Below are 57,671 nucleotides of genomic sequence, written 5' to 3' on the forward strand. Positions count from 1 at the left end.
GAAGTTATTTATGATTACCATGATCCAGAGCAAGACGGCCAGAGCGGCACCCAGATCAGGTGGTACCAAGATGGGATTTGCCAGGAAGACCTTAATGACCAAAGCAATGTGCCGCCAAGCCGTACTGGAAGGGGACAGCTGTGGTATGCAACCGTTACCCCATCAGATGGAGAAAACCTGGGAGAAACAGTCACTACCGGTAGTGTGGAAATAGCCAATACCATACCAATGCTTTCTTCTGTTAAATTAGAGCCTCAAGCGGCCAATACCGGGGACAACCTGACCCTAAACTATATTTATAGCGATGCGGACAATGATGAGGAAACAGAAGCAGAAATTAAATGGTACAAAGAGGGCACAGAGCAAAACCAGCTTCAAAATTATAGGGAAGTCAGCAGCAGCTTAACCGAAATGGGCCAGAGGTGGAAAGCGGAGGTAAGGGTAAGCGATGGTTACCAGTTCAGTGAACTATATCAAACCCAGGAGATGGAAATAATCAATAGCAGGCCCCAAGCCCGCAATGTAACCATCAGCCCTAACCAGCCCCGGCCAGAAGATGACCTGGTAGTAAATTATGAATACTGGGATGCTGATGGGCATCAGCAGGCTGATACCCATATACGGTGGTACAAGGATGGAAAGCTGGAAGATGAGTGGGAAGGCTTATCCCAAATAGAATGTGATGCTACCAGGGAAGGGGAAGTATGGCAGGCCGAGATAGAGCCCTATGATGGACTGGAATACGGAATAGCGGTAAAATCAAACCTGGTAACCATTAAATCCGCTGTTACCCAGCATATGCCTGCCATTCAAACCAATACATTACAGACCAAACAGGAGCAGGACTATATTGACAATAGTGATGATAAGAAAAAAGAGGAAAAAACAGCCCCAAATTTGAGGGCAATAAGATTATATGGCAGGCAGCAAGTTTCCCTGCATCAGGGAAATATAGAGCTGGAATTTAAGCAGCCCTGCAAAGATGTCCATCTATGGCTGGAGAGTAGTATCATTTCAGATAAACAGTCCTACCCCTTAGCTGATTATCTGGGTTGGGACAGTGATATCTATACCATAAAGTTTAGTAAAGGCCTCGAGCAAAGCTATAAATTGAAGATTAAAAATAACTCAGACCCTTCCCGGGCTTTATTGGCCTATTGGAGCCAGGAAGATAAAAATTGGATAATCATCAGGGATGCTGAAGCCGGCAGCGGCTATGTAGAAGCTATGGTTGGCCGGCATCAGCAGATTACTGTATGTGTGTTAAAGCTTAATACCGTAACCAGGCACTTAAACCTAAATGGAAGCCGCCAGGCTTTTATGGGTTTGGGCCGCAATCTACTTAAGTTCCTGCTGCCTTCAGGGCTGCAAAAAGAGGTAAGCCTGGAGGTCAAGGCCATAAGCCGGGACCAGCAGGATAAAGAGGTACTGCTATTAAGCGTGCTGGACCGCTACCATAAGCCCCTGGATAGTACCATAGATATAAAAGTTTTATACTGCAGTCCCCAGGGCCAGGCATTTGGCCTTTCTGAAGTATTGGTTAATGGAAAAAACACCTCTCTAAAGGGCAAGACAGTCGCTTGCGGGGTTACACAAACCCAGGTCCTAGCGGGCCGTTTTTTTGTGCTTAATTGCCATTGAAAGCCCGGCTTTGGTTTTCTTGACTTATTTTTTAATATTAATTAAAGTAATGTCTGGTTTTGGGTTAAATAATAGTGCTATACTTGCTTGCGCTTGTAGCTCAGTTGGATAGAGCAACGGACTTCTAATCCGTAGGTCGGGGGTTCGAATCCCTCCAAGCGCGCCAGTAAAGTAGTTTTAAAATTTGACAAAATAATATAATATAAGTTTGTGGTGAGAATAGCTCAGCTGGTAGAGCACAGGATTGTGGTTCCTGGGGCCGCGGGTTCGAATCCCGTTTCTCACCCCAATTATTTTTTGAACCAAGCGCCTGTAGCTCAGCTGGATAGAGCGACGGACTTCGAATCCGCAGGTCGGGGGTTCGAATCCCTCCAGGCGTGCCAAATATTGTGTTTGAGCCAAGTATTTCCTATAATATACCTCTGGCAAGTGGGCCGTTAGCTCAGCTGGTAGAGCACCGGACTCTTAATCCGGGTGTCACAGGTTCGATCCCTGTACGGCTCACCATTTTTTTTGCGAGAGTGGCGGAATTGGCAGACGCGCTAGACTTAGGATCTAGTGGGGTAACACCTGTAGGGGTTCAAATCCCCTCTCTCGCACCATTCAGTAATAATCTTAATATAAACTAGCAAATACTGAGGCTAAAATAGTAAAATGAAATAAAATTTAACCGGCCTGACCATGAAAGCTTACCAAAAAAGAATTATAGCAGCAGTAGTAGTCATAGCCTTGCTGGCGGCGGGGCTGCTGGGTATCTATATATTAGAGAGCAGGTTCTTTCTCCTGGGCAAAACCTTGTACCCCCTATATGTTTCCCTTAACCAAATTCACCAAAACCGGGTTAATCCTGAAGCAGAACAGCAAGATACCATTGTGTATTGTGATTATTATACCTGGCATGACGGGCAGCATTGGGAGCGGGGTTATTCCAATCAGCCGCTATTGGGGTTTTACCATAGCCTGGATGAACAGGTTATTTCCAAACACCTGGAATGGGCCCAGAACTTTGGCATAGATGTGTTTAAGATTGAATACCTGCCCCAGTTTGACCACACCATTGCTGAAGGCATATTTGATTATGATATGGGACAGACCAAGCTTTGTTTTATGTATGATTCACGCCTGAGGTTTGAAAGCATAGGATACAAATACCCACCCTATGATTTTGGCCAAAAGGAGATTGCCGGCACATTCCTGGAAGATCTTAATCATATAGCAGACACTTATTTTGCTTCTGAAAACTACTTTAAGATAGAAGGCAAGCCAGTATTATGGATATATGTCAGCAGGGATTTTACCGGTCCCTATCAGCAGGTTATAGCAGAAGCCAGGGAAAACCTGGCCCAAAAGGGCTACCAGGTATACCTGGTGGGGGATGCTGTTTTCTGGAATTACCGGCTGGAGCAGGTAAAGGTGTTTGATGCGGTATCCTGCTATACTGCTTATGCCGGCCGGCCTCAAAATACGGCAGAATTTGCAGAAAGGCTTAAATTCCTATATATGGTATGGAAAATAGCAGCCAGCGCAGCTGATACTGATTTTATCCCTTCTGCCATACCGGCCTATGATGACCGTTGCCTAAGCAGTGAAAGGCAAAGCGTGCCTCCCCTGGAAGGCACTGCTGACGATTTTAAATACCAGCTGGAAACCATAAAGGCTTTCCTGGACCCGGTAAATATTTCTACAGGATTGACCCAGGTATCCATTGCTACTTTCAATGAACATCAGGAAGGAAGCTCGGTAGAGCCTTCCCTGGAATGGGGGTATGAGCGCATAGAGCAGATTCCAGCTGTATTTGGCCTTGATTAGAGGCTATCTGTGGGCTTTTCTAAGACTTGACATAATAGCCCGAGGTTTGTATTTTATTTATTTTTTATTATAATATGTGTTTTAACGTAAATAGAATAATGAGGCAGGAGGCGCTTTTAGTTGGATTACAAAATATTAGATGTAAAGAAGGAAAAGGATAAGGTTACCTTAAACCTGGAGATACAGGGCAAATATTTTAACAAGGCTTTAGGAAAAGCCTATAAGAACATATCCCAGAAAGCAAATATTCCAGGGTTTAGAAAAGGCAAGGTTCCCTATCAGGTAATAGATACTAATTTTGGCAGGCAATATGTTTTAAATAAAGCGGCCAGCATATCTGTTTCCGAGCTGTATCCACAAATAATAGATAATGCCAACATTGATCCCATAGATTATCCCGGGGTAAAATTTAAAGAGATTGCTGACGGTAAACCATTGGGCGTAGAGATAACCATACCAGTAGAGCCGGAGATAAAAGCTCCCGGCTATGATAAGCTGGAAGTTACCGCCAAGCCTGCAGAGGTAACCCAGGAAGAAATAGATAGCTATATAGACAGGATAAGGGAGAAATATTCCTCACTGGAGCCGGTGGATGGAGATGATCCGGCAAAGGACGGGGATTATGTGACCATTGATTTTGAGGGCATGGTGGAAGGCCAGGAATTGGAAGATGGAAAATCTGAGGATTTTGTATTGGAAATAGGCTCTAAGACCCTTACCCCGGAATTTGAAAAATCAATAATAGGCATGAAAAAGGGTGAAGAAAAGACAGTTGAATTTACTTTGCCGGACAATATAAGAAGAAATGACCTGGCTGGGAAGAAAGCTGAATTTAAGGTTAAGCTAAAGGAAATAAAGAAGAAAGTAGTGCCCGAGGTAGATAAGGAGTTCTTAAAAGAAGCAGGGGACTACCAGGACAAAAAAGAATTTGAGCAGGAAATAAAAAAGGATCTCTCCCAGCAGAAGGAACAGGCCCGGAAGGAAGAGATACTGGGGCAGGTAATAGAGCAGCTTATAGAGAGGGCGGATATTAAAGCGCCTGCTGCTATGGTTAGGAACAGAACAGAGCAGATGAAGAGTGAATTTGAAAACACCTTGAAAAACCAGAAGATTAATAAGAAGAATTACCTGCAGGCTACCGGCATGGACGAAACAGTGCTGGAGCAGCAGTTTGCCCAGAGGGCAGAAGCTGAAATAAAACAGTATTTGTTGTTTAAGGCATTAGAGAAAGCGGAAAAAGATAAAATTGAGCCTAAGGAAGAGGACGTAAAGAAAGAAGCTGACCAGATAATCGCCAATTATAGCAAGGAAGAGGAAAAGAAAAAGATTGAAGATTATCTGCAAACTCCAGAGGGTAAGGAAAACCTGCTGTCCTCTATTAGAAGAAGGAACCTTATGGATAAGCTTATAGGCAGTGCTAAAGTGGTGGATAAAAAGAAGGAGTCACCCAAGAAAGAGAAAAAAACGGAGGAAAAACAGGGCGGACAAACTAAGAAGCTCTGGACTCCAGGTCAAAAATAAGGAAGTGTGATATATGAATATTAAAAACAATTATCTGGTTCCCATGGTAATTGAACAGACAAACCGGGGAGAGAGATCTTTTGATATATACTCCCGGCTGCTAAAGGAAAGAATAATTTTTTTAGGAGTAGGCATAGATGATAATGTAGCTAATGTGGTAATGGCCCAGATGCTGCACCTGGAGGCCGAGGATCCTGAAAAGGATATACAGCTGTACATAAACAGTCCCGGCGGAGTGGTAACTGCAGCCCTGGCTATGTATGATACCATGCAGTTTATTAAATCGCCGGTATCTACTATTTGTATTGGGCAGGCTGCCAGTGCAGCAGCGGTACTGCTGCTGGCAGGGGATAAGGGGAAAAGATTCTCTTTGCCCAATTCCAGGGTGTTGCTGCACCAGCCTTCCGGCGGTGTTACCGGGACTACTATGGATGTGGAGATCCATACCAGGGAAATGGTGAGGATTAGAAGCCTGTTAAATGATATAATAGCCAAACATACCGGACAGGATATAAAAAAAGTAGAAAAAGATACTGAAAGAGATTTTATACTGACTGCAGAAGAAGCAAAAAAATACGGTATTGTGGATCAGGTAATATATAAGAAATAAATTTTAGAAAAGGAAGTGTTTTATATTGGAAAAAAATGACAAAAGGGGTAATTTCCTAAAATGCTCGTTTTGTGGCAAACCCCAGAATCAGGTAAAGAAGCTTATTGCCGGTCCTGGGGTTTATGTTTGCGATGAATGCATAGGGCTATGTAATGAAATACTGGAAGAGGAGCTGGGAGAACAGCAGGAACTTGATTTTAAGAACCTGCCCAAGCCCAGTGAAATATATTCTATTTTAAATGATTATGTAATTGGCCAGGAAGCTGCTAAAAAGATACTTTCAGTAGCAGTTTATAATCATTACAAAAGGATTAAGCATGGAGACAGCGCTAAAAAGGATGATGTTGAGCTCCAAAAAAGCAATATACTGCTGATGGGTCCTACCGGCTGCGGCAAGACCTTGCTGGCACAGACCCTGGCCCGCATCCTTAATGTCCCTTTCTGTATTGCAGATGCAACCGCTTTAACCGAGGCCGGTTATGTGGGGGAAGATGTGGAAAACATATTGCTCAAACTTATACAGGCAGCAGATTTTGATATCAAGAAAGCGGAAACGGGCATAATATATATAGATGAGATAGATAAAATCAGCAGAAAATCCGATAACCCTTCTATTACCAGGGATGTGTCCGGGGAAGGGGTACAGCAGGCATTACTGAAGATACTGGAAGGCACCGAAGCCAATGTCCCTCCCCATGGGGGCAGGAAACATCCCCAGCAGGATTTTATCCAGATTAATACCAATAATATTTTATTTATATGCGGCGGCTCTTTTGCCGGTCTGGATAAGATAATAGAGAGCAGGGTAAATAAAAAAAGCATCGGCTTTATTGCGGAAAAGATTCCAGGGAAAGCGGAAAAAATGGACTGGCTCTTCCCTCAGGCTATGCCGGAGGATTTATTAAAATTTGGGTTAATTCCGGAACTGATAGGAAGATTGCCGGTGTTAGCTACCCTTACTAGCCTCAGTGAAGCAGATTTGGTAAGAATACTGACAGAGCCTAAAAATGCACTGGTTAAACAGTATAAGAAAATATTTGAAATGGATAATGTGGAACTGGTAATTAAAGATGATGCCCTGTCTGCTATTGCCAGGCTGGCTATGACCCGGGGCACGGGAGCCAGAGGGTTGAGGTCTATTATGGAAGAGAACATGACCGATATCATGTTTACTATTCCTGATGAAAGTGATGCCAAAAAAATGGTTATTGATGCTAAGGTGATAGAAAAGAAGGCAGCTCCCCAGGTTGTCAAGCAGCCCCAGCAAGAGCTTAAAAGCAAAGAGAAGTTAGCTTAACATGTTTAGTAAAATAGAGGGCAGCTACGATCCTGCCGCATTTGAAACCAAAATTTATGATTTTTGGGAAAATAAAGGCTATTTCCATGCGGAAGTAGATTTTGACCGCAAGCCTTTCTGTATAGTCATACCTCCCCCCAATGTTACGGGGCAACTGCATATAGGGCATGCTTTAAATAACAGCCTCCAGGATATAATTATCAGGTATAAAAGGATGTCAGGCTATAATGCCAGCTGGACTCCGGGAGTAGACCATGCAGGGATTGCTACCCAGAATGTGGTAGAAAGATACTTGGAGCAAAAAGGCACCAGCAGGCATGAGCTGGGAAGGGAAAAATTTGTAGAAGAGGTATGGAAATGGAAACAGCAATATGGTGACCGCATTATATACCAGCTAAAAAGGCTGGGATGTTCCTGTGACTGGCCCCGGCAGAGATTTACCATGGACGATGAATATGTAAAGGCGGTTACCAAAGAATTTAACACCTTATATAAGGATAACCTTATATACCGGGGCAATTACATGGTTAACTGGTGCCCCCGGTGTGCTACTGCTGTTTCTGATATTGAAGTGGATCATGTGCAGAAAGACGGTTACCTGTGGGATATAAAATATCCTCTGGCTGACAGCCAGGGACAGCCTGTAGACGATAAGTTTATAGTGGTTTCAACCACCAGGCCGGAAACCATGCTGGGAGATACTGCAGTGGCTGTACATCCTGAGGATGATAGGTATAAGCAGTATGTGGGCCAGAAGGTTTACCTCCCCCTTACCGGAAGGGTCATTCCTATTATAGCCGATGAGTTTGTAGATCCCCAGTTTGGTACCGGAGCGGTAAAGGTTACTCCCGCCCATGACCCCAATGATTTTGAAATGGGTAACCGGCATGGGCTGGAAAAAATCAACATAATGAATGCAGATGCTACCATTAATGAAAACGGCGCCCCTTACAGCGGTATGGACAGGTTTAAGGCCAGGGAAGCTATTTTAGGCGATCTGTCCAGGCAAGGTTTTCTGCTGCAAAAGAGGGATCACCTGTCCAGTGTGGGCAAGTGTTCGCGATGCGATACGGTAATAGAGCCCCGGATATCCATGCAGTGGTTTGTATCCATGAAAAAACTGGCGGCGCCGGCTATAGAAGCAGTAAGGGAAGGCAGAATAAAAATTATTCCCAAGAAATGGGAAAAAATTTATTTTAACTGGATGGAAAATATAAGGGACTGGTGCATTTCCAGGCAATTATGGTGGGGACATCGTATTCCAGTATGGTACTGCAGGCAGTGTGGGCAGATGATAGTGGCAGAGGAAGAACCACGGCAGTGTACCCAGTGCGGCAGCAGCGATTTATACCAGGACGAAGATGTACTGGACACCTGGTTCAGTTCATGCCTGTGGCCTTTTACTTCTGCTGGCTGGCCCCAGGATACCCCTGAGCTTAAATATTTTTTTCCTACAAATGTACTTATCACCGGCCATGACATAATATTTTTCTGGGTAGCCAGAATGATCATGATGAGCCTGTACTTTATGAAGGACGTGCCTTTCAGGCAGGTATTTATAAATCCCTTGGTCAATGATGAATCAGGCCAGAAAATGAGCAAGTCCAAAGGCAATGTGGTAGATCCCATGGATATTATTGGAGAGCAGGGAGCGGATGTATTGAGGTTTACCCTGTGCTCGCTAACTACTCCTGGTAAAAATCTACTATTGGGAAATGATAAGATAGAGGGAACCAAGAACTTTGCCAATAAGCTCTGGAATGCCTCCAAGTTTGTGCTTTCCAATATTGATGAAAATACGGCAGATAAAGATTTCTCCCAGCTTAGTTTAAACCTTTGGGACCAATGGATCTTAACCCGGCTGAATAAGACCATAAAAGGGGTCAACAAATATCTGGACCGTTATAATTTTTCTTTTGCCAGCAGGTTATTATACCACTTTTTCTGGAGCGATTACTGTGACTGGTATATAGAAGCCAGCAAGGTCCGTATTTACCATTCCCAGGATGAATCCGATAAGGATACTGCTTTGTACCTGTTATGGTATATTCTGGAAAGATACTTAAGGCTTCTTCATCCTTTCATGCCCCATATTACCGAGAATATCTGGCAGAGCATCCCTCATCAGGGTGAAAGCATAATGGTCCAGGGTTATCCGGAGGAAGATGGCCATTTATTTCTAGAGGCAGAGTCCTCAGCGAATATGCTGTTTGGGGTAATCAGCGCCATAAGGAAGGTCCGTTCGGAACTAAAGATCAGTCCAGCTGTAAAAATTAAGGTAAATTTAAATGGCGGTGACAGGAAGTTCTTTGAGGACAATCAAGAATACATAAAAAGCCTGGCCAAGGTGTCAGACCTGGGTTTTGAAGCTGTACAAGAGCAAAGAGGCTTTATAAAGACTACTTACAGGAAGGTAGATATTTACATATATATACTGGATGTAGTAGACATAGACCTGGAAATTAAGAGGCTGCAGGAGGAATTTAGGAAAGTAGAGGTACTGGCTGAAAAGAGCAGCAAAAAGATGACTAACCCCCAGTTTCTAAATAAGGCGCCTGCGGAAATAGTCCAGAAGGAAAAGGATAAGCTGGACCGGTTTAAAGGGGAGCTTACCCTATTGTCAGAGCAGCTGGCCAAAATGAAAAATATTAAAAGGTAGATTAAATTGGATTTTGGGTTTGCGGTCCGATACCTTGACCAATGTCTGGTGTTTGGCATAAAACCCAGCTTGGTAAGGATTGAGAAAATTCTGAAGCTTATGGGTAATCCCCATAATGATACTGATTTTATCCATATCGTGGGCACCAACGGCAAGACTTCTACTACCAGGATGGCTGCAGCCATATTGCAGGGGCAGGGCAAAAGATGCGGGTATCATATTTCCCCCCACATACACAGTTATACTGAAAGATTCGGTTATCAGGGCCGGGAGGTTACCAAAGAAGAGTTTGCCGGGCTGTTTAACCTGGTTTATCCTTATGTGCAGGAAGTAAATAACCTGGATATGGATGGCCCTATGACCCAGTTTGAGATAATTACCGCTATGGGTTTTTTGATGGCCAGGCAGATGGAGCTGGAAGTTATGGTGCTGGAAGCGGGGATGGGCGGCCGCTGGGATGCTACTAACTCAGTGGGGTCAGTGGTGGTGGGCTTAACCGGGGTAAGCCTGGAGCATACCCAGATATTGGGCCGTACTGTAGAAGAAATAGCTACTGAAAAGGTACAAGTAATCAAAAAGGGAGCCAGGGTAGCCACCATCTCAGAAGGAGCTGAAGTACGGAGGGTATTGGAAGAAAGGACAGTTTCCCAGAAAGCCCAGCTGTATGCCATTGGGGATGATTTTTGCTTTGAAGCTTGCCAGGATAAGCAATTTGGAGGCTGGCTGGTTAATATGAAGGGAATAAAAGGGGCCTATGACCAGGTAAGGCTGCCCTTAAGGGGAGAATACCAGGTAAAAAACATGGCTTTGGCAGTAGCGGTTTCAGAGCTTTACCTGGGTGGTAGGCTGGATGCAGCCAAACTGAAACATTCACTGGCCGCCATAAAGGTTAAGGGGCGTTTTGAGATAATCAGGAAAAACCCTACGGTAATAGCAGATGCTTCCCATAACCCTGAGGGCATTGGATGGTTTTGCCGGAATTTGACTGAGTATTATCCCCGGAATAAAAAAATTATTATTTTTGCGGTATTAAAAGATAAGGATTACGGTAAAATGGCAGAACAAATTATAGGGGTGGCGGATACCTTAATCCTTACCAGCAGCCAAAATGAAAGAAGCCTGGATATCGATTTACTGGAGCACACCGTATTATCGCTGATAAAATCCAAAAACAGGCCGCTGGAGGTATACAAGATAGACAATATAGCAAATTCCCTAAATTTTGCTTTAAAAATTTCTTGCTTAGGTGCTATTATATGCATTACGGGCTCAATTACTAATTTGGAGCATATATAATAATGAATTTAAAATTCTTTTTCTGGGAGGATTTATGGACTTGTTTGAATATCTCAACAATATAATTGCTTTTTTCAAGCTTCCCATTTGGGGTTACCTTATACGGGGAATCCTATTTATTGTAATCATAGTATGGCTGGCTTTTGTGTATTGGACCTACAGGGATGCCAAGCTCAGAAATACCAGCGCCATATTTTGGGCAGTGATCGTATTCCTGTTCAATTACCTGGGATTGATAATTTATTTAATCCTGAGGCCGCCTGAGTATATCGATGATGTATTGGAAAGGGAATTGGAAATAAGGAGAATGGATAAATTGTTGAGTGCCGAGGTGCAGAAATGTCCGGCCTGCGGCAAACAGGTCAAAGATGATTACCTTATCTGTCCCTATTGCCGAAAGAAGCTTAAGAATTCATGCATAAACTGTGGCAAGCCTCTGGAACTGGACTGGAAGGTATGCCCTTACTGTAAAATATCACAATAATTTGGAGGAATAGATGTCGGATTGCGGTAATTGCAAATTTGGTTGTGGGGCGAACCAAATAAAAGAAGAAAAAACCCTAATCATTATTAAACCTGATGCTGTGGAAAAGAAACTGGTAGGGGAGATAATATCCCGTTTTGAAAGGGAGGGTTTTACTATTGAAAGCCTAAAAATGATTGCAGTGGATAGGGAGCTGGCTTGTACCCATTATTGTGAACATGATGGCAAGCCATATTTTGACAAGTTAATTGATTATATTACCTCTGGCCATTGTGTGGCCATGGTGCTAAGCAGGATAGATGCCATTGCCAAAGCCAGGCAGCTTATGGGCTGTACTGATTCCAAGAAAGCAGAAAAGGGCACTATAAGGGGAGATTACGGGGAGGATGTAACTATAAATGTGGTTCATGGTTCTGATTCTTCGCAAAGCGCGGAAAGAGAGATACATTTATTTTTCCATTGATTTTTAAAATTTAAAATATACGGGGATACAGGTTTATGAGAAAAAGAAGCGGAAAGATAGTTTTTTTAATTGTACTTGCAGGCGGGGTAATAGGGGCTATACTGGGTCATGTATTGGCAGACACCATCCCTATTTTGGATAAAGGGTTAAAGGTGGGTACTGATGCCCTCAGCCTAAATTTATACCTTATTGACGTTAGTTTCAGCATACATGTTAATATAACTTTAGGAGCTATAATAGGTATTTTACTGGCCTTTTTACTGGCAGATGTGGGAAGAAGAAAATAACAAATTAATACTTGCTTCTGCGTCCCCCCGAAGAAAAGCAATTCTGGAGCTAATGGGATTAAAGTTTGCTATAATAAAACCTAAAGGTTTACAGGAGAATAGCAAAGGCAATCCCTACCAGGCAGTTGAGGCCAATAGTGAGGCTAAGGCTGTCTGGGCGGCAGAGCATATAAAGTCTGGGACTGGCTTGTTTTGCGGCTTTGACACTATTGTTTATTTTAATAATAAGGTCTGGGGGAAGCCTTCCAGCCGCAGGGAGGCATTTGAGTTATTAACACAGATGAGCGGACGCAGGCACGAAGTAGTGACTGGAGTTTGTATCCTGGATAAAGCCAGCGGACACCGGCTGACCGGACATGAAATAACTGCAGTGGAGTTCAGGGAGCTGGAAGAACCAGAGATAGGCAGCTATCTAAAATCAGGGCAGGTATTAGATAAGGCAGGGGCATACAATATTGGAGGCCGGGGAGCCCTGCTGGTAAAAAGGATAGAGGGATGTTTCTATAATGTGATGGGGCTTCCGGTAGCCAGGTTTATAGAAATGTTAAAAGATATGAATTATAAAATTTTAGGTGAAAGATAGGAGTTTTTAATGTTTGAATTCTTTCTAAATGTTATAGGTAAGGATATGGGAATTGATTTGGGTACGGCCAATACCCTGGTATATGTAAAAGGGAAGGGAGTAGTATTGGATGAGCCCTCCATAGTGGCTATAGACAAGAATAATTCCCGTATACTGGCAGTAGGCAAAGAAGCAAAAAGAATGGTAGGAAGAACCCCCAGCCATATAGTAGCTATAAGGCCTTTAAAAGATGGAGTAATTGCTGATTTTGAGACTACTGAAAAAATGCTTAGGTATTTTATACAGAGAGTACATAAAAATATCGGTATTGCCAGGCCCAGAATTGTAATATGCGTTCCTTCAGGTATTACCCCGGTTGAAAAAAAGGCGGTAGTGGAAGCTACCGAGCAGGCAGGGGCCAGGGCAGCTTATATCATAGAGGAGCCCTTGGCAGCGGCCATAGGGGCAGGCCTGCCTATTGATGAGCCTACTGGAAGCATGGTAGTGGATATTGGAGGAGGAACTTCTGAGGTAGCGGTAATATCTTTGGGCGGCATAGTAGTAAGCCAGTCCCTGAGGATCGGAGGAGATGAACTGGATGAAGATATTACTTATTACCTTAAAAAAGAACATAACCTGCTGTTGGGAGAAAGGTCAGCAGAGAGGCTAAAGATTGAAATAGGCTCTGCTTTTCCTTTGGAAAATGAAGAAAAGATGGAAGTAAACGGCAGGGATTTGGTAACCGGTTTACCCAAGACCATCATAATTACCAGCCAGCAGGTTAGGAAAGCTTTGGAAAAAGCAGTTAACGATATTATAAATGCGGTTATAGAAGTATTGGACAGCACTCCCCCAGAGCTTTCTTCCGATATCATGAAAAGAGGCATCGTTCTTACCGGCGGAGGCTCTATGCTCAAGGGTTTGACCGAAAGGATCAGCAGGGAGACCCATTGCCCTGTATACCAGGCTGAAAATCCCCTGGCTTCAGTAGCTATTGGTGCCGGTAAATGTGTTGAGGATTTTTCCAGGCTAAAGCAGTACCTTAAGTATTCAAAACAATAAACTTGGTGCCATGATTAATGGGTTTTTTTAATAAAAGATTTAGAAATATTATTGTCCTGGGTATAATAATAGTTCTGTGCGTGATAGTGGCTACTGCTTCTTTTAAGGATTATGCCTTTATTAATTCCGCCAAAATTAAAGTTACTGATTTTTTTAGCCCCATTCAGGAAAAAACATTTAATTTCTTTTTACCGGTAGCCCAATTCCTGGGAGGAGTCAGGGATTATATTAATTTAAGGGATAAATACCTGGCCCTGCAGGCCGAAAACCAGCAGCTTAGAAATGGCTATACCCAAAATATTAACTTAAGGATAGAAAATAATGCCTTGCGCTCTATTTTGGGTATAGAGGCGAGAGAGGACCTGGATCTGCAGGCAGGCAGGGTAATTGGTTATTACCAGAGTAAATGGCAGTCAGAGGTATTGCTGAATATTGGTAGGCAGCAGGGCGTACAAGAAGGCATGGCGGTTATTAATGACGGAGGCCTTATTGGCAGAGTGGTGCTTGCGGGGGACAGAAGCTGCCGGGTTAGGCTCATCAATGATCCCAACAGCAGCATAGGGGCCCGCATACTCACTTCCAGGAGCCTGGGGGTGGTGGAGGGCAGCGCTGATAAAACCATGGAGCTTAACTATATCCCCAAAGAGGAGTTTGTCTATAGTGGAGATATAGTAATAACTGCTGGAGCCAGCCCAGATTTTCCTGCGGAGCTCCTTATTGGAAGAATAAGCCAGGTTACCACCCAGCAAAACGATGCTTACCTGCATATAACCATAGAGCCTTATGCCAATTTAAAAAGCCTGGAATATGTAATGGTAATTAAAGGTGGGAAATAAGCATGAAAGCAGCAACCAAGATCCTTCACCTGGTTATGGTGGCCATGGCCTTGCTGGTTCAGCTGGCTTTTGCAGAATACCTTAAGCTGTATTCTATAAATATGGATCTGGTAATGATTTGCATTATCAGTGTAGCTATTGTGGATGGATATTATTATGGCATAATATATGGCTTTATATTGGGGCTATTGCTAGATTTTATGACAGGAAATATTATAGGAATATATGCTTTAATATATGCCCTTAACGCTTTTATAGCAGCCAGGCTGGTGGAAATGGGTATTAAGAGAAGATTCCCGGTGCTGATATTGATAGTCTTTTTTATAACTGAGATAAACCTGATAATGGAAGCCTTGATCCATTATCTGTTCAATTATGGATTGGACCTGGCTCAATTGGGAAAGGAAATGCTTATAAAGCCATTATACAGCATAGTGCTGTTGTTATTGATTTTTCCCTTGTTTAATTTGGGACAAAATAAGAGGTGGATTTTTGGATTCAAGAGTAAAGAAGAGGCTTAAGGTTGCAGTATACCTAGCGGCAGCGGTTACCGTAGTGCTGGTGTTAAGATTATATTACCTGCAGGTTATGAGCGGGGAAGTTCTGGCCCAGGAAGCCCAGCAGAATATAGTAAGATCACAGACTGTGGCTGCTCCCCGGGGCAATATTTATGACCGTAACGGGGAACTGCTGGTAAAAAGCGTGCCGGTGCAGGCTGTGGCAGTAGAACCCAGGGCTGCCCTAAACAGTGAATTCACCTTGGAGTTTTTAAGTACTAACTTGGGAATTGATTACCAGGATTTGGAGGATAAACTAAAAGGAACCAATATCTCTTACCTGGAAAGAGTTTTATTGGCCCAGGATATCGATAAGGAAACCCTGATTGTGTTTAAGGAAAACCTGGAGGATCTGTCCGGGGTAGAAATTATAGATATATTTGAAAGGGAATACAGTTATGGATACCTGGCTTCCCATATACTGGGCTATACCGGAGAAATCGATGAAGAAAAATTAACTTCAGACCAGTATGAAAGCAGCTATGAAGGGGGCGACCAGATAGGTATTAGCGGTATCGAACAATATTATGAGCAAATCCTTAAAGGGCTCAAGGGAAAAGTTACCTATGAGGTTGACCCTTTGGGAAGGCCGGTCAGTACTATAGAAAAAGTTGATTATATTCCCGGAAACGATATTTATCTCACCCTGGATATCGAGCTTCAGGGTAAAGTGGAGGAGTTTCTGCATAAGGCCATTGATGAGATAAGGCAGAAAGAAGTGGAAGCTGGTTCTGAAGAGCTGTTTAAAGTAACCGGAGGGGCAGCGGTGGTGCTGGAAGCGGATACGGGGGAGGTATTGGCAATGGCCAGCTACCCCACCTATAACCCTGAGGTGTTTATAGGGGGCATATCCAGTAAGGATTGGGCTTTTCTTAATGACCCTGTGAAGGATTACCCCTTAAATAACAGGGCGGTCATGACCTATCCTCCGGGTTCGGTATTCAAGATCGTTACTGCTTATGCCGGTTTATCGGAAGAAGTAATAAATGAAAACAGCAGGGTCAGCTGCAGCGGGACCTGGTATGGCCTGGGCAGAAGTTTTCCTAAGCTTTGCTGGAGAAGGGGAGGACATGGGAGCCTTAATATTTTAGGGGGTATTAAGAATTCCTGTGACAGTTATTTTTATGAAGTGGGCTTAAGGCTGTTTTCCAAATTGGATAATCAGGAAGAATTGCTGCAGCAATATTCCAGGTTATTTGGTTTTGGGAAAAAGACAGGTATAGACCTGCCTTATGAGGATCCGGGAATAGTACCGGACAGGGCTTGGAAAAAAGAGTATTTTAAGAACCAGGTGGAAAAATCAGTATGGTACCCGGGAGATACGGTTAATATGTCCATAGGCCAGGGTGACCTGCTGGTATCACCTCTGCAGATAGCACAGTCTTATATGATTTTGGCCAACCGGGGCAATTATGAGCAGGTACACCTGCTAAAGGATATCAGGGATTATACCGGTGAAGCTTTCCTGCCCATAGAAGTAGGGCAGCATAATGAGCTCAACCTCAACCAGGAATATGTAGATATTATTGAGCAAGGTTTGGGCCTGGTAGTAAGTGAAGGTACTTCTGCCTCCAGGTTTATAGGTTTTCCCTTAAGCGAAATTCCTATTGCCGGTAAAACTGGTACTGCCGAATTTGCCGGCAGGCAGGATTTTGCCTGGTTTGCCAGCTATGCCCCTATGGATGACCCTCAATATGTGGTAGTAGCCATGCTGGAGGAAGCCGGAGGAGGCTCCACCGCGGTTGCTCCCCTGGTAAGAGAAATTTATAGTTATCTATTTAACCTGGATTAAGCCATGATTGAATTTAGCACAAAAGAATTGAATAAGATGGATGGCAAGAGGACTTTAAGGTTTGATATTGTCCTGTTTTTAGTAGTGATAGCTTTATCCTGCTTTGGGCTGTTGATTATATATTCTGCCACCAGGTACAGCCTTCCCAATGGCATAACTGATCCTGCCTACTATTTAAAAAACCAGGGTTACCTGCTGGCTGCCGGTTTTGTGATTTTCTGGATTTTACAGCTAATTAACTACCGGAAATACAGGACCTGGTGGTGGGTCATTTTTTTGGTCAATATAGGCATGCTGGTATCTGTTTTAGTTTTTGGCTATGAAGTGCACGGCTCTAAGAGTTGGATAGATCTTGGATTTTCATCAATCCAGCCTTCAGAGATATCAAAAGTTTTGATGGTAATTACGGTGGCAGCTGTCTTTTCCAGGAGAAAGACGGAAAAAGATAATCGTATAGGTTTTAAAAAAGTTATATTGTCTCTGGTAGTGGCCATGACCAGTATCGTACTGGTGCTGCTGCAGCATGATTTTGGTACTGCTTTAATCTTTTTTCTGGTCTATGCCGGTATGTTGTTTATATCAGGAGCCAACCTGCTGTATCTGGTAGGTCTGTTAGGATTGGGAGGGGGAGCGGTGTTTGCAGCCATAAACAGGGGCATTATAAAGCAGTACCAGCTGGACCGCATACTGGTGTTTGTAAAACCGGATATCCATACCAGCGGGGTGGGATACAATCTTTACCAATCCAAACTGGCCATTGGTTCAGGAGAGATTTGGGGCAAGGGGCTCTTTTTGGGCAAGCAAACCAATTTAAGCTATGTCCCTGAGCACCAGACCGACTTTATATTTTCAGTAATTGGAGAAGAGGTGGGTTTTATAGGGGGCTTTTTAGTAATAGCGGCCCTGGGGCTGGTAATATGGAGATGCCTGGTAATAGCCCAGCGTTCTACCGATCATTTTGGCCGCCTTATCGCTTCGGGCATGGCCTTTGTTTTGCTGACCCAGGTATTGATAAATATAGGTATGACCATGGGTATTATGCCTATTATTGGCATACCTTTGCCTTTCTTAAGTTATGGAGGCAGCAGCCTGGTCAGCCTGTTTATAGGAATAGCACTGGTTGAGAATGTTTATATGAACAGGGAGCTTAGAAAATATCATCAGATAGCATATGAAGAATTTGAATAAAAATGGATAGATTAAAACCGGAACAAATGCAGCTTCTGCTGGAAGGGATTCAAAAACCAGGCAGGTATATTGGTGGAGAAATAGGCTGTAAAAGCAAGTCCTGGGAGCAGATTAAGTCTAATCCCCGGATGGTAATGGCCGCTTTGGCTTTTCCTGATGTTTATGAAATCGGTATGCCTAACCTGGGTATCCATATCCTGTATCAAATCATTAACAGCCAGCCTGGTTTTAATGCAGAAAGGGTTTTTGCCCCCTGGCTGGATTTTGAGCAAAATTTAAGGCAGGCAGGGCTTAAGCTTTTTTCTTTGGAAAACAGAATATTTTTAAACGGTTTTGACCTGATAGGTTTTAGCCTGGCCCATGAGCTGCTGTATACCAATATGCTTAATATGATAGATCTTTCCGGGCTTAAGTTAAGGTCAGGACACAGGCCAGAACAGTTTCCCCTGATATGCGCTGGAGGCCCTGCTGCAGTCAATCCCCAGCCGGTTTCCCCTTTCCTTGATTTTTTATTTGTAGGGGAAGCAGAGGAGGCCATAATTGAAATAATGGAGAGGGTTAAAAGCTATAAGGGCAAAAACCAGGCAAAAAGTGCCTGGCTGAAGGACCTGTCTAAGGTAGAAGGGGTTTATGTGCCTTCAAACTATAAGGTCTATTATCACCCCTGGGGCCAGATTAAGCAGATTGAACCCCAAACCAGGGTTAAGAGAAGGGTGGTTTCGGATTTAGACCAGCATCCCCTGCTAACTGATCCGGTTATTCCCCATATTAAAGTGGTGCATGACCGTTTTGCGGTGGAAATTATGAGGGGCTGCAGCAGGGGCTGCAGGTTTTGCCAGGCAGGCATTATTTATCGTCCGGTTAGGTCCCGGGATGCCAAAACCCTGGCCCGGGAAACTATAAAGGGCTTAAAATCCACCGGTTATGACCAGGTTTCACTGCTGTCTTTGTCCAGTTCTGATTACAGGGACATGGAAAATTTGCTGCTGCCCCTTAGCCAGTATGCCCAAAACCGCAGGGTTTCTATTTCCCTTCCTTCTTTGAGGATGGACAGTTTTGGAATTAAACTGGCAGAGCTGATAAGCGAAGGTAAAAAAACCGGGCTAACTTTTGCCCCTGAAGCCGGCAGCCAGAGAATGAGAGATATTATTGGCAAAAATATTACGGAAACAGAGCTGATGGCTGCCGCTGAACTGGCTTTCAGCAAAGGCTGGGACAGGATAAAACTCTACTTTATGCTGGGGTTTCCCCAGGAAAGCCTGGAGGACTTAAGGGCTATCGGCTCCCTTATCCACAGATTACTGGATACAGGAAAAAGGATTCTGGGCCCCCGGAAGTACAGGAGGCTTAATTTAAATGTTTCAGTCAATGCCTTAATACCCAAACCTTTTACGCCTTTTCAATGGGCAGGCCAGGACCAGCCTGAAACCTTGGAGTACAAGATGTCCTTGATTTCCCGCCAGGTACGCTCCAAGATGGTAAAACTCAGTTGGACTGATTTTAACAAGAGCAAGCTGGAGGCGGTAATGTCCAGGGGGGATACCAGGGTATCTGCGGCCATAGAGGAGGCTTGGCGCCAAGGGGCCAGGTTTGACAATTGGACTGACCTTTTTGACTATGGGCTCTGGGAACAGGCTTTCCGCCAGGTACAGGTAGATATGGATTTTTATTCCTCCCGGCATTACGGCCTGCAGGAGATACTGCCCTGGAGCGTAATAGACATTGGAGTGCCCCGCCGGTTCCTGCTGGCCCAATACCAAAAAGCAAAAAATTATGGAAAAAACACAGATCAGGTTTAAATTTAAAAAAATCGAGGATTACCGGTACCTTTCCCACCTGGATATGGTCCGCTTTATCATAAGGGGCCTAGGGAGGGCAGGAATGGATTTGGAGTACAGCCAGGGTTTTAACCCCAAACCCAAAATAAGTTTCAGCCATCCTACGCCCCTGGGAGTAGAAAGCTGGGCAGAATACGGTGATGTAAACCTGGCTATGCCTTTGGCTGCAGGCGAATTTAAGTCCAGGCTTAATGCTAAGCTAAATTCCCAGCTGATGGTTACCGAAGCCAAGCCTATTGCCCATAAGGTAAAAAGCCTGATGGCAGACATAGGCATAGTGCAATACCGGTTTAGTTTGCAGGGCCTAAAAGATTTGGCCAGCACGGGAGACAGCCTTAAACAGGATATCATGGGGGCTGAAGACATAAAGTCGTCTTTATACCGGCTAAAGATAGAGCAGGGAGAAGATAATTTTTACCTATTAAATTTGTATGGGTATGTTAAAATCTTTAAAAAGAAAAATAATGCAATATTTAAATATAATTATTTTTATGATTATTTTATAGGTATTGCTGAAAAATATAATGTAAATATTCATTCTATAGTAAAACAGGAGATGTATATTGAACAAGAGGGGGCACTTCTGTTGCCTATGGACATAATTTAAGTAAGGAGCTTGTTAAGAAATTGAAGAAAGAAATGCTTGTTAGTTCTGATAAGAACGAGACCAGGGTTGCTATCCTGGAGTCAAGCCGGGTAGTCCAGCTTTATTTTGACCGTAAAATAAAGAAATCACTGGTGGGAAATATTTATATGGGCAAGGTAAAAAATGTCCTTCCCAGCCTGGATGCTGCTTTTGTGGATATTGGAGTGGACCGTAATGCCTTCCTGTATGTCAATGAAGTGGATTTTGACTTGGATTTTGATGATAAGGAAGTGAAGCCTAAAAAAATCCAGCATGTGCTGAAACCCAACCAGAATATTATGGTACAGGTTACCAAGGACCCTATGAAGAGCAAAGGTGCCCGGTTAACTACCTATGTATCCCTGCCGGGCAGATACCTGGTACTGGCCCCCTTTAATGATGGGGTGGGAGTATCCAGGAAACTGCCTGGTGAAGAAAGGGACCGGTTAAGGGCCATAGCTGCTGAAATCAGGCCCAAGGATTTTGGCTTGATAGTAAGGACTGCGGCCCGGGATGCTACCAATTATCAGTTAAAGAAGGACTTAAAACAGTTATTAAAGATGTGGAAGAGTATAGAGCGAAGGGCGGCCAGGGCCAATAAACCGACCCTTCTGTCTGAAGAGCAGTTTATAGTCATTAAGCTGCTAAGGGATATTTTCAGTGATGAATTTACTGCTATTTATGTGGACAGCAAGGTAGTAAAAAGAGAAATTCAGCGCTATATCAAAAGTATAGGCTCCAAATTTAGCGATATCATTGTCCATCAAGGCTCAGATGAATTATTCGAAACCTTTAATGTAAATGAAGTAATTGAAAGTGCCTTGGAAAGGAAAGTGTGGCTTAAATCTGGCGGCTTTATAGTGATTGATTACGGGGAAGGCCTTACTTCCATTGATGTAAATACCGGAAAGTATACTTCAGGGAAAAATTCCAACCAGACCATACTGAGAACCAACCTGGAGGCTGCCGAGGCTATTACCAGCCAGCTAAGGTTGAGGGATATAGGGGGCCTTATTGTTATAGATTTTATAGATATGTCCAATGAGAGGGATAAAAGAAAAGTATTGAACAAGTTTAACCAGTGCCTGGAAAACGACCGTACTAAAAATGAGGTATTAAATTTTTCCAAATTTGGCCTGATAGAAATGACCAGGAAAAATGTATCTGATGGAATTCTGGGCACATTATGCAAAGTTTGTCCCCGTTGCCAGGGCATGGGTTATGTTAAAAGTGAAGAGACTTTAAGGCTGGAGATAGAAAGGAAAATCAGGAAGTTGGCTAAAGCCAGCAAGGAAAAGGCTTTTCTGGTGAGGCTGAATTCTACCATCGCTGCCCTTATTATTGGACAGGGAGGGAAAAACTTAAAGAATCTGGAGAATATCACCAAGAAATATATTGCGGTCACCGGCGACGATAATTTACCCTTGGATGCTTTCATAGTAGAAGAGGAAGGATCGGTGGACTATATACAGAAAGTGGCTAAGCCGTTTGGTATAGGGGATAGGCTGGACCTGGTAGTAGAGGAGCCTTATCTGCATAACAAGAATGATGCCTTATCCAGGGTAGAAGGATATGTAGTCCAGATTTTGGATGGGCAAAAGCATATGGGCCAAAAAGTCAGGGTAGAGATCAAGTCCATATCCAAAACCAGTGCGGTAGCGGTAATAATAGGGTAGATAAATACCTTGCTTAAAACGGATATAATATATATAATCTAATTCGCTTAAAAATTTAAGGCAAAGAAGCCTTTTATATAATGCAAAGAAGCATCTTTTGCTGAACCAATTTGGTTCAAGTGAGGGATGCTTTTTTTATTTTTTAGGGATTATTTTTTTAAAGGAGTAGTTATGCTGAAAACAGAAAAAAATGTGTGGACCATGACCCAGGAAAGAATTGACCAGATTATGGAATTGCTGAACTTAAAGCAGGGCATCAGAAAATATTTAAGGGAGCCCAGAAGGGTTATAGAAGTTTCAGTTAAGGTGCCCATGGATGATGGAGAGATTGATGTATTTAGGGGTTACAGGGTACAGCATAACTCCGACCGGGGTCCGACTAAGGGGGGATTGAGGTTCAGCCCGACAGTTACCCTGGATGACGTGAAAGCCCTGGCCATGCTGATGACTTTAAAGACAGCAGTAGTGGATGTGCCGTTTGGAGGAGCCAAAGGTGGGGTTACAGTTAATCCCAAACAGCTTTCCCAGAGGGAACTGGAAGCTTTGTCCAGGCAGTTTATATTGGAATTATCACCAAACATAGGGGTGGATACCGATATACCTGCCCCGGATGTAGGCACTAACCCCCAGATCATGGCCTGGATGGCTGATGCCTACAGCATACAGCAAGGCCACTTTGTGCCTGGTATTGTGACTGGGAAGCCTTTGGAGCTGGGAGGTTCACAGGTAAGGGATGAAGCTACTTCTGCCGGGGTTGTATTTACCATTCTTTCAGCTTTAAACCAGCTGGGTATGGAAAATGGGGGGCTGACTGTAGCTATACAGGGTTATGGTAATGCAGGCTATCATTGCGCCCGGATATTAGGGGACCTGGGCTTTAAAATTATTGCTGTAAGCGATTCTGGAGGGGCTATCTATAATCCTGATGGCCTGGACCCCCAGGAAGTACTGTCCCATAAGAATATAAACCGTACTGTTTGCGATTATGCCCACTGCGAACCGATAGATGCCGGACAGCTTCTGGAGCTGGATTGCGATATCCTTATCCCTGCAGCTTTGGAAAACCAGATAGATGAGCACAATGCTGCTAATATTAAAGCTAAAATTATTGCAGAGGCTGCTAATGCCCCTGTGACTCCTGAAGCGGATAAGATCCTCCATCAAAACGATATTCTAATCATTCCCGATATGCTCTGTAATGCGGGGGGAGTAACCGTATCATATTTTGAATGGGTACAGAACTGCCAGTCCTATTACTGGACCTACCGGGAAGTCAATGCCCGGCTTAAAAGCGTAATGGAGAATGCCTTCAACCAGGTGTATCAATTGGCCCAGGACCGTAAGGTGGACATGAGGACTGCGGCCGGCATGCTGGCAGTAAAAAGAGTGGCAGATGCAGTAAGCCTTAAAACTACCCGCTCCCAGTGCTATATGTAAATTAAATCTGGCGGGGCCCCGGCAGCTTTTTCTGCCGGGGCTTTTATTTTATAATAAGGGAAAGGTAAATTTGGAGAAAGGCTTAAATGAATATTGTTTTTTTGGATTCTGATACAATTTCCCTTAAGGGGGATGTAGACTTCTCACCCCTTAGCAGGAGGGGCAATTTCATATGCGGTCACCTAACTGCCAAAGACAACCCGGTGGACTTAGCCCGGGGAGCGGAGGTAGTGGTCACCAATAAAATAGTTTTAGATAAAAAAGCTATAAGCCAGCTGCCTGAACTAAAGCTGATATGCGTTATTGCCACCGGCTTTAATAATGTGGATGTTAAGGCAGCCGGAGCCAGTAAAAAATATGTAAGCAATGTGCCCGGTTATGCCCAGTATTCAGTAAGCCAGCATACTTTTGCCCTTATCCTTAATTTATTTACCAGCTGCCACCGGTACCTAAGGGATGTAGAGGAAGGGTTATGGTCAAAATCCAATACCTTTAACCTGCTAAACTATCCCGGCCTGGAACTTTATAAAAAGACCCTGGGTATTATAGGGTTTGGAGCCATAGGCAGGGCGGTAGCAGACCTAGCCCTGGCTTTTGGCATGGATGTTTTGGTTTACAGCCGTAGTTTTGTGCCAGGTAAAGGTATAAACAGTACAGATCTGGAAACCTTGCTTAAAGAGTCTGATGTAGTATCCATACATTGTCCCTTAACCCAGGAAACTACCAACCTTATTTCTGCCCGGGAACTAAAATTGATGAAGAATTCATCTATACTTATCAATACAGCCAGGGGAGGTATAGTAAATGAAGCAGATTTAGCCCGGGCCTTAAAAGAAGGACAAATAGCAGGGGCAGGGCTTGATGTTTTGAGCCAGGAGCCGCCTAACCAGGACAATCCCCTTCTGGCTCCAGGCCTTAATGCGATAATTACTCCCCATTGCGCCTGGTCTACCCGGGAAGCCAGACAGAGGCTGGTAGATATAACTGGAGAAAATATACTGGCCTATCAGCAAGGCAAACCCATAAACTTGGTATCCTAACCACTATTTCCTAATTTATAATCTAAACCATCAATCCTGGGCGGAGCACGCCTAAAAAATTAATTTATCTATTTACATAAATACATAAATATATTATTATGTAAATAATTAAAAGGATAAATTAATGAAAAGCAGAGCAGCCTTAATAATTAAACAAAGAATCTGGGGAATCCTGTTTATAGGAATAGCCCTGGTTATGGGATTATTGATTTTCTGGTACATCAATAACCTTAAACTAAAAATCCCGTCGGGGGATGAGGCCAAGCAGGTGGTAATTGCCAGCTGCGACCTGTCTGCAGGACAAACCATAGAGCAGGATATGGTCCAGCTTCAAGATATTCCCCCCATAATCTATAGCGAAAGGGCAATTGTTGATATCCAGGAAGCAATTGGCAGGGAATGCCTGCATGATTTAAGGCAGGGAGAAATAATTTATGCTGAACATATCTGGGGTTCAGCTGAGGGAGATAACAGCAGCTATTGTTCCTACATCCCCCCTTCTAAAAGGCTTATAACTGTACCTGTAAGCTACTGGGGACCGGCTGAACTTCTAAGGCCGGGGGAGAGGGTGGATATTGTCTCTGTATATCATCAGCCTGACCATCAGGAGATGTTTTGCCAGACCATTGTATCCTATCAGGAAATGGTAATGGTGGACCCCGGCAGCCAGGATGATTCTGGCCAGGATTTATGGCCGGAAAAAATAACCGGCGGTTATGGGAATCATTCTGTGTTTACAGTTTCTTTTTATGCTTCCCCCCAGCAGGTGGAAGACTTGTTTTTAGCCATGGAGAGGGGCACCCTGAATTTATCTATCTGCCCCCGGAAACTATTTAATTTTTAGAAAGGATTTTAATATGAACAGCCAGAGCATATTGGTGACCGGCGCCAAGGGAGGCTGCGGCACCAGTTTCATAGGTTACAGCCTGGCCGCTTATTATGCGGTTAAAAAGGAAGTAAATGTATTGCTGCTGGACCTGGATTATGGCTCGGCCAGCAGCAGGGTGGTCTTTGATATACAGGACAGCAAGCATAAGCACTGGGGGTACCTTAAGGGGAAGCCTGAAGATATTGATATTACTTTATTGAAGAACCTGGTTATAAATACTGAATACAGCCTTAACCTTATATTGCCGCCATTGGACATAAAAGAAGATGCAATTTTGAATTTAGGGCAGCTGCTGGCCAGCCTCAAGCAATATTTTCAAATAATAGTCATAGACATGCCATCCTGCCAGCTAAATTTGTATGGGGACCTTTGGCTGGAACAGGTAGAAAGGATAATAGCAGTATCCAGTCCCACCCTGATATCTGTAAAAAACTTAAACCACATGATTTCCAGCATACAAGAGGTAAAAGGAAATCCTGATATTGAGGTAGTGATTAACCGCTATAACCAGAAGCCCTCCTTGTCGCCTACTTTGATAAACAGCTATCTCAATTATCCCATTAATTCCTTTATACCTTATGACCGGGACATTGAGCATTTGTTTTTAAACCAGGGCCCGGCACCTATGTTTAAATACAACTTAAGGATCACCACTAGTATTATCAGCTTGGCTGATTGCTTATATGAGGAACTGGAGTATGTATAACCACCTGCTGGAAAAAATAAATTTTAAGGATTTACGGCATATAAGCGGTTTGCAAAGGCAAAAAATGATAAGGAACGCTGTTAAGGAGATATCACGGAAGGAAAAACTGATAATTACAGAAAAAGAAATTGATTTGCTGGCAGAAGAAATATACCTGGACAGTTTTGAATTCGGGCCCATAAGCTGCTTGATGTCAGACCCTGAAGTCACGGAGGTAATGATCAATGATTTTAACCAGGTGCATGTGGAAAGGAATAATGAAATTATCAAAACCGGTATTGTTTTTCGAAGCCACAGCCATTTAAAAAATATAGTAGATAAAATATTGAGCCCCCTGGGGCTAAGGGTGGATGAGAGTTTTCCCATGGTGGATGCCAGGTTAAAAGACGGTTCCCGGATAAATGTAATCATTTCCCCGGTATCAGTAAACCCCATGGTAGTTACCATAAGGAAGTTCAGGCAAAATATACTGGGGGTAGATGATTTAATAAGATTGGGAATGTTAAATCAGGATACAGCCCAATTCTTACGGAGCCAGGTAGAAAAGAAGGCAAACATTATGATCTCAGGGGGAACTTCTACCGGCAAAACCACTTTGCTTAATATTTTGTCCAACTTTATTTCTGCACAGGAAAGGATAGTAACCATCGAAGACACATTGGAGTTAAAACTCAACCTCCCCCATGTGATAAGGCTGGAATCCAAACCGGCCAACCTGGAAGCGAAAGGGGCGGTAACCATACGCCAGCTGGTTAAGAATTCGCTGCGTATGAGGCCTGACCGGATTATTGTAGGGGAAATAAGGGGGCCGGAAGCCATAGATGTACTGCAGGCCATGAATACGGGGCATAACGGATCCTTGTCTACCCTTCATGCTAATTCCTGCCCAGATATGTTGTCCAGGCTGGAAACTCTGCTGCTGGTAAACAATTTTAACCTGACTGATGCCTCGGTTAAGAGAATTATTGCCTCTGCCTTGGATCTGGTGATCCATCTGGAAAAAAGAAAGGGGAAAAAAGTGGTGGATAATATTAGTAAAATAATTTTTTCTCCCGCCAAGAATAAGCTGCATACCGTTCCGGTTTACCACCGGGAAAACATCGATGGGCAGGGAGGTTTGCAGACTCAATGATTGCCTGGTTAAACAAAACAGGTCCCCTGTTTATTTCTGGACTGGCAGTAATGTTAGGGGCATTGCTGTATGCTGCTTTAAAAAATTTTAAAATGGCACAAAAATTGAAGGCTGGCTCCAACCAGCCGTACAGGCTGCCCCAAAAATTTAACCTGATGGCCGCAGTAGAAGCTTTTAGCCGCCATAAAAAGATTTATATGGCTGTCTTGGCCCTGTCTTTTATGCTGTTATTTTATACAGTATTCGGCCATTGGGTATTTTCTGCCATACTGGCTGTCTGCCTGTCGGTAGCGGTTAATGAGTTCATGGCTAATATAAGGAGAAAAAACCACCATGCACTGCATGAGCAGGCTATCAGCTTCATAAGCTATATGATACTTATGCTTAGGGCTAAAAAGACTATCAGGCAAATATTTAAAAGTTACCTGGACCATTCACAAAAACCATTGAAAACCTATTTGGAGATTATGGTTAATGAGCTGGAATTTAATTTATCTTTAAACCAAGCGCTGGATAATTTCAGCAACCGCTGCTGTACCAGGGAAATAAGGCTTCTGTCCAGTGCATTAAAAATAAATGACCGCATCGGGGGGAATTTGATATTTGTGCTGGAAAATATAAGCGACTCCTTAAAGCAGAGCCTGCAGGTTAAATCCAGGGCTGATACCTTGACCTTCCAGAGCAGGTTTTCTGCCATCATTATTTCACTGTTTCCCATTGCTGCTTTAGCCGGCCTGTACTTTTTTATGGGAAGCACAGTAAAAGACTTTTTTGAACTGCAAGTATCCAACATAGTACTGATAGTGGGAGGATTGCTGGAAATAGCTGGAATCATAACCATAAAGAAGATACTGGGGGCAAGTCAATAATGGCAATGGTGGTAATGCTGTATGCGGCTTTTTGTGTCTCTTTGGGTGCTGCATTCCTGGCCTTTTTTAAAAAAAAGCCGCAAGCCGGCAACAGGCAAAAATCAGTTACCTGGAAGGGCTGGAACCGGTTTATGTCCTGGCTGGGTAGAAAAAGCAAAATCAAGTTCGATGCCCCGCCGCAACAAAAGCTTAATGCCATGCTGCTAAAAACCAGAGGGATGACAGCGGCATCTTTTAGGGGCTACCAGGTATTTCTGGCAGTAATGATGTCAGCGGCTGCCCTTATAATGGTAAAAGGTTATGCTGCCAAGATAGGGTTGATGATGGCAGGTTTTTGGGCTGGTTTTGCCCTCCCCGCTATAGTGCTAAGGCAGAACATCCAGGCCATAAACCGGGATATTTTACTGGATCTTCCCTATATACTGGATCTTTTGTACATAGCTACCCTGGCCGGCCAGAATATCTATAGGGCGGTAAATATCATGACCCAGAACTACGAAGGCCGCATAAGTGAAGAATTTAGGGGTTTTATCCAGGATATCGACTTGGGCCGGGGTAAAGAGGCTGCTTATCAAAACTTAATAGGCAGTCCCAACCCCCAGCAGTTTAAACATACCCTGGTGCTGCTTAATGTGGCAGAAGACTGCGGCAGCAATATTTCAGAAATACTGGCACAAAAGTCCAAACAGTTAAAGTTTGAAATATCCCAGCAGGCAGAAAGAAAATCAAGAAGGGCTTCCCTCCTTATATTATTCCCCCTGGCTTTTCTGATACTCCCATCCTTTATGTTGATGGTGGGCGGCCCCCTGCTTTTTTCGCTGGGTGGAGAATTTATCAAGTTCTAATTTGGAAAGGAGGTGAGGCAAGCTGGATAAAACAGTTAGAAAGGAGGTGAAAATGATAACCAAGGCAAAGCTTATTTGCCAGAAAGGACAGTCAACATTGGAATATGCCCTGGTGGTGGTAATTGCAGGCATAATCAGTGCCGTGCTGGTTTCAGTGGGCAAACCAATGGTTATTGAAATTATTTCCAATGTATTTGGAAAGATAGCAGAGATGGTATAAGGAAAGGAGTGACAGCTAAAATGTTTAGGAGAAATAGGGAGGGACAAGCCAGCCTAGAAATGGTACTGGTAATGCCCCTGCTGTTTACCATCATTTTAGCTGTCACCCAGGTCGGCCATATGGTTTATGTACAGAATACTATAGAACAGGCCAGCCGGGAAGCGGTCCGGGTTGCAGCTACCCAAAACAATATGGACCGGGCCCGGCAAACTGCTGCTGCCATCTGCCAATCTCTGGGTGATGGCAGGTTAAAAGTGGATATAACCCATTCCGGTAATGGTATGCCCGGTATAGGGGATATGGTTACGGTAACAGTAATTTACAGCTATGGGGGCATAGCTAATATTATTAGGAATTTATGGCAAAGATCATTAAATATAGAAGCCAGCAGCATGATGAGGATAGAATGCGAACGGAAAGAGGAAATATATCACTGATATTCCTATCAGCAGCAGTAGTGGTGTTGATAGTTTTGATGCTGCTTTTTGACTTGTGCCGGGTATTTGCAGCCCGGGAAAGGACCAAGAATGCTTCAGATGCGGTGGTATTGGCCGTAGCCCAGGATTTGATTTATTTTAACCAGCAAGAACGCTGGGCATTAGCGGAAGAAGTAGTATGTTTTTACGGCTGCAGCCTGGTCTCCCTTTCTGTTGGCTATGATGGGGTGGAGGCTGAAGTAAAAAGAGAGGTAAACCTGGTCCTGGTAGATAGAATTATTCCAGGCACGGGCACGGTGTACTCCAAGTCCAGGTCAGAGGTGGTTTATCCCTGGGACATTAGGTTTAACTATTGCGATTATTATAAATTTGATTATAGGGAGGACTAATGGACGATTTAAACCGTATATTTGTATTAGGTAATCTTACCAAGGATCCTGAGCTTTGCTATACCCAGGAGGAGAAGCCTTATGCGGAGCTTACTATCGCTACTAACCAGTATTGGAAGGATTCCAGCGGGCAGGACAGGGATTCGGTAGAATTTATAAGGGTGACCTGCTGGAACAGGTTAGCTGAAAACTGCGCCAGCAGCCTGCATAAGGGAGAAAGGATTATGGCGGCAGGCCATATAAGGTTCAGGAGCAAAAAAGAGGAAGAGAATCAGAAAGGAGGAATATTTTTAATAGCAGATGCGGTAGCGGCCAGCCTGGAGTTTAACCGGCTGGTGGTGGCTTCCAACCAGTAAGGCTGGGTTTTGCTGGCAGATAAAGAAAAATAAGGGTGGAATACCGGCCAAATTTTTCTTGGAAAACCCAAATCCGCTGTAAAGGGCAGTGCCAGGGCAAGATATTGTTCTCTAGCTCCTGGGAAAGCAAGATTCATGGCGGCGGAAGGGCTAGCAGCGGGGAAAGAGCTTTATGGCCCGGGCACGGTGCAGGCCTGCATCAAGGTAATAGAAGGTAAAATATTTATATTCTAAGCCAGGCCCTATAAGTTGCTGGTCCCTGATGGGTTTAATTGACAACCCCTATTAAACTTACTATTATGGGACTGGTTTAGAATTAACTATTAGAATGATATGCAGGTGGGAATCATAGGGTTGCCCAATGTGGGCAAGTCTACTATTTTTAATGTTATTACCAAGGCCAATGCGGTGGTTGCCAACTATCCTTTCTGTACCATAGAACCCAATACCGGGGTAATAAGTGTGGCAGACAACATGCTGGAAGGGTTATCCAAAATAGGGGAATCGGCCAAATTGACTTTTGCTTCCATACAATTTATGGATATAGCGGGATTAGTACAAGGAGCCAGCAGGGGAGAAGGGCTGGGAAATAAATTTTTATCCCATATAAGGGAAGCAGACATAGTGGTGCATGTGGTAAGATGTTTTACTGATAACAATATTGCCAGCCAGGGCCCGGTAGACCCGGTGGCAGATGCCCAAACCGTGAATGCTGAGTTATTACTAGCTGACCTGGAAACACTGCAAAGGGCCCGGGAAAAGCTCAAATCAGCAGCCAGGACCGGCGATAAACAGGCGGCAAAATACCTGGATTATTCGCAGGAATTGGCTGACAGGTTAAACCAGGAAGAAAAAGCTGATACTGCCAGCTGGCCCCAGGATGCAGCAGATTGGTTAAGCCAGCTTAACCTGTTGAGCCTAAAACCGGTAATATATGTGGCCAATATGGATGAGACAGATCAAAGCAGGCAGTACTTTGAAAAACTGGCAGTATGGGCAGGGCTGGAAAATACAGTCAAATTCTATGCACAGCTGGAGTGGGAGCTGGCGGATGTAGATGCGGAAGAAAGGCAGCAGTATGTACAGGAGCTGGGCATCGAAGGCGGGCCTGAACTGCTGGTTAACCGCTGTTACCGCTTGTTGGATTTGATTACTTTTTATACCATAAATAAGAATGAAGCCAGGGCCTGGCCCTTAAAGAAGCAAAGCAAGGCTATCCAGGCCGCAGGCAAGATACATACGGATATGCAAAAGGGTTTTATAAGGGCGGAAGTAATTTCAGCAGAGGAGCTGCTAAAACTGGGTTCTTTTACCAAGGCCAGGGAAACAGGAAAGCTCCGGCTGGAAGGCCGGGATTATATAGTAAAAGACAGGGATGTAATACAGGTAAGGTTCGCAGTATAGGCAGAAGGGGAGGGCAATTTGACCATTAGGCGTTCTGATTATGAAAATTATGATTACCGTGAATTCTGGAGCGGACAAAAAAGGCTGTATGAAGATACTTCTGAAAAGCTGGCTTTAAAAAAAATGATGACCAAAGACAGCCCCAATAATTCTGTTTTCGCTGATGTGGGATGCGGTTATGGAAGGCTGTTTAGCCTGTATGAGAATTTTTCTACCATTATATTGATCGACTATTCCTTAAAGAATCTGCATATTGCTAAAAACAATATTGCCAAATATCTTAACTATAATCCCGGGCGGTTGGCTTCCATTCATTTTATAGCAGCTGATGCGTCCAGGCTTCCCTTAAGGGAGGCAACGGTTGATACCCTTCTTTCAGTGAGGCTGGTGCACCATCTCCCCCAGCCTGAACTGTATTTCAAGCAGGCAGCAAGGGTGCTTAAACCGGAGGGAACCTATATTTTGGAATTTGCCAATAAAAGAAACAGCAAGAATATCATAAGGGCTATGCTGGGCAAAATGGATACTTCTCCCTTTAGTTTGACCCCATCCAGAATAGGGGAAACCATACAGAATTATCACCCCCGCTACATTAAGGATATTCTTAACCGGAACGGTTTTAAGATAATCAGGCGCCTGAGCGTGTCCAATTTCAGGCTGCAGGCCATAAAAAGGGTTGTTCCCTTGAAATTGCTGATGTTTTTAGAGGATATATATCAAAATGCCTTCTCTTTTATAAACCTGGGGCCCAGTATTTTCCTAAAATCAGTATTAGAGAAGCCCCGGAATATGGAACACGGCAACCAATGGCCCCAAATGCTGGCCTGTCCCCATTGCGGAAACCCTGGTTTGGATTTTTACCCCCAGCAGGTAAAGTGCCGGGGCTGTAAAAAAATTTACCCGGTAGAAGAAGGCATCTATAATTTTAGGGTGGGCTAATGTATTGCCAAAATCAAATTAATTTGTTACAATTGTGCTACAAACTATAATTAAAGCTTTTAACCATGAATGACATCATAGAACAGAAGGTTTATTCGGAAGGGGTTATTTCCCGCCTTTCACAATACTTAAAATGCATTGTCCAGCTAAAAGAGCAGGGCAAGAGAACGGTGACCAGCAAAGAGATTAGCCGAAGCACCAAGATAAACAGTGCCGAGGTGAGAAGGGATTTAATCTATTTCGGCATTAAGGGCAAAAGAGGGGTAGGGTTTAACATTGATGAACTGATTACTGCCTTTAACCGTATATTGGGTTATGACAAAGTAGTCAGGTTAGTGTTGATTGGCGCTGGAAATTTAGGAAAGGCAATCCTTAACTATGAGATTCTTAACCGGTTTGGATTCAGGGTAGAAAATGTATTTGACAATGATAAGCGGGTAATAGGCACTACTATTTCTGGTCATGAAGTGCTGGATATATATAAGATAAAGGAAATCATAACCGGGAAAGGCATAGAGATTGCTATCTTAGCAGTTCCTCCCCATTCAGCCCAGAAAGTTACTGACATGCTGGTGGAGTCTGGTATAAAAGTAATAATAAACTATACCTCGGTGCCGGTAAAAGCGCCTCCCCATATAAATATACAAACTACAGACCCTATTGAAAAATTACTCCATACTCTGTATTATTTATCCCATATCGGTTACGCCAAGTAATAGACTAAAGAAATTCTATGAGAAAAATTAGAGGTTGCTTCATAACCTTAATCATAATTATTTTCCTGGCTGCTTTGGTATTGCTGCTGGTATGGGCGTCGGATGGAAGAGAAAGCGGAACCCAGGATGCCGGTTTTCTTTCCCCTTCCAGGAATTTACTTTTTTTGGGGGTGGATGAGAGGGAAGGAAACAGCGAGTTCCAGGGCAGGACAGATACCATACTGGTTTTTCATATCGGCGGATGGGGACAGCCCGACAGTTTGATATCCATACCCAGGGATACCAGGGTAGAGCTGGAAGGCCATGGATATGCCAAGATTAATGCTGCTTATGTTTATGGGGGACAGGATATGGTCAAACAGGAAATTAGGGAACTTACCGGTATGGGTATAGATAATGTGATGCTGGTAAACTTTGATGCTTTTAAAAGCATTATTGACTTGCTGGGAGGAGTAACCATAGAGGTCACCGAATCCCTACATGATCCCTTATCCGGGGCAGCTTTTGATCCGGGGACCTATAATATGGACGGGGAGCAGGCTCTTGCCTATGCAAGATGCAGGGCTACAGCCAGGGCAGACCTGGACCGGGTAGACAGGCAGCAGCAGTTGTTAAATGAACTGATCAAGCAAAAAGTAAATTTTAATACGGTAATCAAGTCCCCCCAGATTATAAGTGTATTAAATAAGGAAGCAGTTAGTGATTTTACCCTGGCGGATTATATGGCTATAGGGTTGGTAATGTTTTCTTCCCAAGAGATAAACCGGCTCACCATACCTACCCAGGGAGCAAACATAGACGGCATCAGCTACCTGATTGCAGATCCTGCAGAAGTCAGGGCTTATTTGGGGCAATATATTAAGCTGGATTATTAATACCCATTAAAATTTTACCTTCCTTTATGATAATATGATTAATAAATTAAAAAAGACAAGTGAAGGTGGTGAAAGTGGCTGAAAATGCACCGATAAGTATAGCTAACTTATCCTTGTTAAGTGAAAATGATAATTTCCTAATTCAGGTGTCCAAAAAATCCAGGAATTTGGAAACCTTCTTAAAAAAGGACATTCCTTCCCGGGATAAAGCCTGGATACCTGATCTTAAGAGCTGGGAGATAAATAAGAAGTGGCTGCTAAAAGTAAGCGATATCTGCCGGGAGGAATTTGACCAGGTATTCTTCGACTTTAATGAAGATCTGTTCGATTTAAATGATCCCGATAATTACCAGCAGTTCAGGGAAAAAATCATAGAAGATATGATGTAGCCAGATACAGGGTTGGTTAAAATTCTTAATTCATTTAATGTAGGCAGGGGTAAAATATGATTCCAAGATATACGTTGAAAGATATGGGAGCTGTTTGGGAGGATGAAAATAAGTTTTCCAAGTGGCTCCAGGTAGAAACGGCAGTAGCCAAAGCGCAGGCAGAAATGGGAATAATACCGGCAGTAGCTGCCCAAGACATAGCAAGCCGGGGAAAATTTGAGATAGCAGAAATAGACCGTATTGAATCCCAGACCCATCATGATGTAATTGCTTTTCTGACCAATGTATCTTCTAATATAGGAGATTCAGCCAAATACCTTCATTACGGGCTTACCTCTTCGGATGTAGGCGATACTGCATTATCCCTGCAAATTCTGGATGCTATAGGCATAATAGAGGAAAAGCAAAAAAAGCTAATTTTCCTTCTCGTAAATAAAGCCAGGCAATATTCCCACCGGGTCATGGTAGGCAGAACCCATGGCATACATGCTGAACCAATTACCTTGGGGTTAAAATTTGGCTTGTATGCTTTTGAAATGGAGCGTAATTACCAGCGGCTCCAGCAGGCCAGGCAGGTAATAGGGGTAGGCAAGATATCAGGAGCAGTGGGTACCTATGCCAATACTTCGCCCCAGCTGGAAGAAAGGGTATGCCAGATACTGGGCCTGGAGCATGCTCCTATTTCTACCCAGGTTCTCCAGAGAGACAGGCATGCCCAGCTGATTAGCATCCTGGCCATCGCTGCTGCCACCCTGGAAAAGATAGCCCTGGAGATAAGGCATTTACAGAGGACTGATGTCAGGGAGGCAGAAGAGCCTTTTGCCAAGGGGCAGAAAGGTTCTTCGGCTATGCCCCATAAGAAGAATCCCATTCTATGTGAAAGGATATGCGGGTTGGCCCGCATACTGAGATCCAATATGGTAACCGCTGTGGAAAACATTGCCTTGTGGCATGAGAGGGATATTTCCCATTCTTCTGCTGAAAGGGTAATTATACCGGACAGTTTTATACTCCTGGACTATTTGCTGGAAAAAACCTATTTTGTAGTGGAAGGGCTGAAGGTATATGAAAGCAATATGGAGCAAAACCTGATGAAATACGGCGGCATAATATTTTCCCAGAGGGTACTTTTGGCCTTGATTGAAAAGGGGCTTTCCCGGGAAGAGGCTTATGCCTTGGTTCAGAAGGAAGCTATGGATGCCTGGGAAAGCCAGGGCAGCTTTAAGGAAAATATATTGAATAACTCTACCCTATTAAAACATATGGGCTTAGAAGAAATAGAAAAAATATTTGATGTAAATTATCATCTGCGATATATTGATAAAGTTTTAAAAAGGCTAGACCATATAAAGATATAGGAATATTATGATAAAGGCAGATGTTTATATTACCTTAAAAAAAGAAATTCTAGACACCCAAGGTTTGGTAATCCAAAAAGCCATACCCCAGATTGGCTACCATAATGTCAGCCAGGTAAGGTTTGGTAAATATATCCAGCTTAATATAGACGATAGCGGTAAATCCGAACAGGAAATAAGGCAGGAAATAGAGTACTTGAGCCATAAGCTGCTATCCAACCCCATTATTGAAGATTTCAGGTACGAGATTAGCAGAGATGAATAGCAATAAGGTTAAATTTGCCATAGTGGTTTTTCCCGGTACCAATTGTGAGCAAGACTGCTATTATGCCTTAACCAATATACTGGGAGCTGCATGCCGCTATGTCTGGCATCAGGACACGGAATTGGGAGATTGTGATGCGGTTATACTTCCCGGGGGTTTTTCTTACGGGGATTATCTGAGAAGTGGAGCTGTGGCCAAGTTTTCCCCCATAATGTCTGCAGTTAGAGATTTTGCTGATAGGGGAGGGCTGGTGATCGGTATCTGCAACGGCTTTCAGATTCTATTGGAGGAAGGGATGCTGCCGGGAGCTATGCTTCAGAACAGCAGCCTGCAATTTATATGCAGGTATGTATGGTTGAAAGTAACCAATAATAATACTCCTTTCAGTTCCCAATACCGGGCACAGCAAACTGTTTGTATGCCTATCCGGCACAATGAGGGCAATTATTATATAGACGGTAAGGGATACAGGAAGCTTCTGGAAAACAACCAGGTAATTCTACGTTATTGCGGGCCTAAAGGCAGCACCTCGGACAAATACAACCCCAATGGTTCCATTGGTAATATAGCGGGTATATGCAATGAGGGCTTCAATGTGTTTGGACTGATGCCTCATCCGGAAGCATGCTGTGAGAAAATTTTAGGTTCTGATAGCGGCAAGTACCTGTTTTTATCCATGATAAAACATATAACCAGTTTAAAGGCCGGGGTATGATATGACTATGAAGCTAGATAAGGGATACATGGATCTGGGCTTAAAAGATGAGGAATATGAAAAAATTGTAGAATTTTTAGGCAGGAAGCCTAATTACCTGGAGCTTAGCATATATGCGGTCATGTGGTCGGAGCACTGCAGCTATAAAAGTTCCCGGGCCTGGTTGAAAAAACTTAAAACCGATGGCAGGTTTGTGCTGCAGGGACCGGGCGAAAATGCAGGAGTTTTAGATATTGGGGATGGGCAGGCACTGGTGATGAAGATTGAGTCCCATAATCATCCCTCGGCAGTGGAGCCCTATCAGGGAGCAGCTACCGGTATTGGAGGTATTATCAGGGATGTTTTTGCCATGGGGGCCCGTCCCATATGCAACCTTAATTCCTTACGTTTTGGCCGGCTTGACTGTCCAGGCCGGGCTAAATACCTTTTTGAAAATGTAGTAAAAGGCATTGGCGATTATGGAAACTGCATGGGCATCCCCACCGTGGGGGGAGAAGTTTACTTTGACTCTACCTATGAAGGCAACCCTTTGGTTAATGCTATGAGCGTAGGGCTGGTAGACAAGAAGAAGATTATTAAATCCAAGGCTTTCGGCCAGGGAAACTATATAGTATTGATAGGTTCGTCTACGGGAAGAGACGGCATTCACGGGGCTACCTTTGCTTCTGACCAGCTGGATGATGATTCTGAATCCAGGAGACCTTCGGTGCAGGTAGGAGACCCTTTTATGGAGAAAGTGGTAATGGAGGTTTGCCTGGAGCTGTTGGATAAGAACCTCATACTGGGCCTTCAGGACATGGGGGCTGCCGGCATAACCAGTTCTACGGTAGAGATGGCCAGCAAAGGAAAAGTGGGACTGGATATCGATGTAAGCCAGGTACCTTTAAGGGAGCCCAGCATGCAGCCCTATGAGATCATGATTTCTGAATCACAGGAAAGAATGGCAGCCCTGGTGCACCCATCCCAGTTTGACCAGGTTAAACAAGTATGCCAGCGATGGAATATAAATTGCGGCCGGATAGGGACGGTAACCGGTACCGGGCTGTACCGTATCTTTAACGGGGACAAGCTGGAAGGACAGATACCGGTAGAGACCCTGACTGAAAAAGCTCCCCTATATTTCCATCAATACAGCCGGCCCAAATATTTGGATAATTTGGAGCCCAGCCCCAGCCAGGAGCAGTATAGGGACTTGGCCAGGGAGCGGGGCCTGGAGGAAATATTTATAGAAATGATCAAGTCTCCCAATATCTGTTCTAAAAAATGGGTATGGGAGCAATATGACCATATGGTCCAGACCAATACGGTGGTGCTGCCGGGAAAAGATAGTGCGGTAATAAGGATAAAAGACAAGGACAAGGCAGTTGCTTTTACCACCGATGGCAATGGCAGGTACTGTTATTTGGATGCTTACCAGGGGAGCATGATTGCTGTAGCTGAAGCTGCCCGTAATTTGGTATGCAGCGGAGCAGTGCCCATGGGCATCACCGACTGCCTGAATTTTGGAACCCCGGAAAAGCCGGGCATATTCTGGCAGTTTAAAAACTGCATAGAGGGCATGTCGGAGGCCTGCCACGTACTGGACATACCGGTAATAAGCGGCAATGTAAGTTTTTATAATGAAAGCTACTTTAAAGCCATACACCCTACCCCGGTGATAGCTATGGCCGGCCTGGTAGAAGATATAAATAATATAGTTACCATGGACTTTAAGCATCAAGGGGATATAATCATGCTATTGGGGGAAAATGGAAATGACATGGGGGGCAGTGAATTTGAAGAGGTGTTCTGGAAATTGGTTACTGGAAAATGCCCCTGCCTGGATATTCAGTTTGAAAAAAAACTTCAGCAATTTTGTCTAAAAGTTGCTAGGGAAGGGCTTATTAAATCAGCCCATGACTGTGCACTAGGGGGATTGGCGGTTGCACTGGCTAAATGTTCTTTAGGCGGCAGTATCGGAGCTAAAATTAATATAGACAAGCCGGATGGCCATGGACTTAAAACCCTGTTTAATGAAAGCCAATCCAGAATTATAATAAGTATCAAGGATTCGGACCTGGACCGGGTTAAGAAAAGATGCCGGCAGGCAGGCATACCCTATCAGCTGATGGGTACGGTGGGGGGATCCAAATTTAAGATTAATGAAGATATAGATATGGAAGTGGGGGAGATAAAAGCCTTATATCAGGAGGCTATAGCTTCTATTATGGCTAAATAACCATGTTAATACTAGACCATAAAATCAAGGAAGAATGCGGAGTATTTGGGATATATGCTCCGGGCAAGAACATTGCGGAAATCATATTTTATGGACTCCAGGCCTTGCAGCACCGGGGACAGGAAAGCGCAGGTATTGCGGTTTCGGACCAGGAAAATATATTGATCTTTAAGGACCTGGGGCTGGTATCACAGGTGTTCAATGAAAAAAACCTGGTGCCTTTGCAGGGACATCTGGGCATAGGGCATACCCGTTACAGCACCAAGGGGAAGAATATTTGGAAAAATTCCCAGCCCCTTTACAGGATGTTTAAGAAAGATAGTTTTGCCATTGCCCATAACGGCAACCTTATTAATTCCGAGCAGCTGCGCCAGCAGCTTTTAGCCAAGGGAGCCCGTTTTGAGACTTCCAGTGACACCGAAGTTATAGCTTCCCTTATCGAGCACTCAGAAAAAGATAGTATTGATGAAGCCATAAGGGAGACTACGGAAAAGATAAGGGGCTCCTATTGCCTGGTAATACTGACCAAAGACAAGGTTATAGGCATCCGGGATCCCTTTGGGTTCAGGCCTATGGTGCTGGGAGACATGGAAGGCCATTACGTACTGGCCTCTGAGACCTGCGCCCTGGACATAATTGGGGCAAAGTTTATAAGGGAAGTGGATCCGGGAGAGATTATTACTATTGATTCTAACGGCCTCCGCTCGCAGATGCTTCTTCCAGTGGACCGTAAATCCATGTGTGTATTTGAACTAATATATTTTGCCCGGCCGGACAGCTATATAAATGGGCAGAACATGTTTGAGGTCCGGCACCGGATGGGACAGGAGCTGGCCAAGGAATCGCCGGCAGAAGCAGATATTGTAATATCTGTTCCTGATTCCGGGACTCCGGCAGCCATCGGCTATTCGGCATATTCCAAGATTCCTTTTGCTGAAGGCTTTATCAAGAACCGCTATATCGGCCGAACTTTCATACAGCCCAGCGAAAAGATTAGGGAAACCGGGGTGAGATTAAAATTAAATCCCTTGAAAGACATTATCAGGGGGAAAAGGCTGGTAGTGGTAGATGATTCCATAGTCAGGGGCAATACCTCCAAACAGATAGTCAAGATGCTCTATAATGCAGGGGCCAAGCAGATACATATGAGGATTAGCTCCCCTCCCTTACTTTATCCCTGCTATTATGGAATAGACATGGCTACCAAGAAAGAATTTATTGCTGACCATAAAACAGTAGAAGATATCAGGAAGTTTCTAAAGGTGGACAGTTTAAGCTATTTATCCCTAAAGGGGCTGATGAGGGCTATAGGAGAATCAGAGCATAGCTTCTGCCTGGCCTGCTTTGACGGCAAGTATCCGGTGGAGCTGCCCCGTAATTTCAAATATGATAAAAATTCAATGGAGACAAAAAAGGTGGGTTCCAATGCCTGAGAAAAAACAATCCTATCAGCAGGCAGGAGTAGATATAGAGAAGGCGGCCCAAGTCCTGGATGCGGCCAAAAAATCAATTACTTCTACCTTTTCGGGACAAGTGCTAAATGACCTTTCTGCTTTTGCCGGTATGTTTAAGTTAAATCCTGGCCAACTCTCTAATCCGGTGTTGGTTTCTTCCACTGATGGAGTGGGCACCAAACTGCTGCTGGCCCAGAAGCTCAATGATTACCGTAAAGTAGGCCAGGACTTGGTGGGCATGTGTGTAAATGATATTATATGCTGCGGAGCCAGGCCCCTGTTTTTTTTGGATTACATAGCTTGCGGCAAAATAGATAAGAACGTAATAACCACGGTAATAAAATCAATTTCTGACAGCTGTATTACCTGTGAAGCTTCCCTGATAGGCGGAGAGACTGCTGAAATGCCGGGCATGTATGGACCTAATGACATTGATTTGGCCGGCTTTGCAGTAGGCATAGTCCAGCAGCCGGATATCATTAAGCCGGATTTGGTCCAGGCCGATGACGTAATTATAGGGGTAAGCTCTTCAGGGCTGCACAGTAACGGTTTTTCTTTGGTCAGAAAAATAATAGAAGAAAGCAAGCTGGACCTAGACCAGGAATTTTTGCCGAACCGGAGCCTGGCCCAGGAAGTATTGGAGCCAACCAGGCTGTATTGGCCTTTTGTAAAAGAGGTAATATATAACCATAAAATACCGGTGCACGGCATAGCCCATATAACCGGGGGCGGTTTTTATGACAATATTAACCGCATAATACCGCCAAACCTGGATGCTGTCATCCAAGAGGGTAGGTGGCCGGTTAAACCTATATTTAAATATTTGATGGAAAAGGGAAATATTGATAAAAAAGAGATGTATCATGTATTTAATATGGGCATTGGCCTGGTACTAATAACCGGCAGCCAATATTTGGAAAAAATAAGAAGCATTACTGATGGTACCGAAAATCAAGTTTATCATATCGGGTCCTTAAACCCGGGAAAAGGCAAGGTAGGGGTAGAATTTGAGTCACAAACCACTTAAAAGGCTGGCTGTTTTTGCTTCCGGTTTCGGATCCAATTTGGGAGCCATTATAGATTATATGGAAAAAAACTCAGTTAACGGCAGCCTGGTGCTGGTGTTCAGCAATAATCCCAAAGCCCCTGCGCTAAATAGGGCTGTCCAGCATAATATCAAAACCTGTGTGCTGGAGCCCCGGGACTATGGCAGCAGGGAAGAATATGACCGCCAGATTGCTGCTGTGGTGCAGGAAAATAAGATAGACCTTATAATTTTAGCCGGCTATATGCTACTGTTAAGCAGCTGGTTTGTAGAAAAATATAAAAACCGTATTATGAACATACATCCATCCCTGCTGCCTGCTTTTAAGGGCATGCACGGGATAAAGGACGCTTTTGACTGGGGAGTTAAGATAACCGGGGTAACGGTCCATTTTGTAGACGGTAAATTAGATCATGGCCCTATAATTTTACAGAAAGAGGTTCCGGTTAGCCAGTCAGATACCCTAAGCAGCCTGGAGGAAAAGATACATAAAGTAGAGCATGTACTTTACCCGGAAGCTATAGGTTATTACTGCCAGGACAGGCTGCGCATAAAGAAACGAAAAGTAATTATAACAGGCATAGAAAAGGAGTAAGTCATGTCAGCAAAGATAAACCGGGCGCTGGTAAGCGTATCCAATAAACAGGGGCTGGCAGATTTCGCCGCCAATCTAAGAAAGCATGGAGTGGAAATCTACTCTACAGGGGGGACCTATAAATATTTGGCGGAAAACGGTATAGAAGTAAAAAAGGTGGAAGATATTACCGGTTTTCCAGAGATGCTGGAGGGCAGGGTTAAGACTCTGCACCCTTATATCCACGGTGCCTTGCTTGCCGATCGAAGCAACCCTGCCCATATGGAGCAGGTACAGGAAAAAAATTTAAAGCTCATAGATATGGTGGTGGTAAATCTGTATCCTTTCGGGGAGACTATTTCCAAACCGGGGGTAACCCTGGCCCAGGCGGTAGAAAATATTGATATCGGCGGACCAACCATGATAAGGAGCGCAGCTAAAAATTATAAGAATGTAGCAGTGGTAGTAAACCCTGAAGACTACCCTAATATTATAGCTGAGATGGATGCCAAAGATGGCTCAATCAGCCAGGAGGTATTATTTGAGCTGTGTGTTAAAGCTTTTAAGCATACCCATGAATATGATGGGGTAATCTATAATTATTTCAGCAGCCTGGGTGAAAAGCAGGCAGATCTATTCCGGGACCCATCTGGCCGTTTTTCAGATAGTATAAGCATAGGGGCAATCAAGATACAGGATTTAAGATACGGTGAAAATCCTCATCAGAAAGCAGCTTATTACCGTTTTAAAGACAGCAGGCCGGACAGCCTGGTACAAGCCAGGCAGCTGCAGGGCAAAGAACTTTCCTATAATAATATACTGGATGGTAATGCTGCCCTGGCCATAGTAAAAGAGTTCTCTCCTGTATGCGTATCTGTAATCAAGCATAACAATCCCTGTGGGGCAGCCATTGGGACTTCGGTAAACGAAGCTTACCAAAGGGCTTACAGCACCGATCCGATGTCAGCTTTCGGCAGCGTGGTGGCTTCCAATAGGACCTGGACCTTGGAAGCAGCCCGGTTTATGGTGGATAAATATGTAGAGGTACTGATAGCTCCCGGATATGAACCTGAAGCTTTAGAGCTGCTTAAGCAGAAAGAGAATTTGAGGATAATGGAAATTGATTTTGACTTGGATAAATACCTAAAGGATTTAGGCCAGAAAAAGATTAATCCGGTAGATATCAAAAGTATGGACGGGGGATTGCTTCTGCAGGACCTGGATATAGGGGCAGATGATCGGGCAGAGATGAAAGTGGTTACCGAAGCCCAGCCTACTGCCAAGCAATGGGAGGATTTATTATTTGGCTGGCAGATCATTAAAAGCGTTAAATCCAATGCCATCGTCCTGACCTTGGAAGGCAGGACGGTAGGTATAGGGGCAGGGCAGATGAGCAGGGTGGATTCAGTTAGGATAGCGGTGGATAAGTCATTGGGCAAGGCCGCAGGTACCTGCCTGTCCTCAGATGCCTACTTCCCCTTTGCTGATGGAGTCAACCTGGCTGCCCAGGAGGGCATAAAAGCCATCATACAGCCTGGAGGCTCAGTCCGGGACCAGGAAGTAATTGACGCCTGCAATGACCATGGGATACCTATGGTATTTACAGGAAAAAGACATTTCAGGCATTAATAAAATAGAGCCCCTGTGTTTAGCAGGGGCTCTATTAGGTTTAACATACGCTTACCACAAAAGGATCAGACTGAAGGGTATTCTTTACCACATCATCAATATTGTCCACAAAAACCAGCTCCAGGTCCTTTAGCACGCTGGCCGGGACCTCTTCTAGGTCCTTCTTATTTTTAGCAGGCAGTACTACTGTTTTCAAGCCAGCCCTTTTGGCTGCCAGCAGTTTTTCCTTCAATCCTCCTATGGGCAGCACCCTGCCTCTTAGTGTTATTTCTCCGGTCATTCCTACATCCCTTCTTACCGGTATGCCGGTAAAGGCAGATACCAGTGAAGAAGTGATAGATACTCCAGCCGAGGGGCCATCTTTAGGTATGGCGCCTGCCGGTACATGTATATGTATATCAGATTTAGAGAATATATCATCATCTATGCCAAAATCATTAGCCCTGGACCTTAAGTAGCTTCGGGCAGCTTTGGCTGATTCCTGCATTACATCTCCCAGTTTACCGGTAAGGATAAGCTCACCCTTGCCGCTGTAATAGGTAGATTCAATCAATATTATGTCCCCGCCTACCGGAGTATAAGCTAGCCCGGTAGCTACTCCTACCTTATTCTCTTCTTCAATTTCAGAAGGCTGGACCTTGGATACACCCAGGTAATCCCTAACTTTTTTAACCGTTATATGTTTGGGATATTTTTTCCCTTCCACAATTTCCCGGGCCACTTTCTTGCATATATTGGATATCTCGCGCTCCAGGTTTCTTACGCCTGCTTCCCGTGTGTATTCTTCAATTATCAGCAGTATTGCCTCTTTTTTGAATTTGATATCATATTTTTCCAGGCCCTGCTCCTTAAGCTGTTTGGGTACCAGGAATTTTTCTGCTATGAATATTTTTTCCTCTGAGCTGTAACCGGGGATCTCTATTATCTCCATCCTGTCCCTTAATGCCGGATGGATGGTATCCAGTATATTGGCTGTGGTTATGAACATAACATTGGATAAGTCGAAGTTCACTTCCAGGTAATGGTCCCGGAAAGAATTGTTCTGCTCGGGATCCAGCACTTCCAGCAGGGCTGAAGAAGGGTCACCCCTGAAATCAGCTCCTACCTTGTCAATCTCATCCAGCATAAACAAGGGATTGTTGGTACCAGCTTGAACCAAGCCCTGTATTATTCTACCAGGCAGGGCTCCCACATAAGTTCTCCGGTGTCCCCTTATTTCGGCTTCATCCCTTACGCCTCCGATAGACATCCTTATAAACTTACGGCCCATGGCTTTGGCAATGGATTGGCCCAGCGAAGTTTTACCTACTCCCGGGGGCCCTACAAAACAGAGTATGGGTCCTTTGGTGTTTTTGCCTTTCAGTTTTTTGACCGCTAAATAATCCAGTATATGTTCCTTTACCTTTTCCAAATCATAATGGTCGCCATCCAGTATTTTCTTGGCTTGTTCCAGGTCCAATACGTCTTTTGTTTTTTCAGACCAGGGAACATCCAGCATCGTATCTATATAGGTACGGACATAAGAGTATTCAGGAGACATGCTGGAAATAGTTTCCAGCCTCTTTATTTCCTTCTCTATTTTTTCCTGGGCATCTTTAGGCAATTTCTTCTTTTTAAGCTTATTCCTGTATTCCTGTATTAAAGCTTCACTTTCATCTGATTCTCCCAGTTCGTTCTGGATAGCCTTTAACTGCTGCCTCAAATAATACTCTCTCTGTGTTTTACCCACTTCCTTCTGTACTTTGTCCCTTATCTGTGACTGTACTTCAAACCTCTTCAGTTCTTCGGATAAAAAATCAGTCAATTTTTTAAGCCTGGCTTTAATATTAAGCTCTTCCAGGATAGCCTGCTTTTGGTCGGTACCGGCCAGAAGATAAGAGGCAAAAAGGTCAGCCTGAACCTCTGGCTTGGATATATTGGTAGCAGCCACTACAAAAGCGGTGGGCAGGGGTATGCCCAGCTGTATAAATTTTTCTACCTGCATCCTTATGGTGGTATTAAGATTATCCAGCTCATCATCCTGCTGGTAAGGTTCATCTTCCAGCACTTCAATGGATGCCCTAAAATACTTATCGGTCTGGGTATAGTATTTGATTCTTACCCTGGCTATTCCTTCTACCATGCATTTAATTTCATTTTCAGAACTCTCTACCACCTGCTTTAAGACGCATGCGGTTCCTATATCATAAAGATCTTCTTTGTCTACCTCTTCCTGGTTTTCTTCCTTTTGGGCTACCACTACAATTATCTTATGTTCCTTGGAAGCGTTTCTTATTGCTTCCAATGACTTTGGCCGCCCGACTATCAGGGGAGTAGACAGGTAAGGAAATACCACACTATTTTTTAAGCTCAGCAATGGGAGCTCTTGCGGTATCTTTACTTTTTCTTTGGTTTCTTCGGCCATAATTTATATCAACTCCTAATTTTTATTCTATACATATTTATCATATTTCACTAACTTAAAAGAATTAAATCCCTATTGCAAACATAAAAATATTTTGCATTATTATTATAACAGAAATTACTGTTAAACACTAAACAAATTTCTTTTATTAGTAAAAATATTTTTCACTTAAAGTGAAAACTTTAGGAATTATATTAATTATATTCAATAATGTCAAATGTATAGTATAATGAAGCATTCATATTTAACTGATGGGAAAGGTTTGAAAACACATATTGAATGCATACCCTGCAATATTGAACAATGCATAAACACCCTTAATATTTCCGGGGTAAGTGAAAAGCTTAAGAGAAAGACGGTAGCGGTGCTGCTGGACAGGCTCAAGGACATGGACTACAGCCTGCCCCCCGCCTATAATTCAGATGTGGCCTACCGGGTATGCCGGGAGGTTACCGGTATTGAAGACCCCTATCTTAAACTTAAACAGGAATGCAACCAGAGGGCTCTGGATATCTATCCCCAGTTAAGGGAGATAGTAGACCAGTACCAGGATCCCCTGTACATGGCAGTCCGGGTGGCGGTAGAAGGCAATATCATAGACCTGGGCATAAACGTTAATAAAGGCCAGAAAGTAGATTTTGGCCAGATACTGGAAGATATAAGGAATGTGCCCCTGGCAGCAGATCATTACCCTGCTTTTAAGGCCGAGCTGGCGCGGGCCAACCATATACTTTATCTGGGGGATAATGCGGGGGAAATAGTGTTTGACCGGGTTCTTATCAGGGAATTGGTAAAATGCCAGAAACATATAGTATATTCAGTAAAATCGGGGCCTATTATCAATGATGCTACCATGGAGGATGCCCGGCAGGCCGGTATCCACCACCTGGTTAAGGTAATAGAAACCGGTTCAGACCGCCCTGGAATAAATTTTGATTATGTCTCTAAAGAATTCCTGCATGAATTTAAAAAAGCAGACCTAATTATAAGTAAGGGCCAGGCTAATTTTGAATGCTTGGACGAAGTGGATAAAAATATATTTTTCATACTTAAGGCCAAGTGCGGCCTGGTAGCTAAGAGGCTGGGTGTAAATTACCTGGATGTAGTTTTAATAAAAAGGAAACCTTCCTGGGGCAAAAAGGAAGTTTAATAACCCAGCTCTTTTAATTTTTGGTCATCCAGGCCAAAATAATGACCAATTTCATGCAGTATTACCCTCCTGATATTTTTTTTCAGGCTTTGCTGGTTGGGGCTTACGGCTTCAATGGCCTGTTTGAAGATGGTTATCTTATCCGGCATCATATGGCGGCTGCCTGCCTTCCGGGTGGCGGGGACGCCCTGGTATAGACCCAATATGAGCTTATCTTCAGCATCCTGGCCCGAATCATCGATTACCAGGCCTATATTTTTAATTTTTTCCTGGAAGTGTGGGGGTAAATTTTCTATTACCTCTAACACTTCTGCCTCAAATTGCTCTAAATCCATGAACCCATTGTATTATTTTAGCTGCTAAATTCAAATATCTTCAGGATATTTATATATTTGATAAAAAGTATTAAGCACTTTAATATAGTTTTAAAAGTTAGAAATGGAGAAAAGCGGTGCCTGTAATTAGACAGGATTTATCCACCAGGGAGTGGACTATATTTTCAGTAGAAAGGGCTAAAAGGCCCAAAGACTTTATACAGCGGCAGGGGCAGGTAAATGATGTAGAGTATATGCCGGATTGCCCTTTTTGCAGGGGCAATGAGCATATGACCCCGGCCGGAACCTATAGTATAGGAAAAGGAAAGAAATGGGAAGTGAGGGTAATACCCAATAAATTTCCAGCCTTGATTCCTTCCCCAAGCAGGGGCTATAAAGTAAACCGGCATATTGATGGGCCTTATCTAAGCATTGACGGTATAGGAAGCCATGAGGTTATAATTGAGTCTCCCCGGCATAACTATAATTTGGCTAACAGGGATTATGGGCATATTGAAAAAGTGCTGCACGCCTACCGGCAAAGGTTTGTTGAGCTTAGCCGGAATGAAAATTACCAGCTAATCATTATCTTTAAAAACCATGGCCCAAGGGCCGGGACTTCCCTGGAACACCCTCACTCACAGCTAATTGCTACCCCCTTTGTTCCCAGTTATGTGAGAAACAAGCTTTATGAGGCCCAGAGGTATTTTGATGATTTCGGCCGCTGCGTATATTGTAATATGCTGGATCATGAATCAAGGGCCAGGGATAGGGTAGTGGCTGAAAATGAGGAATTTATAGCTTTTGCCCCTTATGCTTCAATGGTTCCCTATCATCTGATTATATTGCCCAAACGCCACCAGTCATGCTTTATCCAGGCAGAAAGCAGCCAAATGAGCCTTCTGGCCCATATTTTAGGCCAGGTGCTGGGCCGGTTATATGACAAGCTTAATAATCCTGATTACAACTATGTGCTGGACAGCTCCCCGGCAGATAAAGCAGGAGAGAAACATTATCACTGGCATCTGGAAATTTTACCCAGGCTCAGTACCAGGGCAGGGTTTGAAATAGGGTCAGGAATGCATATTAATAGCATTCTTCCGGAAGATTGCGCCAAGTTTTTGTCCGGAAACGGATAATTAAAATAAATCAGACAGGAGGATATATGTTTAAGTCTTCTATAAAAATTTTTACTATATTCGGCATAGAGATAAGGCTGGATTACAGCTGGTTTATAATCTTTGCCTTGTTTGCCTATTATTTCGGCTTTCAGTATTTCCCCCAGGTTTTACCTGGCTTAAATCCCGGCCTGATGGCCTTGGTGACCTTAATTACAGTTATCTTGTTTTTCTTTTCAGTACTTTTTCATGAGATGAGCCATTCCCTGGTAGCCAGGAAACAGGGGATACCGGTAAACCGGATATCCCTGTTTATATTCGGGGGGATGGCCCAGATAGAAAAAGAAGCTGATAATCCGGGAAGTGAATTTGTAATGGCAGTGGCGGGGCCGCTGGCTTCATTTTTCCTGGCCCTGGTGTTTGGGATGGGATGGCTGGCTGCCAGGGGGACAGCAGTGGCGGTAGAGCCTTTAAGGTATCTTACCATTATAAATATAATGCTGGGAGCGTTTAACCTCCTGCCGGGATTTCCCCTGGATGGGGGCCGGGTGCTGAGGTCCATTATATGGAAAACTACCGGGAATCTTAACCGGGCTACCTATATTGCCATGATATCGGGAAGGGTTATAGGGTTTTTGATGGTGGCAGTAGGTATACTGTTTATCTTTATAGGTAATTTTTTAGGGGGAGTGTGGCTGGCTTTCATAGGCTGGTTTCTGCAGTCCTCTGCTTATAATAGTTATCGCCAGACAGTGTTTGAATCAGCGGCCAAGGGAGTTAAAGTGGCAGATGTGATGAATGAAAACATAATAACTGTACCCCGGACTATTACTTTAGAAGAGCTAATTGACAATTATTTTATGAAATACAACTATGGCCGGTTTCCGGTGGTAGAAGGAAAAAGAAACCATAGGTTCATAGGAGTGATATCCCTGCATGATGTCAAAAGCTTTTCCCAAGAAGAAAGAATTAGCACCATGGTAGGTGAAGTGGTCAAAACCTTCAGCCCCCAAGAAGTGATAAACCCTGATATGGAAATAAGTGAAGCCATAAAACTAATGTCATCCCATGACCTGGGCCACCTGGTAATAATGGATGGCGAAAAGGTTAAAGGCATAATTACCAGAAGCGATGTTATGAGATTTATCAAACTACAGAGCGAGCTGCACTGATAAGCCAGTGGGCCCAAAAAGGAAAAGCATTGGTTTTAAGGCTGCTGAAAAACCGTAACTTCATATTTTTGCTGGCACTGGTTCTGGGCCTGGCCTTAGGGGATAAGGCCAGCTGGGCCAGGCATATCACAGTACCAGCCCTGGGACTGGTGATGACAGTATCCATGGTCCAGCTTCCCTTAAGCTCCATGGTTCCCCTAAAGCAGGTAATTAAACCGGTGCTGTGGACCATAATACTAAATTATGTAGTATTCGGGGCCCTTACGCTGGTCTTAGCTAAATATTTAGCTCCCAATGAACAGATCTGGTACGGGTTTGTGGTGCTGGCTTCAGCTCCACCAGGAGTAGCCATTGCTCCTTTTACCGGTATTTTAAAGGGAAATGTAAAATTCTCCTTAATGGGGGTAATAGGAGCCTATCTGGCTTCCCTGGTAATAATACCCCTGGCGGGATGGTGGTTTGTAGGCAGCAGTTTTCTGGATCCGGTAAAACTGGTGCTGGTGCTGGTGGAACTTATCATCGCCCCTTTTATAATAGCCCAGGTTCTTATCAAGTTAAAGGTTTCCTCCTATATTAATAAATGGCGGGGCCCATTGGTAAACTGGGGCTTGTTCCTGATTATTTTTGCAGTCATCGCTTTAAACCGGGATGCGCTGTTTAGCCAGCCTTCCATCTTGCTGTATACCCTGCTGATAGTGGGCATTCCCCTGTTTGGCCTGGGATTTTTAATAGAATTTATTGTATTTAAGTTAAAGGTAAAGCCCCGAAACCGGAGCAGTTTGGTACTTCTTTCCAATATAAAGAACGGCGGTTTTGCTGCTGCTACAGCCCTGGCCCTGTTTGGCGACGAAGCTTCTTTGCCGGGAGCGGTGGCCAGTGTGCTTATCATCATATACCTGGTTATACTCACTCTCAGAGTTAAAAAATACTCCCAATAGTTATAAAAGTATTATAACTTTAATAATAACATATATATTTAAATATATCTTGACATATATTTTTTATTATATTATTATTTAAATTGTTATTAGTGTTAATAGTTTAATTGAAAATTAAATAAGTCAACTTTAGTAATAGAGGCTAAGACCTGCAATTCGCAATTTGGGCACCTAGAATTGCAGGGAGCCAGTGGTGCAACCGGCTATTACTCTTTTTCTTTCTAATATAAAAAGATAATTGCCATTTAGCCTCTAGCTGAATGGCTTTTTTTATAGGGAAAGAAAATAATGAAAACTAAATTTAATAAAAAACTAAGTGCAGTAATAGTAATGATAGCAGTGGCGGTTTTGTTTGCATCGTCGTTTGCCATTACCAGTTTTACTGATAAAGCAAAGGTTAATAACCTGGCCCAGGACAGCAGCACTTATGTGGCAGGCTTAAGCCAGGGCCAGCAGGTACAGGCCTTAAGAGCTGAATATGTTAATGATGGGCAAAGCCAGGCTGAAACTATTATGGCTAATTTGGGCCAGAATATTGATCAATATGCAGTTAAGGCCAAACAGCAGGATGCCAATGTAAAGGGCAGCAGCGAAGGCACCAGCTTGCCTGCTGCGGTTCAAAACACTGTGCAGCCGGCTAACCTGAATTCCTATGAGCAGCAAGTGCTGGATTCGATAAATAATATAAGGGCAGCCAATGGTTTAGGGCCCCTTGCTGCATCCCAGACTTTAACCAATATAGCCAGGTCCAGGAGTGCAGACATGCTGTCCAGGGGATACTTTTCCCATTATACTCCGGAAGGCTTGAACATATTTAACATACTTAAGAGTAATGGTATTTCTTACCGAAATGCAGGGGAAAACCTGGCTCATTCCCAACCCGCCTCTGCCGGCACACCCCAGGCCTTTGCTGATGCCTGGATGAACAGCCCTACACATAGGGCCAATATATTAAGGGGAGAATATGGCCAAATAGGTATCGGGCTGGCTGAAAATGGGGGAAGAAGAGTAGTTACCACTGTATTTATGAATTAATTTTATATAGATTTCTTACTGTAAAAGGAGAAGAAGATGGACGCCACAAAAATGGTCTTTGGAATAGATATTCTGGATTATGACCATATGGATATTAAGGATAGCCACAAATGGCTAATAGAAACCAGGTTTTCGACCCAAGAACTGGATGAGATAGCCAGTGATCTTATTAATAAAAAGGGAAAGTTCGCCAAAGTTTCTGCAGCTTCCCTGGCTTCAGAAATGGAACATATGAACTGTATCAGGATATTAGAAGATTTAACCGGCATAATCCAGCATACTTCAGAGTATGAGCTATAACTAAAGATACAATCTAAATTAAGAGGCTTCTGCCGGTTAGCGGTAGGGGCCTCTTAATTTTATAAATTGCTGTCATCCTGGCTCTTGCCACAAATAGTCTGTTAAGTGCCCAGCAGAGGTTATATAATTATCTTTACAAAATTATTCTCTTTTTTATATTATGCTGATAACATGATTAAAGGTTGATATTATGGAAAGCCTTCACTCAATTTTAAATTTACTGGGCTATGCTTTTGCCAAACAGAAGGATTACCAGCAGGCCGAAAAGCACTTTGCTCAAAGTGTAGCCAAGTCTTCTGGTTTTGCTTACGGATATTATAATCTAGGCCTATCTGAGCTGAGACAGCAAAAATATGCAGAAGCTAAAGCTGCATTTGAACAAGCCCTAAAACTGGATAATGATTTGGCTAAAGCCAGGTATAACCTGGGGGTAACTGAAGGAAAACTGGGCAACTTCAAACAGGCCGAGGAAATATTTAAACAGCCCATAGAGGTTAACAGTGATTTTATGGCGCCACGTCTTTCCGGCTTGAAGCTAAACGTAAAAGACTATAAGGATACAGGCCAAATCACGGAAGCCCATAGGCAGGAGTGGAGGCAGTTTATTTTGGATATAAGGCTTACCAAACAGTTTGAAGAGGATGAAAAACAGCTAAAGCAAGCGGCTCAAGATGATTTGGATTTAAGTAAAAGATGGCATGAATTTGGCTTAAGTGTTTACCACCGCCAAAAATTTGAGGAGGCAGAAAAGGTATTTAAAAAAAGCATGGCCATAGAAGCCGAATACATAAATATATTTTATTCCTACTCAGTTAACAAGCTTAGGGAAAATGATTACTTGCAGGGCAGGCAAGCCTTAACCAAAATCCTGGATTTGATGGAGAACTACCGGCAAGCTTCCCTGGTATTGGGGGCTGCCTTGGGGCAGCTTGACAAATACCAGCAGTCCCAACAGGTATTTGAGGATCTAGTAGACCTGTTCGGCCAGGACATAGATGTATTAGACGGCTTGGCGGTAGCTTTAACCAAGCAAAAAAAATTACCGCAGGCAGAGCTTACATACCAGACCATGCTGGATATGGACCCCAGCAATGCTGATATAAGGTTCCGGTATGCCCAGGTCCTGTACAGGCAAAAAAAGCTGCAGCCGGCAGCTGAATATTTTAAGCAGGCGGTAGGTTTAAAGCCTGATCATACCCAGGCTAAAATAAAATTGGGTTACTGTCATTTAGGTTTACAGCAGTACGAGGAAGCAGAAAAAGTATTTGGGAAACTGGTGGCAGACGGGGACCGGGGCATAGAAGTAGTGGAAAAATATGCAGAAAGCTTGTATAAGCAGCAAAAATATGGGCAGCTTTTAAAATTTAGCGAACAAATGAAAAGCCAGGCTACTGATGCACTAGTGGAGATGGAAGCAGAAAGCAGCTTAAGGTCAGGCTTATGGGAAAGGGCGGAAAAAGCTTTCAACCAGCTTCTGGCCAAAGAAAATAAGCAAGAATATTTACTGGGCTTGGGCCAGGTTTACCTAAAACAAAAAAAATATGTTCAGGTGCAGCAGGTATTGGAGCAGGTTATATCCCAAAGCCCCCAGAATCAGCAGGCTTATTATTTTTCAGGGTTAGCTCACAGTGGCCAGGGAGAGCTTAATAAGGCTCTGCGGGCCTTTGAAAAGGTTATCCAGCTTAGCCCTGAGCATGTCTTAGGGTGGTATGTATTAGGAATTACCAGGGGGGATCTCAAACAGTATGACCAGGCCATGGAAGCCTTCAGGAAGGTTTTAACCTTAAAGCCAGATCACAAGGAAGCTTTAAATAACTTGGGGGTATGTGCTTACAAATTACGGGATTATGAGCAGGCAGAACAATATTTTAAAAAAGCGTTAGAGATTGACCAAAATTATGGGGAAGCCTGGTATAATCTGGGCATTTGCCTGGGCAGCCAAAATAAGGTTTCAGAATCGATGCAGGCCATTGCCAGATCCAAACAGGTTACCAGCGGACAGTAGAGGTAGGCCCTATCCTGCAAACCATGCTTACAATTATCCTAAACAGTTTTACCAATATCAATATAATCACCTTGGCTAGTAGAAACTAATTTGCGGTAATGCTACAGATAGGTCTATATTATTGCTGCCATTGCGGTAATTATACAACTATTATAGTTATGTTACAAAATAATTTTATTTATCAGGCAAAAACTGACCTGAAGTGTATGCCGGTAAGGGAAAATCCAATAGCATAAGCCAATTTATTAGGATGTTTAAATAAGCTCCACGCCATTAGGTTCCAGAAGTGCCTTCTTCCTGCATCTTTTACTCCCAGCAGCCATATTGAGGCAAAAAAGGCTTTAATATGGTAGAGTCGAAGCTTTTGCAGGCCTCTTTTAGGAGGCTTGTAATTAATTATAAAGGTCTTTATCCTTTCATAATACTGTTTAGGGGCATATATATTGTCCACTATCTTTTTATAACCATCCAGAAGGGCTTGCTTGCCCATCTTGGGTATAAAGTTTAAGGATATGGCATTGGTATTATTGGCAGCAGTATCACCTAAAAGCCTTTTGGTTTCTTGAAGCCTCTGGTACAGCCTGGTTTTAGGCAGGGCAGTCAACACTCCTACCATGGCGGTTACTATTCCGCTTTTTTGTATAAAATCAATTTGTGACTGGAATATGCTGGGGGTGTCACTGTCAAATCCTACTATAAATCCCCCTTGTACCTCAAAACCTTCTTTCTGAAGCGTTTTTACTGAATCAATAAGATCCCGGTTCTGGTTTTGGTATTTACTGCATTCTTCCAGGCCGGCCGGATCCGGGGTTTCAATGCCTACAAATACGGCAGTAAAACCAGCTTCAGCCATAAGCTTCATCAGTTCCTGGTCATCGGCCAGGTTGATGGAAACCTGGGTGTTGAAGGAGAAGGGGAAATTTTTTTTCTTCTGCCAGTTTATCATGGCTGGCAGATGTTCCTTTTTCAGTTTTCCCTTATTTCCGATAAAGTTATCATCCACAAAAAATATCCCGCCCCTGTATCCCAGATTGTATATGGTTTCCAGCTCGTCTAATACCTGCTGGCTGGTCTTGGTTCGGGGAACCCTGCCGTTTAACTTGACTATGTCGCAGAATTCACAGTTGAAGGGACATCCCCGGGAAAACTGTATGCACAGGGAATTGTATTTGGTTATATCTATCTGGGTCCAGTCAGGTATGGGAGAGGTGGTAATATCTGGAAAAGACTGACATTCATACCTGGGTTTTAATGTACCTTTTTCAACATCATTTACAAATTGGCCCAGGGTCTCTTCAGATTCTCCTATAAACAGGTGATCCACATGAGTGTAATGTTCCCATCCGGTGGTAAACAGGGGTCCTCCTGCTACCACTGGTTTACCCAGCTGCTGAACCATTTGTATTACCTGGTCTGAAGATTTCTTCTGAACTATCATGGCACTTACAAATACATAATCAGCCCATAGTATGTCCTGGTCGGTAAGCTGTTGAAAATTAAGGTCCAGTATCTTCTTTTCCCATTCCGGGGGCAGCATAGCAGATACGGTAAGCAGTCCCAGGGGGGGAAAGGCAGATTTTTTATTTATAATATTTAAAACCTTCTTAAAACTCCAGAAAGTTTCGTCATATTGCGGATAAACCATAAGTATTTTTTTATTCATAATCTAATTATTCCTCCATTTAAAATTCAAATTCAATTCTTACAAATATTACCTTTAAAGTAAAGGCAGCCAATAATAGCTTACCTTAATAGACAGTATTGAGGCTGAAAAGTTTTAAATACTTAATGCTTTTTAAAATAAACAGGCTTAAGGGCAACATTTGCATTGCTGTAATTTCTTATCTGGGCTTATAATAAGTGTATGGCAATTTAGACCTAAGGGGCAATAATGGCAGAACCAAGCCAGAAACTGGTGATTATATGGTCCAGCGCAGACCGTGAAGTAGCCAAGGAAATGGTGTTTATGTATGGCTATAATTCTAAGAAAAACGGGTGGTGGGAGGATATCACCCTTATTGTATGGGGCCCTGCTACCGATTTATTGAGCCAGGACTATGAGCTGCAGGAGTACATATTTAAGATTAAGGAAGCTGGAATTAAGCTGGAAGCCTGCAAAACCTGTGCGGATGACTATGGGGTAGCATCCAGGCTTAATTCGCTGGGTATTGAGGTTAAATACATGGGGGAGCCCTTAACCCAGTATCTTAAGGAAGGCAGAAAGATACTAACTTTTTAGTATTAATACAGGGATAGAAACCATTAAGCCGGGGGAATGCCAGGAGCAATATCCATGTTTTTTGGCAGTTGGTTTTCTTTTTCTGTAGACGGCCCGTAGCTAGCTTTTTTTATTTGCCGCCTATAACGGTTAGGGAATAGGTTATACAGTTTACGAACATAATCTAGGAACAAAGATAACCCCAGCTCCTTTAGTGCATGCACGCTATTCTATTTACTTTTTATCAGGTCAATTGACTATTAGGGCAAGTTACACTGGTTTTTGCTATTAATACTAATCTCGTTTTACTTTTTTTAGCTACTATAATATACTAATTTAGTTTTGGGCAAATGTTAATAACTAAGGAGAAGCAATAATGGAGCAAAAAGAAATAGTTGTAGTGGGGGGAAGTGCTGCCGGGCTTACCGCAGCCATTACTGCCCGGAGGTTTTATCCCCATAAAAGCATACTGATGATAAGGAAGGAGGAAAAAGTCCTTATACCTTGCGGAATACCCTATATCTACGGCACGGTAGGCACCCCGGATAAAAATCTTATACCGGATGCAGCTTTAGAGAAAAATAATATTGAACTGCTGCTGGATGAGGTTAAGGATATAGATAAGGGCCAAAAAACTATACATTTGGCCTCCGGGGACCAGGTAGGTTATGAAAAACTTATTTTAGCTACCGGGTCTGAACCTGTAGTACCCCCTATTGCTGGAGTAGACAAGGAAAATGTGTTTGCTGTCTGGAAGGATGTCTCTTATTTGAATAATTTGCTGGATAAGGTAAACCAAGCCCGTAATATTGTGATTATTGGCGGAGGTTTTATTGGTATGGAATTTGCTGATGAATGCAGAAAAAATAGGGAGGTAAACATAACGGTGGTAGAAATGCTTCCCCATTGCCTG

Annotated in this window: 55 protein-coding genes, 5 tRNA genes and 1 riboswitch (1 of these 61 running past the window's edge); of the genes, 57 read left to right on the forward strand and 3 right to left on the reverse strand. The window is 43.5% G+C overall.

The genetic code is table 11. The annotated features are described in order from the left end of the window. The 48 genes from PHN32_04220 to purH form a co-directional block, all read left to right on the forward strand. Window positions 1-1,641: hypothetical protein (locus tag PHN32_04220; protein MDD3776794.1), on the forward strand; the 1,641-nt coding region annotated here is incomplete at its 5' end. Window positions 1,642-1,730: 89 nt separating this feature from the next. Next, window positions 1,731-1,807, forward strand: a tRNA-Arg gene (locus tag PHN32_04225). Window positions 1,808-1,854: 47 nt separating this feature from the next. Continuing rightward, window positions 1,855-1,930 (forward strand) — tRNA-His (locus PHN32_04230). Between the two features lie 17 nt (window positions 1,931-1,947). After that, a tRNA-Arg gene (locus PHN32_04235) sits at window positions 1,948-2,024 on the forward strand. A gap of 48 nt (window positions 2,025-2,072) precedes the next feature. Next, a tRNA-Lys gene (locus PHN32_04240) sits at window positions 2,073-2,148 on the forward strand. Window positions 2,149-2,156: 8 nt separating this feature from the next. Then, window positions 2,157-2,243 (forward strand) — tRNA-Leu (locus PHN32_04245). A gap of 79 nt (window positions 2,244-2,322) precedes the next feature. Continuing rightward, entirely contained in the window at window positions 2,323-3,450 is a 1,128-nt protein-coding gene (locus PHN32_04250; protein ID MDD3776795.1) for a glycoside hydrolase family 99-like domain-containing protein, read from the forward strand. Window positions 3,451-3,570: 120 nt separating this feature from the next. Next, complete coding sequence (gene tig, locus PHN32_04255) at window positions 3,571-4,971, forward strand: trigger factor (GenBank protein MDD3776796.1); 1,401 nt, start codon at window positions 3,571-3,573, stop codon at window positions 4,969-4,971. 13 nt (window positions 4,972-4,984) lie between these two features. Next, window positions 4,985-5,581, forward strand: coding sequence for an ATP-dependent Clp protease proteolytic subunit (locus PHN32_04260; protein MDD3776797.1), 597 nt, complete (start codon window positions 4,985-4,987; stop codon window positions 5,579-5,581). A 22-nt stretch (window positions 5,582-5,603) separates the two neighbouring features. After that, window positions 5,604-6,878 (forward strand): ATP-dependent Clp protease ATP-binding subunit ClpX, encoded by a 1,275-nt coding sequence (gene clpX / locus PHN32_04265; protein MDD3776798.1) that lies wholly within the window; start codon window positions 5,604-5,606, stop codon window positions 6,876-6,878. 1 nt (window position 6,879) lies between these two features. Beyond that, a complete protein-coding gene (locus PHN32_04270) occupies window positions 6,880-9,537 on the forward strand; it encodes a valine--tRNA ligase (protein MDD3776799.1) in 2,658 nt (885 codons plus the stop codon). A gap of 6 nt (window positions 9,538-9,543) precedes the next feature. Continuing rightward, entirely contained in the window at window positions 9,544-10,833 is a 1,290-nt protein-coding gene (locus tag PHN32_04275) for a Mur ligase family protein (protein ID MDD3776800.1), read from the forward strand. 34 nt (window positions 10,834-10,867) lie between these two features. Then, a complete protein-coding gene (locus PHN32_04280; protein MDD3776801.1) occupies window positions 10,868-11,317 on the forward strand; it encodes a zinc ribbon domain-containing protein in 450 nt (149 codons plus the stop codon). A gap of 13 nt (window positions 11,318-11,330) precedes the next feature. Next, window positions 11,331-11,780, forward strand: a complete 450-nt coding sequence (ndk, locus tag PHN32_04285) for a nucleoside-diphosphate kinase (GenBank protein MDD3776802.1) — start codon at window positions 11,331-11,333, stop codon at window positions 11,778-11,780. 35 nt (window positions 11,781-11,815) lie between these two features. Further along, window positions 11,816-12,067 (forward strand): DUF4321 domain-containing protein, encoded by a 252-nt coding sequence (locus PHN32_04290; GenBank protein MDD3776803.1) that lies wholly within the window; start codon window positions 11,816-11,818, stop codon window positions 12,065-12,067. Then, complete coding sequence (locus tag PHN32_04295) at window positions 12,048-12,650, forward strand: Maf family protein (GenBank protein MDD3776804.1); 603 nt, start codon at window positions 12,048-12,050, stop codon at window positions 12,648-12,650. Before PHN32_04290 ends, PHN32_04295 begins: the two co-directional genes overlap by 20 nt. A gap of 9 nt (window positions 12,651-12,659) precedes the next feature. After that, window positions 12,660-13,691 (forward strand): rod shape-determining protein, encoded by a 1,032-nt coding sequence (locus PHN32_04300; protein ID MDD3776805.1) that lies wholly within the window; start codon window positions 12,660-12,662, stop codon window positions 13,689-13,691. 17 nt (window positions 13,692-13,708) lie between these two features. Further along, complete coding sequence (mreC, locus tag PHN32_04305) at window positions 13,709-14,527, forward strand: rod shape-determining protein MreC (protein MDD3776806.1); 819 nt, start codon at window positions 13,709-13,711, stop codon at window positions 14,525-14,527. A 2-nt stretch (window positions 14,528-14,529) separates the two neighbouring features. After that, complete coding sequence (gene mreD / locus PHN32_04310; GenBank protein ID MDD3776807.1) at window positions 14,530-15,048, forward strand: rod shape-determining protein MreD; 519 nt, start codon at window positions 14,530-14,532, stop codon at window positions 15,046-15,048. After that, on the forward strand, window positions 15,020-16,876 hold the full coding sequence (gene mrdA, locus PHN32_04315; GenBank protein MDD3776808.1) for a penicillin-binding protein 2: 1,857 nt from the start codon (window positions 15,020-15,022) through the stop codon (window positions 16,874-16,876). Before mreD ends, mrdA begins: the two co-directional genes overlap by 29 nt. A 3-nt stretch (window positions 16,877-16,879) precedes the next feature. Next, on the forward strand, window positions 16,880-18,064 hold the full coding sequence (gene rodA, locus PHN32_04320) for a rod shape-determining protein RodA (GenBank protein ID MDD3776809.1): 1,185 nt from the start codon (window positions 16,880-16,882) through the stop codon (window positions 18,062-18,064). Window positions 18,065-18,066: 2 nt separating this feature from the next. Beyond that, a complete protein-coding gene (locus tag PHN32_04325) occupies window positions 18,067-19,863 on the forward strand; it encodes a TIGR03960 family B12-binding radical SAM protein (protein ID MDD3776810.1) in 1,797 nt (598 codons plus the stop codon). Next, the gene (locus PHN32_04330) at window positions 19,838-20,509 is read left to right on the forward strand and encodes a TIGR03936 family radical SAM-associated protein (protein ID MDD3776811.1); all 672 of its coding nucleotides are present in this window, start codon (window positions 19,838-19,840) and stop codon (window positions 20,507-20,509) included. The genes PHN32_04325 and PHN32_04330 overlap by 26 nt, the downstream gene beginning before the upstream one ends. Window positions 20,510-20,529: 20 nt before the next feature. Further along, on the forward strand, window positions 20,530-22,203 hold the full coding sequence (locus PHN32_04335) for an Rne/Rng family ribonuclease (GenBank protein MDD3776812.1): 1,674 nt from the start codon (window positions 20,530-20,532) through the stop codon (window positions 22,201-22,203). A 171-nt stretch (window positions 22,204-22,374) separates the two neighbouring features. Further along, on the forward strand, window positions 22,375-23,640 hold the full coding sequence (locus PHN32_04340) for a Glu/Leu/Phe/Val dehydrogenase (protein ID MDD3776813.1): 1,266 nt from the start codon (window positions 22,375-22,377) through the stop codon (window positions 23,638-23,640). Window positions 23,641-23,726: 86 nt separating this feature from the next. Next, a complete protein-coding gene (locus tag PHN32_04345) occupies window positions 23,727-24,680 on the forward strand; it encodes a D-2-hydroxyacid dehydrogenase (protein MDD3776814.1) in 954 nt (317 codons plus the stop codon). 124 nt (window positions 24,681-24,804) lie between these two features. Then, window positions 24,805-25,524 carry a Flp pilus assembly protein CpaB gene (gene cpaB, locus PHN32_04350; protein ID MDD3776815.1) on the forward strand — a complete coding sequence of 240 codons (720 nt, stop codon included), beginning with the start codon at window positions 24,805-24,807 and terminating at the stop codon, window positions 25,522-25,524. A gap of 13 nt (window positions 25,525-25,537) precedes the next feature. After that, entirely contained in the window at window positions 25,538-26,275 is a 738-nt protein-coding gene (locus tag PHN32_04355; GenBank protein ID MDD3776816.1) for an AAA family ATPase, read from the forward strand. After that, complete coding sequence (locus tag PHN32_04360) at window positions 26,268-27,407, forward strand: CpaF family protein (GenBank protein MDD3776817.1); 1,140 nt, start codon at window positions 26,268-26,270, stop codon at window positions 27,405-27,407. Before PHN32_04355 ends, PHN32_04360 begins: the two co-directional genes overlap by 8 nt. Continuing rightward, window positions 27,404-28,276: a type II secretion system F family protein gene (locus PHN32_04365; GenBank protein ID MDD3776818.1), complete on the forward strand. Its 873-nt coding sequence runs from the start codon at window positions 27,404-27,406 to the stop codon at window positions 28,274-28,276. Before PHN32_04360 ends, PHN32_04365 begins: the two co-directional genes overlap by 4 nt. After that, window positions 28,276-29,121 carry a type II secretion system F family protein gene (locus tag PHN32_04370; GenBank protein MDD3776819.1) on the forward strand — a complete coding sequence of 282 codons (846 nt, stop codon included), beginning with the start codon at window positions 28,276-28,278 and terminating at the stop codon, window positions 29,119-29,121. Before PHN32_04365 ends, PHN32_04370 begins: the two co-directional genes overlap by 1 nt. Window positions 29,122-29,173: 52 nt before the next feature. After that, window positions 29,174-29,341 carry a hypothetical protein gene (locus tag PHN32_04375; GenBank protein MDD3776820.1) on the forward strand — a complete coding sequence of 56 codons (168 nt, stop codon included), beginning with the start codon at window positions 29,174-29,176 and terminating at the stop codon, window positions 29,339-29,341. A 20-nt stretch (window positions 29,342-29,361) separates the two neighbouring features. Continuing rightward, window positions 29,362-29,778: a TadE/TadG family type IV pilus assembly protein gene (locus PHN32_04380; protein MDD3776821.1), complete on the forward strand. Its 417-nt coding sequence runs from the start codon at window positions 29,362-29,364 to the stop codon at window positions 29,776-29,778. Continuing rightward, a complete protein-coding gene (locus PHN32_04385) occupies window positions 29,748-30,167 on the forward strand; it encodes a pilus assembly protein TadG-related protein (protein ID MDD3776822.1) in 420 nt (139 codons plus the stop codon). Before PHN32_04380 ends, PHN32_04385 begins: the two co-directional genes overlap by 31 nt. Continuing rightward, on the forward strand, window positions 30,167-30,523 hold the full coding sequence (locus PHN32_04390; protein MDD3776823.1) for a single-stranded DNA-binding protein: 357 nt from the start codon (window positions 30,167-30,169) through the stop codon (window positions 30,521-30,523). The genes PHN32_04385 and PHN32_04390 overlap by 1 nt, the downstream gene beginning before the upstream one ends. Before the next feature lie 333 nt (window positions 30,524-30,856). After that, window positions 30,857-31,927, forward strand: a complete 1,071-nt coding sequence (gene ychF, locus PHN32_04395) for a redox-regulated ATPase YchF (protein ID MDD3776824.1) — start codon at window positions 30,857-30,859, stop codon at window positions 31,925-31,927. 18 nt (window positions 31,928-31,945) lie between these two features. After that, window positions 31,946-32,866, forward strand: coding sequence for a methyltransferase domain-containing protein (locus tag PHN32_04400; protein ID MDD3776825.1), 921 nt, complete (start codon window positions 31,946-31,948; stop codon window positions 32,864-32,866). Window positions 32,867-32,931: 65 nt separating this feature from the next. Continuing rightward, entirely contained in the window at window positions 32,932-33,582 is a 651-nt protein-coding gene (locus tag PHN32_04405) for a redox-sensing transcriptional repressor Rex (GenBank protein ID MDD3776826.1), read from the forward strand. Between the two features lie 17 nt (window positions 33,583-33,599). Next, entirely contained in the window at window positions 33,600-34,457 is an 858-nt protein-coding gene (locus tag PHN32_04410) for an LCP family protein (GenBank protein MDD3776827.1), read from the forward strand. A gap of 74 nt (window positions 34,458-34,531) precedes the next feature. Further along, window positions 34,532-34,846: a hypothetical protein gene (locus PHN32_04415; protein MDD3776828.1), complete on the forward strand. Its 315-nt coding sequence runs from the start codon at window positions 34,532-34,534 to the stop codon at window positions 34,844-34,846. Between the two features lie 56 nt (window positions 34,847-34,902). Further along, window positions 34,903-36,204 carry an adenylosuccinate lyase gene (gene purB / locus PHN32_04420; GenBank protein ID MDD3776829.1) on the forward strand — a complete coding sequence of 434 codons (1,302 nt, stop codon included), beginning with the start codon at window positions 34,903-34,905 and terminating at the stop codon, window positions 36,202-36,204. Window positions 36,205-36,211: 7 nt separating this feature from the next. Next, the gene (gene purS, locus PHN32_04425; GenBank protein MDD3776830.1) at window positions 36,212-36,469 is read left to right on the forward strand and encodes a phosphoribosylformylglycinamidine synthase subunit PurS; all 258 of its coding nucleotides are present in this window, start codon (window positions 36,212-36,214) and stop codon (window positions 36,467-36,469) included. After that, entirely contained in the window at window positions 36,462-37,184 is a 723-nt protein-coding gene (gene purQ / locus PHN32_04430) for a phosphoribosylformylglycinamidine synthase subunit PurQ (GenBank protein ID MDD3776831.1), read from the forward strand. The genes purS and purQ overlap by 8 nt, the downstream gene beginning before the upstream one ends. Window position 37,185: 1 nt before the next feature. Continuing rightward, window positions 37,186-39,402 carry a phosphoribosylformylglycinamidine synthase subunit PurL gene (gene purL / locus PHN32_04435; protein MDD3776832.1) on the forward strand — a complete coding sequence of 739 codons (2,217 nt, stop codon included), beginning with the start codon at window positions 37,186-37,188 and terminating at the stop codon, window positions 39,400-39,402. A 2-nt stretch (window positions 39,403-39,404) separates the two neighbouring features. After that, window positions 39,405-40,835, forward strand: a complete 1,431-nt coding sequence (purF, locus tag PHN32_04440) for an amidophosphoribosyltransferase (GenBank protein MDD3776833.1) — start codon at window positions 39,405-39,407, stop codon at window positions 40,833-40,835. Beyond that, a complete protein-coding gene (gene purM, locus PHN32_04445) occupies window positions 40,828-41,883 on the forward strand; it encodes a phosphoribosylformylglycinamidine cyclo-ligase (GenBank protein MDD3776834.1) in 1,056 nt (351 codons plus the stop codon). Before purF ends, purM begins: the two co-directional genes overlap by 8 nt. Next, entirely contained in the window at window positions 41,864-42,496 is a 633-nt protein-coding gene (gene purN, locus PHN32_04450) for a phosphoribosylglycinamide formyltransferase (protein MDD3776835.1), read from the forward strand. The genes purM and purN overlap by 20 nt, the downstream gene beginning before the upstream one ends. 3 nt (window positions 42,497-42,499) lie before the next feature. Further along, the gene (purH, locus tag PHN32_04455) at window positions 42,500-44,104 is read left to right on the forward strand and encodes a bifunctional phosphoribosylaminoimidazolecarboxamide formyltransferase/IMP cyclohydrolase (GenBank protein MDD3776836.1); all 1,605 of its coding nucleotides are present in this window, start codon (window positions 42,500-42,502) and stop codon (window positions 44,102-44,104) included. A gap of 40 nt (window positions 44,105-44,144) precedes the next feature. Here purH and lon read toward each other — a convergent pair whose 3' ends face one another. Continuing rightward, entirely contained in the window at window positions 44,145-46,508 is a 2,364-nt protein-coding gene (lon, locus tag PHN32_04460; protein ID MDD3776837.1) for an endopeptidase La, read from the reverse strand. 262 nt (window positions 46,509-46,770) lie between these two features. On the opposite strand from lon, the gene PHN32_04465 reads away from it, so the two are divergent. After that, window positions 46,771-47,658: an ARMT1-like domain-containing protein gene (locus PHN32_04465; protein MDD3776838.1), complete on the forward strand. Its 888-nt coding sequence runs from the start codon at window positions 46,771-46,773 to the stop codon at window positions 47,656-47,658. Here the strand turns inward: PHN32_04465 and PHN32_04470 are convergent. After that, entirely contained in the window at window positions 47,655-47,993 is a 339-nt protein-coding gene (locus PHN32_04470) for a metallopeptidase family protein (GenBank protein MDD3776839.1), read from the reverse strand. The two genes, PHN32_04465 and PHN32_04470, sit on opposite strands and share 4 nt — an antisense overlap. Before the next feature lie 116 nt (window positions 47,994-48,109). Here PHN32_04470 and galT point away from each other — a divergent pair, with 116 nt between their 5' ends. From galT to PHN32_04500, 6 genes are all read left to right on the forward strand, one after another. After that, window positions 48,110-49,111: a galactose-1-phosphate uridylyltransferase gene (galT, locus tag PHN32_04475; GenBank protein MDD3776840.1), complete on the forward strand. Its 1,002-nt coding sequence runs from the start codon at window positions 48,110-48,112 to the stop codon at window positions 49,109-49,111. Between the two features lie 26 nt (window positions 49,112-49,137). Beyond that, complete coding sequence (locus tag PHN32_04480) at window positions 49,138-50,262, forward strand: site-2 protease family protein (GenBank protein MDD3776841.1); 1,125 nt, start codon at window positions 49,138-49,140, stop codon at window positions 50,260-50,262. Between the two features lie 29 nt (window positions 50,263-50,291). Further along, window positions 50,292-51,200, forward strand: coding sequence for a hypothetical protein (locus tag PHN32_04485; protein ID MDD3776842.1), 909 nt, complete (start codon window positions 50,292-50,294; stop codon window positions 51,198-51,200). 128 nt (window positions 51,201-51,328) lie between these two features. Further along, a riboswitch (cyclic di-GMP riboswitch) is annotated at window positions 51,329-51,414 on the forward strand. 74 nt (window positions 51,415-51,488) lie between these two features. Beyond that, window positions 51,489-52,235, forward strand: a complete 747-nt coding sequence (locus tag PHN32_04490; protein ID MDD3776843.1) for a CAP domain-containing protein — start codon at window positions 51,489-51,491, stop codon at window positions 52,233-52,235. A gap of 36 nt (window positions 52,236-52,271) precedes the next feature. Further along, complete coding sequence (locus tag PHN32_04495; protein ID MDD3776844.1) at window positions 52,272-52,535, forward strand: hypothetical protein; 264 nt, start codon at window positions 52,272-52,274, stop codon at window positions 52,533-52,535. Window positions 52,536-52,725: 190 nt separating this feature from the next. Continuing rightward, window positions 52,726-54,540: a tetratricopeptide repeat protein gene (locus PHN32_04500; GenBank protein MDD3776845.1), complete on the forward strand. Its 1,815-nt coding sequence runs from the start codon at window positions 52,726-52,728 to the stop codon at window positions 54,538-54,540. A 181-nt stretch (window positions 54,541-54,721) separates the two neighbouring features. Here the strand turns inward: PHN32_04500 and PHN32_04505 are convergent, their stop codons facing one another. Further along, entirely contained in the window at window positions 54,722-56,203 is a 1,482-nt protein-coding gene (locus PHN32_04505; GenBank protein ID MDD3776846.1) for a DUF4070 domain-containing protein, read from the reverse strand. A gap of 228 nt (window positions 56,204-56,431) precedes the next feature. On the opposite strand from PHN32_04505, the gene PHN32_04510 reads away from it, so the two are divergent. Both PHN32_04510 and PHN32_04515 read left to right on the forward strand, forming a co-directional pair. Further along, window positions 56,432-56,779, forward strand: a complete 348-nt coding sequence (locus tag PHN32_04510; GenBank protein MDD3776847.1) for a DsrE family protein — start codon at window positions 56,432-56,434, stop codon at window positions 56,777-56,779. Window positions 56,780-57,134: 355 nt separating this feature from the next. Further along, window positions 57,135-57,671: the beginning of an FAD-dependent oxidoreductase gene (locus tag PHN32_04515; GenBank protein MDD3776848.1), read on the forward strand. 807 nt of this gene lie beyond the right edge of the window; 537 of the gene's 1,344 nt are visible here — the first part of the coding sequence; it begins with the start codon at window positions 57,135-57,137; the stop codon falls past the right edge of the window.

Source organism: Actinomycetota bacterium, assembly GCA_028698215.1.
Taxonomy (GTDB): Bacteria; Actinomycetota; Humimicrobiia; order Humimicrobiales; family Humimicrobiaceae; genus Halolacustris.

Excerpts from the sequence above, each read along its gene's own strand:
- PHN32_04345 (MDD3776814.1), top strand. The coding sequence starts at position 23,727 with ATGAATATTGTTTTTTTGGATTCTGATACAATTTCCCTTAAGGGGGAT.
- PHN32_04375 (MDD3776820.1), top strand. The coding sequence starts at position 29,174 with ATGATAACCAAGGCAAAGCTTATTTGCCAGAAAGGACAGTCAACATTG.
- PHN32_04500 (MDD3776845.1), top strand. The coding sequence starts at position 52,726 with ATGGAAAGCCTTCACTCAATTTTAAATTTACTGGGCTATGCTTTTGCC.
- purF (MDD3776833.1), top strand. The coding sequence starts at position 39,405 with ATGTTAATACTAGACCATAAAATCAAGGAAGAATGCGGAGTATTTGGG.
- PHN32_04380 (MDD3776821.1), top strand. The coding sequence starts at position 29,362 with ATGTTTAGGAGAAATAGGGAGGGACAAGCCAGCCTAGAAATGGTACTG.
- PHN32_04280 (MDD3776801.1), top strand. The coding sequence starts at position 10,868 with ATGGACTTGTTTGAATATCTCAACAATATAATTGCTTTTTTCAAGCTT.
- PHN32_04405 (MDD3776826.1), top strand. The coding sequence starts at position 32,932 with ATGAATGACATCATAGAACAGAAGGTTTATTCGGAAGGGGTTATTTCC.
- PHN32_04510 (MDD3776847.1), top strand. The coding sequence starts at position 56,432 with ATGGCAGAACCAAGCCAGAAACTGGTGATTATATGGTCCAGCGCAGAC.
- PHN32_04410 (MDD3776827.1), top strand. The coding sequence starts at position 33,600 with ATGAGAAAAATTAGAGGTTGCTTCATAACCTTAATCATAATTATTTTC.
- PHN32_04390 (MDD3776823.1), top strand. The coding sequence starts at position 30,167 with ATGGACGATTTAAACCGTATATTTGTATTAGGTAATCTTACCAAGGAT.
- PHN32_04490 (MDD3776843.1), top strand. The coding sequence starts at position 51,489 with ATGAAAACTAAATTTAATAAAAAACTAAGTGCAGTAATAGTAATGATA.
- PHN32_04260 (MDD3776797.1), top strand. The coding sequence starts at position 4,985 with ATGAATATTAAAAACAATTATCTGGTTCCCATGGTAATTGAACAGACA.
- PHN32_04300 (MDD3776805.1), top strand. The coding sequence starts at position 12,660 with ATGTTTGAATTCTTTCTAAATGTTATAGGTAAGGATATGGGAATTGAT.
- purS (MDD3776830.1), top strand. The coding sequence starts at position 36,212 with ATGATAAAGGCAGATGTTTATATTACCTTAAAAAAAGAAATTCTAGAC.
- PHN32_04340 (MDD3776813.1), top strand. The coding sequence starts at position 22,375 with ATGCTGAAAACAGAAAAAAATGTGTGGACCATGACCCAGGAAAGAATT.
- ychF (MDD3776824.1), top strand. The coding sequence starts at position 30,857 with ATGCAGGTGGGAATCATAGGGTTGCCCAATGTGGGCAAGTCTACTATT.
- PHN32_04325 (MDD3776810.1), top strand. The coding sequence starts at position 18,067 with ATGGATAGATTAAAACCGGAACAAATGCAGCTTCTGCTGGAAGGGATT.
- purB (MDD3776829.1), top strand. The coding sequence starts at position 34,903 with ATGATTCCAAGATATACGTTGAAAGATATGGGAGCTGTTTGGGAGGAT.
- PHN32_04295 (MDD3776804.1), top strand. The coding sequence starts at position 12,048 with ATGTGGGAAGAAGAAAATAACAAATTAATACTTGCTTCTGCGTCCCCC.
- PHN32_04495 (MDD3776844.1), top strand. The coding sequence starts at position 52,272 with ATGGACGCCACAAAAATGGTCTTTGGAATAGATATTCTGGATTATGAC.
- PHN32_04470 (MDD3776839.1), bottom strand. The coding sequence starts at position 47,993 with ATGGATTTAGAGCAATTTGAGGCAGAAGTGTTAGAGGTAATAGAAAAT.
- PHN32_04270 (MDD3776799.1), top strand. The coding sequence starts at position 6,880 with ATGTTTAGTAAAATAGAGGGCAGCTACGATCCTGCCGCATTTGAAACC.
- cpaB (MDD3776815.1), top strand. The coding sequence starts at position 24,805 with ATGAAAAGCAGAGCAGCCTTAATAATTAAACAAAGAATCTGGGGAATC.
- PHN32_04365 (MDD3776818.1), top strand. The coding sequence starts at position 27,404 with ATGATTGCCTGGTTAAACAAAACAGGTCCCCTGTTTATTTCTGGACTG.
- purL (MDD3776832.1), top strand. The coding sequence starts at position 37,186 with ATGACTATGAAGCTAGATAAGGGATACATGGATCTGGGCTTAAAAGAT.
- purM (MDD3776834.1), top strand. The coding sequence starts at position 40,828 with ATGCCTGAGAAAAAACAATCCTATCAGCAGGCAGGAGTAGATATAGAG.
- PHN32_04290 (MDD3776803.1), top strand. The coding sequence starts at position 11,816 with ATGAGAAAAAGAAGCGGAAAGATAGTTTTTTTAATTGTACTTGCAGGC.
- PHN32_04360 (MDD3776817.1), top strand. The coding sequence starts at position 26,268 with ATGTATAACCACCTGCTGGAAAAAATAAATTTTAAGGATTTACGGCAT.
- mreC (MDD3776806.1), top strand. The coding sequence starts at position 13,709 with ATGGGTTTTTTTAATAAAAGATTTAGAAATATTATTGTCCTGGGTATA.
- purH (MDD3776836.1), top strand. The coding sequence starts at position 42,500 with ATGTCAGCAAAGATAAACCGGGCGCTGGTAAGCGTATCCAATAAACAG.
- ndk (MDD3776802.1), top strand. The coding sequence starts at position 11,331 with ATGTCGGATTGCGGTAATTGCAAATTTGGTTGTGGGGCGAACCAAATA.
- PHN32_04250 (MDD3776795.1), top strand. The coding sequence starts at position 2,323 with ATGAAAGCTTACCAAAAAAGAATTATAGCAGCAGTAGTAGTCATAGCC.
- PHN32_04505 (MDD3776846.1), bottom strand. The coding sequence starts at position 56,203 with ATGAATAAAAAAATACTTATGGTTTATCCGCAATATGACGAAACTTTC.
- lon (MDD3776837.1), bottom strand. The coding sequence starts at position 46,508 with ATGGCCGAAGAAACCAAAGAAAAAGTAAAGATACCGCAAGAGCTCCCA.
- PHN32_04480 (MDD3776841.1), top strand. The coding sequence starts at position 49,138 with ATGTTTAAGTCTTCTATAAAAATTTTTACTATATTCGGCATAGAGATA.
- rodA (MDD3776809.1), top strand. The coding sequence starts at position 16,880 with ATGATTGAATTTAGCACAAAAGAATTGAATAAGATGGATGGCAAGAGG.
- PHN32_04370 (MDD3776819.1), top strand. The coding sequence starts at position 28,276 with ATGGCAATGGTGGTAATGCTGTATGCGGCTTTTTGTGTCTCTTTGGGT.
- PHN32_04385 (MDD3776822.1), top strand. The coding sequence starts at position 29,748 with ATGCGAACGGAAAGAGGAAATATATCACTGATATTCCTATCAGCAGCA.
- PHN32_04355 (MDD3776816.1), top strand. The coding sequence starts at position 25,538 with ATGAACAGCCAGAGCATATTGGTGACCGGCGCCAAGGGAGGCTGCGGC.
- mreD (MDD3776807.1), top strand. The coding sequence starts at position 14,530 with ATGAAAGCAGCAACCAAGATCCTTCACCTGGTTATGGTGGCCATGGCC.
- PHN32_04330 (MDD3776811.1), top strand. The coding sequence starts at position 19,838 with ATGGAAAAAACACAGATCAGGTTTAAATTTAAAAAAATCGAGGATTAC.
- purQ (MDD3776831.1), top strand. The coding sequence starts at position 36,462 with ATGAATAGCAATAAGGTTAAATTTGCCATAGTGGTTTTTCCCGGTACC.